Source organism: Roseovarius arcticus, from assembly GCF_006125015.1.
Classification (GTDB): Bacteria; Pseudomonadota; Alphaproteobacteria; order Rhodobacterales; family Rhodobacteraceae; genus Roseovarius; species Roseovarius arcticus.
Map to the genome: position 1 here is coordinate 2,058,201 of NZ_SZZN01000001.1, position 54,563 is coordinate 2,112,763.

The window sequence follows — 54,563 nt, forward strand, 5'->3', positions numbered from 1 at the left end:
GATCTCGAACGCCATAACGCTGGAGTCAACGTCGTGGAACTTGCCATCTATCAGCATGACCTTGAAGTCGATGACCGGGAAACCGGCAAGCGGGCCGCTATCCATGACCGAGCGGATGCCCTTCTCGACGCCGGGAATGTATTCCTTGGGCACCGAACCACCGACAATCTTGCTCTCGAACGAGAAGCCTTCTCCGGCCTCTGTTGGCGAAATGATCAACTTGACCTCAGCGAACTGACCCGAACCACCCGACTGCTTCTTGTGGGTGTAAGTATGTTCAACCTCGTGACCGATTGTCTCGCGATACGCGACCTGGGGCGCGCCAATATTGGCGTCGACCTTGAATTCGCGGCGCAGACGGTCGACCAGAATGTCGAGGTGCAATTCGCCCATGCCCTTCATGATGGTCTGGCCCGATTCAATATCGGTTTCGACGCGGAAAGATGGATCTTCTGCTGCCAGACGTGCAAGGCCAGCCGACATCTTTTCTTGGTCGCCCTTGGTCTTGGGCTCGACCGCGATTTCAATGACCGGATCGGGGAAGGTCATCGTTTCCAGAACAACCTGGCTTTTGATGTCGCTCAACGTGTCGCCAGTTGTCGTATCCTTAAGACCAGCAAGCGCGATGATGTCGCCGGCAAATGCCTCTTCGATCTCTTCGCGCTGGATCGAGTGCATCATCATCATACGGCCGATGCGCTCTTTTTTGCCCTTGGTCGTATTCTGGACGGTGTCGCCCTTCTTGATCACGCCCGAATAAATCCGCGTGAACGTCAGCGAGCCAACGAACGGGTCGTTCATGATTTTGAACGCGAGGCCTGAGAACGGCATTGAATCGTCCGCACGGCGCGGGATGTTACGCTCTTCGGTCTCGTCATCGGGGCTGAAGCCCATGTAATCGACAACGTCCAACGGGCTAGGCAGATAGTCGACAACGGCGTTCAGCAATGGCTGTACACCCTTGTTCTTAAAGGCCGAACCACACAGAACGGGAACAAAGCTCAGCGACAGCGTACCCTTGCGGATCAGCTTGCGCAGAGTGGCCTCATCGGGCTCTTTGCCTTCCAGATACCCTTCCATCGCGTCGTCGTCCATTTCGACGGCGACTTCGATCAGGTGGGCGCGCCACTCGTCGGCAAGATCCTTGAGGCTTTCGCGGATCGGACCACGTGTCCAGTTCGCGCCCAAGTCTTCGCCAGCCCAGACCCACTCTTCCATGGTGACCAGATCAACGAGGCCTTCCAGCTCCGTCTCGGACCCGATTGGAATCTGGATCGGTGCAGCAATCGCACCAGTGCGATCCTTAACCATCTTGACGCAGTTAAAGAAGTCGGCGCCGATCTTGTCCATCTTGTTGACGAAAACGATACGGGGCACCTTGTAGCGGTCGGCCTGGCGCCAGACAGTCTCGGTCTGGGGCTCGACACCCGCGTTGGCATCAAGCACCGCAACCGCACCGTCAAGCACGGCCAATGAACGCTCGACTTCGATAGTGAAGTCAACGTGGCCGGGCGTGTCGATGATGTTCATCCGATACTTGGTGTCGGACGTGCCTTCTTGGGTCGGATCGTTTTGGCGCTGCCAGAACGTGGTGGTCGCAGCCGAGGTGATCGTGATGCCACGCTCCTGCTCCTGCTCCATCCAGTCCATCGTTGCGGCACCGTCATGCACCTCACCCAAGTTGTGGGATTTGCCAGTGTAGAACAGGATCCGCTCGCTGCAGGTGGTCTTACCTGCATCGATATGGGCCATAATGCCGAAATTACGGTAGCGTTCGAGAGCGTAGTCGCGTGCCATTGGGCTGCATCCTCAGAGTATCTGTATTACCAACGATAATGGCTGAAGGCTTTGTTAGCCTCGGCCATCTTGTGTGTGTCTTCGCGCTTTTTGACGGCGCTGCCGCGGCTGTTGACGGCATCCATAAGCTCGCCTGCAAGGCGCTCTTCCATGGTGTTTTCGTTGCGCGAGCGGCTGGCATTGATCAACCAACGGATCGCCAGCGCTTCACGGCGCTCGGGGCGCACTTCGACGGGAACCTGGTATGTGGCACCACCGACGCGGCGCGAACGCACCTCAACGGATGGTTTGATCAGCTCGAGCGCCTCGTGAAAGATCTCGATCGGGGCGCGCTTAACCTTGTCTTCAACGCGAGTCATCGCGTTATAGACGATACGCTCGGCGGCGGACTTCTTGCCATCGACCATCAGGTTGTTCATGAACTTTGTCAGAACCCGGTCGCCATACTTGGCATCGGGAAGGACTTCGCGCTTTTCGGCGGCGTGACGACGGGACATCTGGTAATCCTCTTACTTCGGGCGCTTGGCGCCATATTTCGAACGGCGCTGCTTACGATCCTTGACACCTTGGGTGTCCAGAACGCCGCGCAAGATGTGGTAGCGAACACCCGGAAGGTCTTTTACACGACCGCCGCGGATCAGGACCACCGAGTGCTCCTGCAGGTTGTGGCTCTCACCCGGAATGTAGCTGATGACCTCAAAGCCGTTGGTCAGGCGCACTTTGGCGACCTTCCGCATGGCCGAGTTCGGCTTCTTGGGTGTTGTTGTATAGACGCGCGTGCAGACGCCGCGCTTTTGCGGGCAACCCTGAAGGTGCTGCGACTTCTGCGCTTTTACTTTTGGCTTCCGCGGTTTGCGAATAAGCTGTTGGATCGTTGGCATTCCGGTAATTTCCCCGTCTCTCAACACATGTGTGTACATGGGTCTTACCCATGCGGTTAATCCATGCCCGTTACGCGTCCGCAATAGGCAACAACCGCGATCGCAACCCTTGCTGGTGCGGACGCGGCGAGTTTCCAGAGGATCGGGACGGCGGGCGCCCGGATCTTGACCACTTCAGTTCTGATATCGGCAAACAGGGCGACCCCCAAGCCGGATGAGGCGCGTATAAAAGGAGTCGCGGGGGTTGTCAACAGGTCCACCAGAGGCATCGGCAGTCCATCTGGCATGGCGCCTCCGCCTTGCCTTACGTCAATCCTCTAACGTCGTCCAGACAGCCATCCGCGTACCGCCGGGGCTACGGAACTCAAACCGCCTCCCACCCGGAAAGTCGAAGATTTCGCGCGTAATTTCCGCCCCCGCTGCGCGGACCTGTCCCAGCGCCGCGTCGAGATCCTCGGCCTTTAGCACGATCAGCGGCGCCGCATGGTCGGATCGCTCTATGCCGCCGCCAACGCCCGCCTCTTTGATGTCGCGGTAGTCCGGCCCATAGGGCACAAAATCCCAGCCAAATGCGCTGTCAAAAAATGCCTGCTCCCCCTCCAGATCCGGGGCATAGAATTCAATATAGTCCATTTTAAGCGTTTCGCTCATCGCAGTTCTCCACCGGGTTGCAGTTGCCCGTCATGCTATCGCGAAGGGCGCGCCTTGTCTTGGGGCAGATCCCCTGCCATCGTCGCACAAAGCGCAGCTTATGGCAGGATCGCAAACATAATGAGTACCCCCAAGATGCAGGTCATCGGCCTTTGCCGGTTTTCGTACCCTGCATTGGGCGGCTTCCAGGTCGAACATGAGACGCCAGAGGCGCGCGCCGCGTTCCTCTATGATCCCGTGCGAATGGAGGAACGCTTTGCCACGTTCACCGCGCTCACCCTGCCCCCGCTAAGGGCGCAGACCGACCCCGACTTCACCCTTGCCATCGTGGTGGGCGATACGATGCCTGAGGCACTGCTGGAAAGGTTGCTGGACCTGACAGAGGACATGCCACAGGCCATCGTTGTTCCGCGCGCGACAGGTCGGCACAGGCAAGTGATGCGCGAGGTCATCAATCAGGTGCGCGACGACAGGCCCCTGCCCTCGCTTCAGTTTCGCATGGATGATGACGACGCCGTCGCCGTCACTTTTGTGCAGCGCATGCGCGAGGCGGCAGCCGACTTGGGGGGAATGCTAGCGAAACACCGATATATTGGTATCGACTTCAATCAGGGGCATATTGCCCGCATCGGCCCCAAGGGTATTCACGCCAAGCACACGGTTGAGACCCTGTGGACCCCCGCGCTGGGAATGGCCGTGGCGCCCGGCGCCTCGCGCGGCATTATGAATTTCAGCCATGCAAAGTTGGGCCGCGTGATGCCCGTTATCACCCTGCCCGGCGAAGACATGTATGTTCGCGGCCATAATAAGTTCAACGATTCGCGACAAAAGGACGGGATCAAACCCGTGCGCTTGCCTCTACTCGATGCAACTGGCGAGGCGGCCTTTCGCCGGACATATAACATCGACGCGGACAATATCCGCGCGCTCTTTAGATAGGGGACATCTATGCGCATTATCGGCGTTTGCCGCTTCTCCTATCCGGCCCTCGGCGGATTCAAACGGATGCACGACACCGTGGCCGAGCGTGAGGCGTATCTTTACGGCTCCAAGCGCATGGCCCTGCGTTTCGCCCATTTTGAGACGCTGGCGCTGCCGTCCGTTCGCGCGCAGACCGATCCCGATTTTACACTCCTCGTGGTCATCGGCCAGAATATGCCAGAGCCGTGGCGCGCCAAACTGCATGACCTCTGCGCGCCAGTGCCGCAGATCAAGATCGTCGAACGCGCGCCGTTGAAGCATCGCCTAGCCTTGCAGCAGACGATCCAAGACGAACTGGGCGAGGGCCGCCCTGAGAGCCTGCAATTTCGGCTGGATGACGATGACGCAATGGGCGTCGATTTTGTCGAGCTGGCCCGAAACGTTGCGCGCCGATCTGCACGGCTGCGCCGCCGCGAGCCGCGTGTTGCGATCGAATTCAACACCGGGTATTCGGCGACGTTGTCCAAAGATGGTATTTTAGCCGAGGATGTTATCACAGCGTTCTGGCCGTGCGGCCTCGGGGTGTATTTCAGCGAGGGCGATGACAAAACAATCATGAATTTTGGCCATCACAAGTTGCATCACGTCATGCCGTCGATCATCCATCCCCGCCCGCCCATGTATATCCGCGCAAAACACACCGACAACGACAGCGAAGCCAAGTTTCGCCCTCGCCGCCTCAAACCGCTATCGGATGCGCAGCGCCATATCTTTAGGGCCCGATTTAACGTGGACGAAGAACATGTACGGGCCGTTTTCTCCGGCCCAGAAGGGCCTCGCGATAAAGCGTAAAGACCCCACTGGCCACAACAATTCCGGCGCCCAATAGCACGATGGGCGCGGGCCAGTCGCCGAACACGAACCACCCCAGCGCCAGCGCCCAGAGGATCGCAGTATAGCGAAATGGCGCGGTAAAGCTGATGTCCCCAACGCGCACAACCGCAATAGATGTCAGATAACCCGCGATTATCAGGATCGACGCCGCAAATATCGTCCACCAATGCGCGCCATTCAGCGTCTCCCACTCGCCGCCCAGACTGGCCAACCCGAACACCGACATGACCGAAAACGATGTTACAAATGTGACGAGCATAGATGAAGTGTCCCGGCTCAACTTGCGCGTCGCCAGATCGCGCAATGTGATGCACAGGACTGCGGCCAGGCCGTAAAGTGCATAAATGTCGAAGCCCTCGGCCCCCGGCCGCACGATCAGCAATATGCCGATGAACCCAGCGAGAACTGCCCCCATGCGGCGCCATCCCACACTCTCGCGCAGCACGAACGCAGCAGCCAGCGTAATGGCGAGCGGCAGCGACTGGAGAATTGCCGTCACATTCGCGAGCGGCATGTGGTAGAGCGCGGTTAGAAAGAAATAAGTGCCAAAGATCTCGCCCAGCACCCTTAGGCAAATCGCACCAGTATCTTGGCGCGACACACGCTTGGAAAATGCGCCTACACGCCACGCGATAATCGCGACAGCCAGCGTCGTGATGCAGCCCCGCAGAAAAATAACCTGAAAGAGCGGTACAGCTCCCGAAAGCGACTTTAACAGCGCATCGTTCACCGTATAGGCCGCCATAGACGCGATCATCAGCATCGCGCCAATTGTATTTTCTGAAAATTTCATAACGGCATCTGTGCAGTCTCGTGCGCGCCGCGCAAGAGCAATGTGTGATGCCCTTCAGCGTAATGGGGATGGGGCGACCGTCCCGGTTACATGCCCCTCACCTCGATGGACACTAGGTCTTTAAGAAGAAGATGTAGCACTGAAATGCATCAGGGCCCCGCATTGCTGCGAGGCCCTGACAGGTAGTTAGTGCTGCGGTTTACTCGGCCGCGTTGTTGGCCGCATCTGACGCGATATCCGCCTCTTCCACGACCGGAGCAGCCAGCGCAGCGGCCGCTTCGGCCTCCTCGCGACGTGCTTCGATCACGACGTTGTCGCGGGTGGCTGCGATCTTGCGCATGTCCTGCGTTGCGCCGCCGGTGCCCGCCGGGATCAGGCGGCCCACGATGACGTTTTCCTTCAGACCGACCAGCTTATCCCGCTTGCCCTGAACCGATGCTTCGGTCAGCACGCGCGTCGTCTCCTGGAAGGATGCCGCCGAGATAAAGCTGCGAGTTTGCAGCGACGCCTTGGTAATACCCAACAGGATCGGCTCGCCTTGCGCGGGACGAACGTTCTTGGCCAGCGCCTTCTCGTTTGCGGCGTCGAACTCCGCCTTGTCCACATGCTCGCCCTTTAACAAGGTGGTCTGTCCGCTATCCTGGATTTCCCACTTCTGCAGCATTTGGCGCACGATCACTTCGATATGCTTGTCGTTGATCTTCACGCCCTGCAGTCGATAGACGTCCTGCACTTCGTCGATCATGTAGTTGGCCAACGCTTCGACACCCATGATGGCAAGGATGTCATGCGGCGCTGGGTTGCCGTCCATGATGTAGTCGCCCTTTTGCACGAAGTCGCCTTCTTGCACCGGGATGTGCTTGCCCTTGGGCACCATGTACTCGACCTTGTGATCCGGGTCCTCGGAGGACTCGATCGAGATGCGGCGCTTGTTCTTGTAGTCCTTGCCGTAGCGCACATAGCCGTCGATTTCCGCGATGATGGCGTGATCCTTGGGGCGGCGCGCCTCAAAGAGTTCGGCCACACGCGGCAGACCACCGGTGATGTCCTTGGTCTTGGCACCCTCGCGCGGAATACGCGCGACGACGTCACCCATCTTGACCTCATCACCTTCTTCGATGCTGAGGATAGCATCCACGGACATAGTGTATGTTACCGGGTTGCCCGCATCGTTGCGCATCGGCTCGCCGTCCGCATCCACGATAAAGATCTCTGGCTTCAGCTCGTTACCCTTGGGGGCCGCGCGCCAGTCCATCACGATCTTTTGCGTCATGCCGGTGGCGTCGTCCGTCTCGTCGCGGACGGCAACGCCGGTCACGAGGTCGACGAACTTGGCCGTGCCCGACTTTTCTGCGATCATTGGAAGAGTATAGGGATCCCACTCAAACAGCTTGTCGCCACGGGCAATCTCGTCGCCCGCCTTGACGTGCAGCTTGGTGCCGTAGCCCAGCTTGTGGCTGGCCAGTTCGACATCACCCTCGCCAATGATGAGCAGCTTCATGTTGCGGCCCATAACCAGCGTCTCGCCCAATGAATTCTCCAGCGTCTGCTCACCGTCAAAGACGATCTTGCCCGACTGGCTGGCCTCGAGGAACGATTGTTGGCCACCCTGCGCAACACCGCCGATGTGGAACGTCCGCATCGTCAGCTGCGTGCCAGGCTCACCAATCGACTGCGCGGCAATGATGCCGACAGCTTCGCCTTGGTTCACCATTGTACCGCGGGCCAGATCGCGCCCGTAGCACATGGCGCAGACACCATCGTCGGCCTCGCAAGTCAGCGGGCTACGGATGCGCGCTGTTTGAACAGCGGCCTCCTCGACGGCATCGGCTGTCACCTCGTCGATCAGCTGGCCTTCTTTGACAAGAACCTCCTCGGTGCCAGGGCGCACGATATCCTCAGCCGCGACGCGACCCAGCAAACGCTCGCCGATGGACGATACGACCTCACCATCATTGACGGCAGCCTCGGTCGTGATCGCGCGCTCAGTTCCGCAATCATGCTGGCGCACGATGCAATCCTGCGCGACGTCAACGAGGCGGCGGGTCAGGTAGCCAGAGTTCGCCGTTTTCAGGGCGGTATCCGACAGACCCTTACGGGCCCCGTGCGTCGAGTTGAAGTATTCAAGAACGGTCAGACCTTCCTTGAAGTTCGAGATGATCGGCGTCTCGATGATATCGCCGTTCGGCTTGGCCATCAGGCCACGCATACCGCCCAACTGCTTCATCTGCGTGACGGAGCCACGCGCACCGGAGTGAGCCATCATATAGACTGAGTTTGGCTCAGCCTCGACGCCATTTTCATCGACCTTGGAGGTCGAAATGGTGCTCATCATCGCGTCGGTGACCTGATCGTTACACTTCGACCAGGCATCGACCACCTTGTTATACTTTTCGCCCTGAGTGATCAGGCCGTCCATATATTGCTGCTCAAAGCCTTTGACCTGATCGCGCGTCTCGCCGACGATCGTCCACTTGCTATCGGGGATTACCATGTCGTCCTTGCCGAACGAAATGCCCGCCTTGAACGCCTCGCGGAAGCCCATCGTCATGATCTGATCGCAGAAGATGACCGACTCTTTCTGACCGCAATAGCGGTAGACGGTGTCGATGACCTGCTGCACTTCTTTCTTGCGCAGCAGACGGTTGACCAGCGAAAATGGCGCCTTAGAGTTTTTGGGCAAAAGTGCACCCAAGCGAACGCGGCCCGGTGTCGTCTCGACCCGCTCGAACACCTGATTGCCCTCGTCGTCGATCTGCGCAACCCGCGCGGTGATGCGGGCATGCAGATGGACGTCGCCATTATCCAGTGCGTGCTGCACCTCGTCGATCGACGAGAACTTCATGCCCTCGCCCTTCATGCCCGACCGCTCTAGCGTGGTGTAGTAGAGGCCAAGGATCATATCCTGCGACGGCACGATGATAGGCGCGCCGTTGGCTGGCGACAGAACGTTGTTCGTCGACATCATCAAAACGCGGCACTCAAGCTGCGCCTCAAGGCTGAGAGGCACGTGTACGGCCATCTGGTCGCCGTCAAAGTCGGCGTTGAAGGCTGAGCAGACCAGAGGATGCAGCTGAATAGCCTTGCCTTCGACGAGGATCGGCTCAAACGCTTGGATGCCCAGACGGTGCAACGTCGGCGCCCGGTTCAGCATCACAGGATGCTCGCGGATCACCTCATCCAGAATGTCCCACACCTCGGGGCGCTCTTTTTCGACCAGCTTCTTCGCTTGCTTGACGGTGGAGCTAAGCCCCTTCGCCTCAAGCCGCGAGTAGATGAACGGCTTGAACAGCTCTAGCGCCATCTTCTTTGGAAGGCCGCACTGGTGCAGCTTCAGCTCAGGCCCTGTCACGATAACGGAGCGACCAGAGAAGTCGACCCGCTTGCCCAAAAGGTTCTGGCGGAAGCGGCCCTGCTTGCCTTTTAGCATGTCAGACAGCGATTTCAGCGGGCGCTTGTTTGCGCCAGTGATGACGCGGCCACGGCGGCCGTTATCGAACAGCGCGTCGACGGATTCCTGCAACATCCGCTTTTCGTTACGCACGATGATATCGGGCGCGCGCAATTCAATCAGGCGCTTGAGGCGGTTGTTGCGGTTGATCACCCGGCGATAAAGGTCGTTCAGGTCGGACGTCGCAAAACGGCCCCCATCCAGCGGCACCAGTGGGCGCAGTTCTGGCGGGATAACCGGAATGACGGTCATGACCATCCACTCAGGACGGTTGCCGGACTCAAGGAACGACTCGACCACTTTCAGACGCTTGATGATCTTCTTTGGCTTCAGCTCGCCAGTGGCCTCGGCCAGATCGGCGCGCAGGTTTTCAGCCTCGGACTCCAGATCGATCTGGGCGAGCATATCGCGGATCGCTTCTGCGCCGATGTTGGCCGTGAACGCGTCGAGGCCATAGGCGTCTTGTGCGTCCATGAATTCTTCTTCGGACAGCATCTGGCCATAGGTCAGGTCAGTCAGGCCCGGCTCAATCACAACGTAGTTCTCAAAGTACAGAACCCGCTCCAGATCGCGCAGTGTCATATCCAGCATGAGGCCAATGCGCGACGGCAGCGACTTCAGAAACCAGATGTGAGCGCAGGGCGCGGCCAGCTCAATATGGCCCATCCGCTCGCGGCGGACCTTTTGCAGCGTGACTTCAACGCCGCATTTCTCGCAGACGACGCCGCGATACTTCATGCGCTTGTACTTGCCGCATAGGCATTCGTAATCTTTGATCGGGCCAAAGATACGCGCGCAGAACAGGCCGTCCCGCTCAGGCTTGAACGTACGGTAGTTAATGGTCTCAGGCTTCTTGATCTCGCCGTAGGACCACGACAGGATACGCTCCGGCGACGCCAGCGACACTCTGATCTCATCAAAGGTCTGGGTCGGCGCAACGGGGTTGAACGGGTTGTTTGTCAGTTCCTGGTTCATTTAGTCACCTCGAAATTTGGGTAGGCCGAAAGGGGAACGCCCCGGTTTTTTGCGAAAACCGGGGCTGAGAAAATTGCGATGAATTTTCTATTCTTCCCCCTCCGAATCCAGGAGTTCCATGTTGAGGCCCAGACCCCGGACCTCCTTGACCAGTACGTTAAAGCTCTCTGGCACACCGGCCTCGAAGCTGTCTTCGCCTTTAACGATGCTTTCATAGACCTTGGTCCGGCCTGCCACATCGTCCGACTTGACCGTCAGCATCTCCTGCAAGGTGTAGGCGGCGCCGTAGGCTTCCAGCGCCCAAACCTCCATCTCACCAAAGCGCTGCCCACCGAACTGCGCTTTACCGCCCAGCGGCTGCTGAGTGACGAGGCTGTATGGTCCGGTCGAGCGTGCGTGGATCTTGTCATCGACAAGGTGATGCAGCTTGAGCAGGTACTTCATGCCGACCGTGACAGGGCGCGCAAACTGCTCGCCCGTGCGGCCGTCAAAGAGGATCGACTGGCCCGACGTGTCAAAGCCTGCACGGCTAAGCGCGTCGTTCACGTCCTGCTCCTTGGCACCGTCAAAGACAGGTGTCGCGATGGGCACGCCGCCCGTCACGTTGCCTGCGGCCTCGACCAGCTGCGCCTCGGTCATGTCCTTGATGCCTTCTTCAAAGACATCATCGCCATAAGCCAAGTGCATCGCCTCGCGCACCGGAGTCAGATCGCCGTTGCGACGGTAGCCCTGAAGCGCGTCGTCGATCTTGATACCAAAGCCGCGCGCGGCCCAGCCCATATGCGTCTCAAGGATCTGTCCGACGTTCATCCGGCTGGGAACGCCCAGCGGATTAAGACAGAAATCAACTGGCGTGCCGTCCGCGAGGAACGGCATGTCCTCCATCGGGACCACCTTGGAAATCACGCCTTTGTTGCCGTGACGGCCAGCCATCTTGTCACCGGGTTGCAGCTTGCGCTTTACCGCGATGAACACCTTGACCATCTTCATGACGCCGGGCGGCAAATCGTCGCCGCGGCGGACCTTTTCGACCTTGTCTTCGAAGCGTGTATCCAAGGCACGCTTTTGCGCCTCGTATTGCGCGTTCAGCGCCTCCATGATCTGCGCGTCGGCCTCTTCCTTCAGCGCCAACTGCCACCACTGACCCTTGGTCAGCGTGCTCAACAGCTCCTCGTTGATCTCGGAGTTCGACTTGACGCCCTTGGGGCCTTTGACAGCCGTTTTTCCAAGGATCATATCGCCCAGACGGGAATAGATGTTGCGGTCCAGGATCGCCAACTCGTCATCGCGGTCACGTGCGAGACGCTCGACCTCTTCACGCTCAATCTGCAGCGCGCGTTCGTCTTTTTCCACACCATGGCGGTTAAAGACACGCACCTCGACGACCGTGCCGAAATCACCCGGCTTCACCCGCAAGGACGTGTCACGCACATCGCTGGCCTTTTCGCCAAAGATGGCGCGCAGCAGCTTTTCCTCAGGTGTCATTGGGCTCTCGCCCTTGGGGGTAATCTTGCCCACAAGGATATCGCCCGGCTCTACGTCGGCGCCGATATAGACGATGCCAGCCTCATCGAGGTTGCGCAGCGCCTCTTCGCCCACGTTGGGGATGTCGCGGGTGATCTCTTCTGGCCCCAGCTTGGTATCACGCGCGGCAACCTCGAATTCCTCGATGTGGATCGAGGTAAAGACGTCATCGCGACTGATCCGCTCGGAGATAAGGATCGAGTCTTCGTAGTTGTACCCATTCCAAGGCATGAACGCGACGATGACGTTCCGGCCAACGGCCAGTTCGCCCATGTCGGTCGCGGGGCCATCGGCGATGACCTCATGCTTGCCCACAGTGTCGCCCACCTTGACCAGCGGACGCTGGTTGATGCAGCTGTTCTGGTTCGAACGCTGGAACTTACGCAGGCGGTAGATATCGACGCCGGGATCGCCCGGTTCCATGTCTGCCGTGGCACGCACAACGATACGCTGGGCATCGACCTGGTCGATGATACCCGCACGTTTGGCCATGATAGCCGCACCACTATCGCGGGCGACGACGCCCTCAATTCCGGTGCCGACCAGCGGTGCCTCGGCCTTAATCAGTGGCAAGGCCTGGCGCATCATGTTCGAACCCATGAGAGCACGGTTTGCGTCGTCATTCTCAAGGAACGGGATCAGCGATGCGGCGACCGAGACAAGCTGCTTGGGCGAGACGTCGATCAGATCAACAGACTCGTTCGGTGCCAACATGTAGTCGCCCGACTGGCGCGTGCTGACCAGATCATTGATGAAACGGCCATTCTCGTCGAGGTTCGCGTTCGCCTGAGCGATGGTGTGGCGCTGCTCTTCGGTCGCGGACATGTATTGCACGTCATCGGTGACCTGACCGTCGACGACCTTGCGATAAGGCGTTTCGATAAAGCCGTATTTATTCACGCGCGCAAATGTGGCGAGCGAGTTGATCAGACCAATGTTCGGCCCTTCTGGCGTCTCAATCGGGCACATACGGCCATAGTGGGTCGGGTGCACGTCGCGCACCTCAAAGCCTGCGCGCTCACGCGTCAAACCACCTGGTCCAAGCGCCGAAAGGCGGCGCTTGTGGGTCACTTCCGATAGCGGGTTCGTCTGGTCCATGAACTGCGACAGCTGGCTGGAGCCAAAGAATTCGCGCACGGCAGCGGCAGCAGGCTTCGCGTTGATCAAGTCTTGCGGCATCACGGTGTCGATCTCGACACTGCTCATCCGCTCCTTGATGGCACGCTCCATCCGCAAGAGGCCGACGCGGTACTGGTTTTCCATCAGCTCGCCGACTGAACGCACCCGGCGGTTGCCGAGGTGGTCAATATCGTCGATGTCGCCCTTGCCATCGCGCAGTTCGACCAGTGCCTTGATGCAGGACAGGATATCCTCGCGGCGCAGTGTGCGCTGCGTATCGTCCGCATCCAGATCTAGGCGCATGTTCATCTTGACCCGTCCAACGGCGGACAGATCATAGCGCTCGCTATCAAAGAAGAGCGTGTTGAACAACGCCGACGCAGCCTCCTCGGTGGGCGGCTCGCCGGGGCGCATAACGCGGTAGATGTCCATCAGCGCGGTCTCGCGGCTCATGTTCTTGTCCGCGGCCATCGTGTTGCGGATATAGGGACCAACATTGATGTTGTCGATGTCCAAAACCGGAATCTCGGTAATTCCCGCATCCAGCAGATCCTGAAGCGTGCCGCCCGTAATTTCTCCGGCCTTGTCGTATTCCAGCGTCAACTCGCCGCCAGCCTCGACATAGATGGCGCCGGTTTCTTCGTTGATGATGTCCTTGGCGGCGAATTTGCCGACAATATGCTCGAACGGGATCAGCAGATCCTTTACGTTGCCCTCGTCAATCAGCTTTTTCACCGCGCGAGGCGTGACCTTCTTGCCCGCCTCGGCAATGACTTCGCCCGTCTTGGCGTCGACCAGATCGTAGGTTGGGCGCGTGCCACGCGCGCGCTCTGGGAAGAACTTAGTGACCCAGCCCTTGTTCTTCTTCAGCTTGAACTGGATGGTGTCGTAATAGGCATCCATGATGCCTTCTTGGTCCAGACCCAGCGAATAAAGCAGAGTTGTCACAGGCAGCTTGCGACGACGGTCGATGCGCGCGAACACGATATCCTTGGCATCGAATTCAAAGTCCAGCCACGAGCCGCGATAGGGAATAATGCGGCACGCAAACAGCAACTTGCCAGAGCTGTGCGTCTTGCCCTTGTCGTGGTCAAAGAACACGCCGGGGCTACGGTGCATCTGGGAAACGATGACCCGCTCAGTGCCATTGACGACGAATGTACCATTGGGCGTCATCAAAGGCATATCGCCCATGAATACGTCCTGTTCCTTGATATCCTTGACCGATTTCGCGCCGGTATCCTCGTCGATATCAAACACGATCAGACGCAGCGTCACCTTCAGCGGCGCCGCATACGTCATGTCGCGCTGCATGCACTCCTCGACGTCGTATTTTGGCTTTTCCAAGTCGTAGCTAACGAACTCAATAACGCTTGTCTCGTTGAAGTCCGATATCGGAAATACCGATTGGAACACGCCTTTGATACCCTCGCCGTCCGCTGGCTGGGCGTGATCGCCCGAGCGCAGGAACAGATCGTAGGAGGATTTCTGAACCTCAATGAGGTTCGGCATTTCGAGGACTTCGCGGATTTTGCCGAAGTACTTACGCAAACGCTTCTGGCCAAGGTAGGATTGAGCCATGTGTCTGGTCACCTTTCAATTCTCAACGATCGTGCGTGCTGTCGGGCCACAGCCGCACGGCCATCAGAGAGGGCGGGGGTGCGATCCATTCATGGCCGTCGTCCCAAGGACAGCCTCCCGATCGCACGAACCTCGCCTGAGATAAGCCCCCACCCTGTCGCCGCAATGTGAGGTGCCGGTATCGTGAACCGGCGCCGCGGCGCATGGGGGCCTGTCCAAGACAGGTTCGGCTGGACCCGGAATTTCCGGATCCAGCCTCATCAGAGGGGATCGGGCGGAGCGGTACGCCCTCGCCCAGTCCCCTGCTATTACTTGACTTCGACTTCGGCGCCAGCTGCTTCCAGCTTGGCTTTGATGTCGTCGGCTTCGTCCTTGGAGACTTGCTCCTTGACGGCTTTGCCGCCGGCCTCAACCAGATCTTTGGCTTCTTTCAGGCCCAGACCGGTGATTGCGCGGACTTCCTTGATCACGTTGATCTTGGACGCGCCTGCCGACTTGAGGATAACGTCGAATTCAGTCTGCTCTTCTGCAGACTCGCCGCCGCCTGCGGGACCGGCCATCATCACTGCGCCGCCTGCTGCGGGCTCGATGCCGTACTCGTCCTTCAGGATAGTTTTCAGTTCTTGTGCTTCGAGCAGCGTCAGACCGACGATCTCTTCAGCCATTTTTTTCAGATCAGCCATTTTATCATGCTTTCCGTATTAGATGTGTTCCAACGACAGGGCGGAATGCCCTTGCCGGAATTCCAGATGCGTTCAGGCCGCTTCGGCCTTTTCCTCGATCGTGCTGAGGATGCTCGCGATGTTCGAAGCAGGTGCGCCAATTGCGCCAGCGATGTTCGAGCCTGGTGCGCCGATGCAGCTTGCGATCTGAGCAATAAGCTCGTCGCGCGAGGGCATTTTCGACACGGCTTCGACGCCGGCACGGTCCAGAGCATTCTCACCCATAGCGCCGCCGAGGATCTCAAACTTTTTGTTATCCTTGGCGAAATCTTCAGACACTCTGGCAGCTGCCACAGGATCCTCTGAATAGGTCAGAACAGTCATGCCCGTCAGGAAGCCTGCAATAGATGCGCAGGGCTTGCCTTCCAAAGCAATTTTGGCGAGCCTGTTTTTGGCAACGCGAACGGATGCATCGGCCGCGCGTGCGCGCGCCCTCAGATCCTGCATTTCCGCAACTGTAATACCGGCGTAGTGGGCTACCACGACGACGCCAGAGCTTTCGAAGATCTGGCCGAGTTCGTCGACCACTTTCTCTTTCTGGGCTCTATCCACAGTTTCACTCCAAATTTCGGGGGAATTTCCCCCGGCTCAGTTCAGCCAGACAAGTGTGTCTGGCATTTGGTCCTGTAAACGGGGCATCGAAGTGTGGCATCCAAGCATGCGCTCGGCTGATAAATTTCAATTCCCGCCTCGGGCAGGGTATTAAGGGCCAAAGGCCCACCCACCGTCTTGGACGAAACGCGAAGAAGGCATGGGACGCGAATCCCGTGCCTCACTCGCAAGGCTGCCTTTAGAGTGTTCGCGCGGTAATGCCAACCCCCCCGGGGGCAGATGGGCGGATCGGAGGCCTTAATTCTGACGTGCGCCGCCGTCGCCCGGCAAAAGAAGTGTAGTGAGAAACGAAAAAAGGAGCGAACCATCAGGCCCGCTCCCCCAATCTTGGCTGTGTCCGATTACTCGGTTGCGGCATCCGCCACGGCGATCGTCACGCCCGGACCCATGGTGGAGGTCAGCGAGATGCGCTTCATGTAGGAGCCTTTGGCGCCCGCCGGCTTGGCCTTGGCCACGGCGTTGATAAAGGCACGGACGTTCTCGACCAGTTGTTCCTGGCCAAACGATGCCTTGCCGACACCGGCATGAACCACACCGGCCTTCTCGGCCTTGAACTGCACCTGGCCGCCTTTGGCGTCCTTGACAGCTTGGGCTACATCCATCGTGACCGTACCCACTTTGGGGTTCGGCATCAGGTTGCGCGGGCCCAGCACCTTGCCCAGACGGCCCACGACGGGCATCATGTCAGGCGTGGCGATGCAGCGATCAAAGTCGATTTTGCCGCCTTGGACGATTTCCATCAGATCCTCGGCACCGACGATATCGGCGCCAGCTGCCTCGGCCTCTTCGGCCTTGGCGCCGCGCGCGAATACCGCAACGCGGACAGTCTTGCCGGTGCCGTTAGGCAGACCGATAACACCGCGAACCATCTGGTCAGCGTGGCGCGGGTCTACGCCCAGATTGACGGCGATCTCAATGGTCTCGTCGAACTTCGCCTTGGCGTTGTCCTTGACCAGCTTGACCGCTTCTTCGATGCTCAGGTTGCTTTTGCCTTCAAAGGCTTCGCGGGCGCTGCGTGCGCGTTTTCCAAGTTTTGCCATCTTACTTCACCTCGATGCCCATGGAGCGTGCGCTGCCCACGATGATCTTCATCGCGGCGTCCACGTCGTTTGCGTTCAGGTCTTTCCACTTGGCTTCGGCGATCTCGCGGACCTGCTTGACCGAAACGGAGCCAGCCGTTTCGCGGCCCGGCGTCTTGCCGCCCGACTTCAGCTTGGCGGCCTTCTTAAGATAGTAAGACGCGGGCGGCGTCTTGATTTCCATCTCAAAGGACTTGTCCTGATAATACGTAATCACGGTCGGGCAAGGTGCGCCCGGCTCAAGATCCTGCGTCTTGGCGTTAAACGCCTTGCAGAATTCCATGATGTTAATGCCGCGTTGGCCCAGTGCGGGGCCGACGGGCGGGCTGGGATTGGCTTGCCCGGCTTTCACCTGCAGCTTCATCTTTCCGGCTAGTTTCTTGGCCATTTGGCCTCTCCTTCGTTTCAACAGACCTTGGGGCGCGCCCCTCAGCCTTCTGCGTTGCGTGGTCCGGGTACAGGGGCCGCGGCCCCCTCGCCTTCCACATTATGCCCAGATTGCTCCGGGTGGCGCCGCCAGCTGGCGGTGCATATCGCGCGGGCCAGCGTTACTGCTTGGACACCTGCGTGAATTCCAGTTCGACCGGGGTTTCCCGGCCAAAGATCGACACCGACACCTTGAGGCGCTGGTGATCTTCATCGACATTCTCAACCGATCCGTCAAAGCCTTCGAACGGGCCATCGTTGACCTTGACCTTCTCGCCGATCTCAAAGTGGATCAGGGTGCGCGGACTGTCCTCGCCTTCCTGAACGCGGCCAAGAATGGCCTGAACTTCGGAGTCGCGCATCGGCATCGGGCGGCCCTGCGGACCTAGAAAGCCAGTGACGCGGTTGATCGAGTTAATCATGTGATAGCCCTTGTCGGACATATCCATCCGCACCAGCACATAGCCCGGCATAAAGCGCCGCTCGGCTGTTACCTTCTTGCCGCGCCGCACCTCGATGACCTCTTCGGTCGGAACCAGCACCTCGTCGATATCTTCTTCCAGGCCATTCTCGACGACTGAGTTTCTGATCTGTTCGGCGATCTTCTTCTCGAAATTCGACAGAACGCTCACCGAATACCACCGCTTTGCCATGCTGAGCTTGTCTCCGTCTCGTCCGGCGCGTGGGCCAGAATTACCTATATGTCCGAACGAGGCGCAAACCTGCGCTGCCGGACGTTTTTAAAACAAAATCGGCGCGGGGCGTCGAATCGCCGCGCGCCACCTTGTAGAGTTACCGCCGCACTACCCGTCATCGCCTATGGATTCAAGGGGGTGATGGTTTAAAGCGGCGCGTTTCAGGCACATGGTGCCATGCGGTGCTAGCCAACTAGCGTAAAGACGCCCTGTAATCCGCTGCGAATGCCCAGATCGACAAGCGCAAAGAAAACCGCCGTGAGGGCGGCCATGATAAAGACCATCACAGTTGTCAGCAGCACTTCGCGGCGCGTCGGCCATACGACCTTGCTGACCTCTGCGCGGACCTGCTGAACGAACTGAAGTGGATTGGTGCGTGCCATGCGCTGCCTTCTTTTTCTGACTACGGCCCCTGCGATCGGGGGCTACTTGGTCGTGCACATACGCGGCAAGCTGCCCGAATTCAAGTACCCATAGCCCGCCTGCCTGCCTCGCTCATCGGCTCGCTAGGAGGCGATCAAGCGCCGCGAAGACGATCAAACGGATCGGGCTCATGCGTCTGGTCCGCAGGAAGCAATGCCTCTTGGCTAAAATCGGGCATATAAAGGCCTGTGGTCCACCCTTCTGGCAGACGGTCAAGGATCGCGTCCACCCGCATGGCAAACCGGTCAACGCGGACCCGCATCTGCTCGGCCCGCTCAGGTCGCCGGGCATGACGCCAGCGATAAATGTGGGCCAGAGCATTGACCACACCCTCATTGCTCAGAGCGATTGCAAAGAGAGGCGGCAGAGCGAGCGCAGCAACCACAGCGGCGAGCAAAATCAACGGCCACATCCATACCACGGACGCAATCACCAGCCCCAACACGCTGCGCCGCAGCCATGGCGCCACATGCGGCAGACCGATCCTAGCGCCTGTCAGATCTTCGATAGCTGGCTGGGCGCGGCGATACTGCGCCGCCACTGCGTCCAGCCTTGCGGACGCCGCCTCTTCTTGCTGCGCTGCACGGCGCGCAAGGCGACCCGATTGGCCCGACAATTCGTCCTGAGTCGCAATTGCAGGCAGCGCTGCGCGCGCCTCCATTTGGCGGTCCTCGGACAGTGTCCGCGCAATTACATGCTCGATTTCAGCCTCAGTCAGCTGCGCACCGCGCGATTTCAACGGCGAAATGCCCAAACCTGTTCGCAGCGCATGATTGTGCACATGCGATACTGTCAATTCATCAGAAAATGCCATTGCAGCAAACCCCTTGTTCCGCGCCCCCACGCGAATTCGGCACGGTGCCGCAGTGGGCCGCCCGCCGAATGGGGATTTGATACGGCACGAATCAGGCGAAATTGTGGCAAGCGTGTCTAAATCGTGTCAAAACATGCCAGATTACATGCGCATCGCCGAAGCCGAAAAGAATACCCTTGGAAAAGGCCCACTCAGCCACAGGCACAATCGCCGCTACAGGGCCGAAAATATTAAATCCAAGGAAAATGGCAGGGGCAGAAGGGTTCGAACCCTCGACCTACGGTTTTGGAGACCGTCGCTCTACCAGCTGAGCTATACCCCTAAGGCCGAGGCACGGACTACGCCAGCCCGCGCCAGGAATCAAGCCACCAATCGCGGAATTTGCCGGGAAATCCGCGGGGCGGCCTAGTTGGCAGCTACGGCGGACTTGGCTGCAGGTGCTACAGCAGGCGTCGCGGCTGCGGGACTTACGGGCTTGCCCGCAGTAGTCCCAGCCTTTGTGGTGGCGACAGCCCTTGCCTGCTTGCGATCAGCCGCCGTGCCGCCGAACCAGTCCTCTTGGTATTTCTGGCGCACCAGCCAGTTCTGGATCAACTTGGCTGCATTGCGGCTGAGGTTTTGCATCTGCTTTTCCTTTGACTGAGTCAGACCGGACCCCAGGACAGTCTCGCCAGAGAAGGATTCGATCACTGTCACCTGCTCTGGCTTCTCATTCATTTTCTTACCCGCCGCGTCATCCCAAACGGTAACGTTCAGGATCAGCGCCGATTTTGGCGACGCGATCAGCGGCACGCCCGGCACGGCCAGAACATAGCCTTCGATCGAAATGGCCAGATGATACAGCTTGTCGCCGTCATACCTGCTAAACCGTGCGCCCACGGCCTTTTTCATTGCGGTGGTCCATTCTTCCTTGGATGCATCGCGCGACGCCGGCCCTTTGGTGATATTCGGCGCGACAACCACGTTATAGCCCAGCTTGAAATCACCCAGCGGCACGGGCGCCTTGTCCAGATCATTGGGATTGGTGCAAGCAGCAACGCTCAGCAGTAGGCTAAAGAGGGCAATCAGGCGAAGCATTGGCAGCGATCCTCAGAACAGGGGATATTAAGTTGCTTCGACGCGATAGCGCACACGCAACCAGATCGCAACGAAATCAGGCCTCGTGCGATTGCCCGGCGCGTTAAGGCGTCTATATTCAACACTATGACAGATGACATCTCCCCCGCCCTGCCCGTCCGTGTCCCGCTGGTCACCCAGCCGATGGGCATCTTGGGCAGCTTGGCCGCTGCCCGGCGCAACGTGCTTAGCATAATTCCCGATCTGGCAACGCGCCAGCCGATGGTATCGGGACGCACCGGTAAACGCTGGCACATGGTCATGGACCCCGGTGCGCTGCGCCGTGTCCTGCTGGAGAATGTCGAAAATTATCCGAAATCTCTGGTGACCAAGAACCTTCTGAAGCCCGCGATTGGCCAGAGTATGTTCATCGCCGAGGGCGCGGAGTGGCGCTGGCAGCGGCGCGCGGCCGCCCCGGTATTCTCGCACCGAAATGTGACGAACCTCGCGCCGATCATGACCGCGGCAGCGGAGCGGAGCGCCGAGCGTATTGCCGCGGCTGGCCCGCGCGCGATGGACGTGGCTGCCGATATGGTGCGGACCACCTTCGACGTGATCGCTGATGTCACGTTTTCGGGCGATGGCAGCTTTGACGCGGGCGGCGTGCATGGCGCTATCGACGCCTATATCGCCGAGGCTGGTAAAATCTCGCTGTTTGATATTCTTGGTTTTCCTGACTGGGTGCCGCGCCCCGGCCGTATGATGTCGGGCAGCGCGATGAAGGATATGAAGCGCGTCGCCGATGAGGCCGTCGAAGCGCGCCGCAAGCGAGGCCCGCAAGGCGTCCCCGACCTGCTTGACCTGCTGCTGGACGGCGTCGACCCCGAGACGAAGCGCCGGATGAACACCGCTGAGCTGCGCGACAATTTGCTGACCTTTATCGTCGCGGGGCACGAGACGACGGCGCTGACACTGGCGTGGTCGTTATACCTGTGCGCATTTGATCCCCGCGTGCAGGAAAAAGCCCGCGAGGAAGTCCGGCGCGTCTGTGGCGATGGCCCTGCGACCGGCGCCGATGTGGCTAATCTGACCTACATCCGCATGATTGCAGACGAGGCGCTGCGCCTTTATCCTCCCGCCGCGATGGTATCGCGCAGCGCGCTTGCAGACGACACGCTCTGCGGGCGGCAGATCAAACGCGGCGAGACAGTGATCGTGCCAATTTATGCGCTACACCGCCACCACCAACTGTGGGACGATCCAGACGGGTTTCGTCCAGAACGGTTCGAGGCACGCAAAGACTTGCAGCGCTACGCGTACCTGCCCTTTGGCGATGGACCGCGCATTTGCATCGGCGCCAGCTTTGCGCTGCAAGAGGCGGTCATTATCCTCGCCACGCTGCTGAATAGGTTTCGTTTTACGCCCATCAAGGGTCGCGACCCCGAGCCGGTCATGATTTTAACGCTCCGCCCCGAGGGCGGCGTATGGCTTCAGGCAGAGCCCGCCTAGGGCCGGGCGGAAAGGCGCGCACTGATCGATCTCGTGCAATTTTGCGCCATTGAATGTAGCAGGGTCTCCCTATTTAGTTAATGAGGACTTCAACCAAGGGAGACAGCAATGACCATTCGACTCATCACGCGTACCGCCATGATCGCCGCGCTTGCGCTAGGCGCAGCCACCAGTGGCGCATTCGCCGCCTCCAGCGCTGACGAAATTCGCGCGGCATTGATTGGCAACACATATACTGGCGAAATGGGCGGTGGCGGCTATGCCAGCTATTTCGGCGATGACGGTAGGTACGAAGATGCTTCTGGCGGCGGCGTATACGAAATTGGTGACGATGGTGTTTGCTATCCCGACACCGATTTTGGCTGCTACGAGGCCCAGATCGATGGCAACCAGTTGGAGTGGTTTCAGAACGGAGAAAGTGCGGGTAGCGGCGTGATCAAAGAAGGCAATGCGCTGGAGTGAGCGTGGCATTATCTGAAGTAGAAAGGGCAGCCAAAAGAGCTGCCCCTTTTTATGATAACTCTCATATAAAGCAACCATTACAAGTATCTAGAATGATCGTCTAAAGCTAAACTTTAAATATTAGGTTACTTAGATCGTCAAAAATATATCCTACGCAGCGCATTCCTATCAGCCGCTGTAACTCAAGCCAGGCTTTAGCGTGTCAGCGCACTGGCTTTCTGGCGGGCGCCTTGACTGAGGGCAAAAATGATGACCGCAATGGCGTAAACCCCGTGAAAAGAGGAGCCATTCAAATGCCGATGAAACCGCCTATTCCGATCCTGCGCAGTTTTGACGAGTCTGCAGCGCGTGCATTTTATGTCGATTTTCTAGGCTTCGAGATTGAGTTCGAGCATCGGTTCGACGAGGACGCGCCGCTCTATCTGTCGCTCAGGCGCGAAGGATGCGTTCTGCATGTCTCCGAGCATCATGGCGACGCGACGCCGGGATCGGCCCTGCGGATCGAAATGGACGATGTGCAAACCTACTGCCGCGACCTGAATGCCAAGCAGTACAAAAACGCACGGCCCGGCGTTCAGCGCCAGCCTTGGGGATTTGACGATATGAAGATCCACGATCCCGCAGGTAACCGGTTGATATTCTGCACGCCCGTCTAGCGCTTAGACGGCACTGCTCATCCGTTGAATTTGTTATCCCGAGGGAAGCCGCGCGGCGCCATGCGGCCCGATCCGGAACGCTTGCCGGTCCACTCATCCAGTAACGTTTCAGTCCGGGTGCGCCCTGCCGGATCAAGCCATGTCAAACCGGCTTCAATGCTGAATGTAATGGCGTCGCTCAAACCGCCGTCCTTGTACTTTTGCAACCTTACGCCCTTGCCCCTCCCCATTTCTGGCAGCTCAGACAGTGCAAAAATCAACACTTTTCGATTTTCACCTACAACCGCGACATGATCGCCGGTCACAGGCTTGCAAACGGTGGCCCGTGTCGGGGCGCGCACGTTCAGCACCTGTTTGCCGCTTCTCGTCTGGGCCAAAACCTCGTCCTCTGGTACGACAAAGCCATCGCCGGCCGACGACGCGATCAAAAGCTTACGACCAGGCTGGTGGATATGAATATCGACAATCTCGGCCTCATTCGGCAGGTCTACTATCAGGCGTAACGGCTCGCCCATGCCGCGCCCACCGGGCAGCGTGGAGGCTGGAATAGTGTAGAATCGCCCGTTGCCGGCAAAGACCAGCAAACGGTCAGTCGTTTCCGCATGAAAGAGGAAGCCCGGTCCGTCGCCGTCCTTGAACTTAAGTTCGCGCGTCAAATCGATATGGCCGGTCATCGCGCGAATCCAGCCCATTTGCGAGCAAACGACCGTGATCGGCTCGCGGTCGATCATCGCCTCCAGCGGCACTTCTTCAACCTCGCCGGCCTCGGCGAATTGGGTGCGCCGCGCGCCGCCGACGGAATTTTTACCAAAGGTCTTCTTGACCTCTCTCAGCTGATCCGCGATCGCATCCCACTGCAGTTCAGGATGCTCCAGCAGATCCTCCAGCGCAGCGCGCTCTTCCATAAGAGCGCTTTGCTCTTTCAGCAGTTCGATTTCCTCAAGACGGCGCAAACTGCGCAGGCGCATGTTCAGGATCGCCTCGGCCTGAATGTCGGTCAGCCCATCCTCGCCGCCCTCGGGCGGTGACACGTAGTCTGCCTGATCCGTGGCCCGGATAAATTCCTGCCCCCAATTCTCGCGCATCAAAGCGGGTTTGGGCGCCTCGTCATATCGAATAATATCAATCACGCGGTCGAGGTTGAGGAACGCAACAATCAGCCCCTCCAGCACCTCCAGACGGTGGTCGATCTTTTCCATCCGGTGGGCCGAACGGCGCTCCAGCACTTCGCGGCGGAAGTCGAGGAAGGCCCGCAGGACCTCCTTCATCGAGCAGACCTTTGGTGTAACTCCGTCAATCAACACGTTCATATTGAGAGAGAAACGCACCTCAAGGTCGGAGTTGCGATACATCATGCCCATCAGCATCTCGGGCGACACATTCTTGCTGCGCGGCTCAAGGATGAGGCGAATATCTTCGGCGCTTTCGTCGCGCACATCTGCAAGGATCGGGATCTTTTTGAGCTGGATAACTTCGGCGATCTTCTCGATCAGGCGCGATTTCTGCACTTGATACGGGATCTCGGTGACTACGATGTGCCATTGACCGCGCCCCAGATCCTCGACCTCCCATTTGCAGCGCAGGCGGAAGGCGCCGCGTCCAGTGCGGTAGGCCTGCGCAATGCTCTCGGGCGGCTCGACAATGACGCCGCCTGTCGGGAAATCGGGGCCGGGTACGTAATTTAGCAGCGTGTCATCGCGCGCATCAGGCACTTTGATTAGATGCAGGCACGCATCGATCAATTCGGCAATATTATGGGGCGGGATATTGGTGGCCATCCCCACCGCAATGCCCGACGATCCGTTTGCCAACAGGTTCGGAAAGGATGCGGGCAGAACCACAGGCTCTGTCAGGGTGCCATCATAGTTATCACGGAAATCGACCGCGTTTTCGGCCAGTCCGTCCAGCAACGCCTCAGCGGCAGCGGTCATCCGCGCCTCGGTATAACGCGCAGCGGCAGGATTATCCCCGTCAATATTGCCGAAGTTCCCCTGCCCGTCGACTAACGGATAGCGCACAGCGAAGTCCTGAGCCAGCCGCGCCATCGCGTCATAGATCGCAGCATCGCCGTGCGGATGGTAGTTACCCATCACGTCGCCGCTGATCTTGGCGGACTTTCGGAAGCCGCCTGTGGAACTAAGTCGCAGTTCGCGCATTGCGTATAGGATGCGGCGGTGAACGGGCTTTAGCCCGTCGCGCGCGTCGGGCAGCGCACGGTGCATGATCGTGCTAAGCGCATACGTAAGATACCGGTCGCCAATGGCGCGGCGAAGCGGCTCGGCCAATTCGGTCGGGGGGGCGCCGGAGGGCGAAGCGGGGTCGGCAATATCATCTGTCATATCGGCGGTGATAGCCGTGGCGCTATTGCACGTAAAGCGCCTGTCGTACTCTATGCGCGTCTTTTGCCGTTCTGGCGGGGCGGGAATAGTGTAGAATAATGAAACGGGGAATCGGCGACTGCCAGCCGAAATCCTCTAGTGGGCAAAAATATGCCTGCGCAAAAATTGCAATGGGGGTTGCACAAAATGTGGCGTTTCATCCTTATCAGCTTCGGCTTTCTGGGCTTCGCTTTTTACCAAGCCAGCGGCGGCTCTGACTATGCTCCCGCGCAAGACTCCCTGCAGGTTGCCTATCAGAACAAATCAATCTTCGCCGAGCCTAAGATGGTGCCAGCGCCAGTGCAGCTTGCCGGCGCAGAAATCCCCGAACCAAAAATCCCCGCGCTCGTTCGCCGCGACAAATCGCAGGTCGCCAGAACGCGGGTTACAAGGGCGGAACCGCGCGGTGATGTAACCCTTGCGGGCCTTTCGGGTCTATCGTCAGAGGAAACGGGCGGATTTGGCATAACGCTGGCGTCGATGACACGGCCGCTTGTCGGCGGCGATGCTCTTGGCACACGCGCTGCAGTCAGCACCTCGTCGTTCGACTCGGAAACGCTGGTGAACGATGTGCGCGACACTCCAATTGACGAGGCGGTCGTCGCGTCACTGCCCCCTACCCCGACAGCATCTGACATTCGCAGCATCGCGGGCGACGCGGCAAATATGCGCAGCGGCCCCGGCACAGATTTCGGCAAAGTCGACCAACTGTCGCGCGGCACCAGTGTAGAAGTGCTGGACCGGCGCGGCGCGTGGGTCGAATTGCGCGATCTTAACACAGGCCAGATAGGCTGGATGGCCGATTGGCTGGTCACGGCGGCCAACTGATTTGTCACAATTAAGCAGCGGCGCACAGCGCACCATCCTGATCACAGGGTGCTCGTCCGGCATCGGATATGATGCAGCCCACGGCCTGAAGGCGCGCGGCTGGCGTGTGTTTGCGGCCTGCAGAAAGCCGGAAGATTGCGCACGCCTCAAGGCGGAGGGGCTGGATAGCCCGCTGATAGATTACGCTGACACGGCCAGCATTGAGGCCGGACTTGCCGAGGTTCTGGAGGCCAGTTCAGGCAGATTAGATGCCCTATTTAACAATGGCGCATTCGCCTGCCCCGGTCTGGTCGAAGATCTGCCAACCGGTGCGCTGCGCGAAATATTTGAAACAAATCTCTTTGGTTGGCACGATCTGACGCGCCGCGTGATCCCAGTTATGCGCGGCCAAGGGTCGGGCCGAATTATACAATGCTCCTCGGTTTTGGGCCTGGTGACGTTGCCATGGCGAGGTGCCTATAACGCGACGAAATTCGCTGTCGAAGGTCTGACCGACACGATGCGAATCGAACTCCGCGGCACCGGCATCCAAGTCTGCCTGATTGAGCCGGGCCCTGTCACGTCGCGCATCCGGCAAAATTCGATCCCGCATTTCGAACGGTGGATCGATTGGGAATCGTCGCCGCGCGAGGCCGATTATCGTGCGGGCCTGCAAAAACGGCTATATCAGGACAGCGGGCCAGATACGTTTGAGCTGCCTCCCGTGGCCGTGACAAAAAAGCTGATCCACGCAGTTGAGGCACGCCGACCGCGCGCGCGGTACTATGTCACGGTTCCAACCCATGCGATGGGCATTGCGCGGCGTATCCTGCCAACCCGCGCGCTGGATTGGGTTCTGTCAAAGGCTTAGGCGGCACGACTGGCCAGAAATTCTCCTTCGCCTTTGGCGCCATCCGGTCTACATGCGGGCAATAGCCATACCACCGGAGGCCTATCATGTTCAGTGACCCGCTCTTTCTTATCGTTGCCGCCGCCTGCCTCGTCGTCGCGGTGATTTTGGCGATGGGCATTAGCACCTTCGGCAAGGAGGGCGTGGACAATGGCAAGCGGGCCAACAAATTCATGCGCTGGCGTATCATCGCGCAATTCTTCGCGATTGTGGCGATTCTGGGGTTCGTAACCATCCATAAATATTTCGGAGGACAGTGATCATGGTCGTTCTGAACAAGATCTACACACGCACTGGCGACAAAGGCGATACCGCGCTCGGCGATGGCAGCCGCGTGGCCAAGCATTCGGCCCGTCCCAGCGCATACGGCACGGTAGACGAGTTAAACGCAGCGCTGGGTATGGCGCGCCTGCATACAACGGGCGAGACGGACGATGCGCTGGCCCGCATTCAGAATGATCTGTTCGATCTGGGTGCCGATCTGTGCCGCCCGGACATGGAAAATGACGCGGACGCCGAATACCCCCCACTGCGCATGGTAGAGGCGCAGGTCGACAGGCTTGAGGCCGAGATCGACGTGATGAACGAGGTGCTTGAGCCATTGCGCAGCTTTATCCTGCCTGGCGGTACGTCTCTTGCCGCCTATTTGCACCTTTGCCGCACCGTCTGCCGCAGGGCCGAGCGCATGTCGACCGAACTGGCCGAGACCGAGACGGTAAATCCCTCTGCGATCAAATATCTGAACCGCCTCAGCGACTGGTTCTTTGTCGCCGGCCGCATGGCCAATGATGGTGGCAAGGATGACGTGCTGTGGGTTCCGGGCGCCAACCGCTGACGGATTGCCAACCGCCGCACCGCCTTTTTGGCGCACTGCATCCCTACGAATACAGCCTCGCCGCAACCGTGCCCAAACGCGACGATTTTGCGCTGTTTTCCGCGCCACCCCTTCTATATCAAAGGCAATGAGAGCGTTATAGGAGGAGTCGCGCGGCGGCCCTTCACCAATCTGAGGGAGATTATGCAAATGAAGGTGCTCGTACCTGTCAAACGCGTGATCGACTACAACGTGAAGGTCCGCGTCAAGGCGGACGGAAGCGGTGTCGATCTTGCTAACGTCAAAATGTCGATGAATCCATTCGATGAAATCGCTGTCGAACAGGCCATCCGCCTAAAGGAAGCGGGCAAGGCCGAAGAGGTCATCGCAGTTTCCATCGGCGTCAAACAGGCGCAAGAAACGTTGCGCACAGCGCTGGCGATGGGCGCCGACCGCGCCATACTGGTCATCGCCTCCGAGGACGTGAACACCGACATTGAGCCGCTGGCTGTCGCCAAGATCCTCAAAGCGATCATCGACGAAGAAAAGCCCGGCCTCGTGCTGGCAGGCAAGCAGGCGATCGACAACGACATGAACGCCACAGGCCAAATGCTGTCGGCCCTGATGGGCTGGTCGCAGGGCACGTTCGCCTCCAGCCTCGACATTGACGGTGATCATGCACTCGTCACCCGCGAGGTCGATGGCGGATTGCAAACGATCAAGGTAACCATGCCCAGCATCATCACCGTCGATCTGCGCCTGAACGAGCCGCGTTATGCGTCGCTGCCAAACATCATGAAGGCCAAGAAAAAGCAGATGGACGAAAAAACCGCCGCCGACTACGGCGTCGACGTCACGCCGCGCCTGCAAGTCATCGGCACAGCCGAGCCTGAGACACGCAAAGCGGGCGAAATCGTCGGCTCCGTCGACGAACTGGTCGCGAAACTCAAAGAAGCGGGGGCCGTGTAATGGCTGTTCTACTCCTTGCCGAAGTTACCGATGGCGAATTGGCGATGGACGCCACAGCCAAGGCTGTAACCGCCGCCTCCACGCTGGGTGACATCACCCTCCTTTGCTGCGGTGCATCAGCCGCTGCTGCTGGCGAAGCGGCGTCCAAGATTAAAGGTATCACAAAGGTGCTGGTTGCCGAGGACGCGTCCTTGGGCCACCGCCTGGCCGAGCCGACAGCCGCGCTGATCGTCAGTCTTGCGGGCGATTACGAGCATATCGTCGCGCCTGCCACGACGGACGCAAAAAACGTGCTGCCGCGCGTTGCGGCGTTGCTGGACGTCATGGTGATCTCGGACGTGTCCGCAGTTGTGTCGTCTGATACATTCGAGCGGCCGATCTATGCGGGTAACGCGCTCCAGACCGTGAAATCGATCGATCCCAAGAAGGTTGTAAGCTTTCGCACATCCACCTTTGATGCCGCAGAAGAGGGCGGATCGGCACCGGTCGAGACAATCTCGGCTGTGGCAAACCCCGGTCTGTCCGAATGGGTCGAAGATAAAGTCGCCGCCTCCGACCGCCCAGAGCTGACCTCGGCCGGCGTTGTTGTTTCGGGTGGCCGCGGTGTCGGCAGCAAGGAAGACTTCGCTATGATCGAAAAACTGGCAGACGCACTTGGCGCCGCTGTCGGTGCATCACGCGCAGCAGTCGATTCGGGCTATGCACCGAATGACTGGCAGGTCGGCCAGACCGGCAAGGTCGTCGCGCCCGATCTATACGTTGCTGTTGGCATTTCTGGTGCGATCCAGCACCTCGCCGGCATGAAGGACAGCAAGATCATCGTCGCTATCAACAAGGACGAAGAGGCGCCGATCTTTCAGGTCGCAGATTACGGTCTCGTCGCAGACTTGTTTGAGGCTGTGCCAGAGCTGACAAAAAAGCTGAGCTAAACTCTATTAGACACCACGCAGTAAAGGACCCGCCTGACGAGGGCGGGTCTTTTTGTATCAGGCGTCCAGATACTTCCGCAAAATCGGCGCCAGCGCCTCGGCAGCCTCATCATGGGCGACCGGGCCGGGCAACTCGCTCGCTGCAATTGCCTCCAACTCGGAATGAACCATTCCCGCACTCCCTGCCTCAAGCGCGGCCTCGCTGGTGGTGGCATCGATAAAGCCTTCTGCGTGAGCCGTGATAGCCCGCAGCATAGCGCGCGTGACAAACGCGGGATCGCCAGCGATATTGGGCGCGTCCGCGCTGTCCTCCGGCGCGTGGCTTGCCATCCACAGCAGGACGACCGGCCCATCTATCCGCGCCAACAGAAGCTTCATCCTGGCAATCCAAGCATCCTGCAACTCGTCGCGCACCACAGCAAATCGGGCCGGGCAGACAAATGCCAAGTGGCCGAGCATGTGCCGGGTGAAATGAAACTCGGTAAAATCCACCTCGGCGAACATGGCGCGCAGTATCGCAGACGCCTCAACAAAGCGGTCGTTCCTACGCGGATGCACCTTGTAAAACCGGTTCGACATGTTCTGCGCACCCGGCACCTGTAGCACTGTCACACATGCGCGCGATGCTGCGTGCAAAATTTCAGGATCGTTCAACAGAACGTCCACGCCGGAATTCGGCCATCCCATATTAACGCAAGGTGCGCCCAGCTGCCTCTCGACCAATGCCGGATAAGGCTGGCGTAGAAATTTCCCATATGTTTCGGTCCCGCCCAGAAAGGCGGCATACCGCCCGGTCATGTCACGGGCTGGTCCGCGAAAGACGAGTTTCGATCTGCCATACCGACACGGCATGTAGTCAAGGGGCTGCGCCCCCAGCATTTCATAAGTCATAATTCCCACCAAAAAATAGTTCACCCAAGAGCGAGAATCGGCGCAATCCATTGAGAAAACGCTAATGTGCAAATTCGACTTAACCTTTGGGTAAATCCCCTTGGCTCGAATGGGTCAATCTGCGCCCTCTTGCGGCCCGCGTGCGACGGGGCCTATTGTGCGCCAAACGATATACGGAGCAGTGACATGAACATCCAGACAATCGGCGTGGTCGGCGCAGGCCAAATGGGCAACGGTATCGCGCATGTAATGGCACTGGCTGGCTATGAGGTGTTGCTGACCGACATAAGCCAGGACGCGCTGGACTCCGCGATGGAGATTATGCGCCGCAATCTGGAGCGGCAGGTTAGCCGCGAAAAAATAGCGCAGTCGGACATGGACAGCACGTTGGCCCGCATCGGGACAACGCTGAAGCTGACCGATTTGGGCAAGACTGATCTGGTGATCGAGGCTGCGACCGAGCGCGAGACAGTCAAGCAAGCTATCTTTGAGGATCTGCTGCCGCACCTAAAACCGGACACGATCCTGACCTCGAACACCTCATCCATCTCGATCACAAGGCTGGCCAGCCGCACGGACCGGCCCGAAAAATTCATGGGTTTCCACTTTATGAATCCTGTCCCCGTGATGAGCCTTGTCGAGCTGATCCGCGGCATCGCCACCGATGCCGAGACATATGACGCCTGCCTGAAAGTTGTTGAGAAGCTTGGAAAAACAGCGGCATCAGCAGAGGATTTTCCCGGCTTTATCGTTAACCGTATCCTCATGCCGATGATCAATGAGGCGGTCTATACCCTCTATGAGGGCGTCGGGAATGTACGCTCGATCGACCAATCGATGAAGCTGGGCGCAAACCATCCAATGGGCCCGCTAGAACTGGCCGATTTCATTGGATTGGACACCTGCCTCGCCATCATGAACGTGCTGCATGATGGGCTGGCTGACACGAAGTACCGGCCCTGCCCGCTGCTGACAAAATACGTCGAAGCTGGTTGGCTGGGCCGCAAAGCCGGGCGCGGTTTCTATGATTACCGCGGGGACGAGCCTGTGCCAACACGCTGAGATAAGCGCGTGACACCGGTATTGAGTTAATTGTATCGGCTAGGATGAAGGTGCCCACCCACCTGCCTGCCTGACACTTGCTAGGCAGACAGCGCGGCGGGGCGCGGACCTACAAGGCGAACGCTCAGTCTTTTTCTTCCATGCCGAATCCCAGATGCTTGGCGACGGTAAAGATATCCTTGTCGCCGCGTCCGCACATATTCATGATGATCAGATGGTCCTTCGGCAGGTCTGGCGCGATTTTCATCACATGCGCCAGCGCATGACTAGGCTCAAGCGCGGGAATAATCCCCTCTTTCGCACAGCTTAGCTGGAACGCCTCAAGCGCCTCTTTGTCGGTGATCGAAACGTATTGCGCCCGGCCGATATCGTGCAGCCAGCTATGTTCGGGGCCGATGCCGGGATAGTCGAGGCCCGCCGAGATCGAGTAACCCTCAAGGATCTGGCCATCGTCATCCTGTAGAAGATAGGTGCGATTGCCGTGCAGAACACCGGGACGGCCACCAGTAAGGGAGGCGCAATGCTCCATCTTGGCATTGACGCCCTTACCGCCGGCCTCAACCCCGACGATATTAACATCCTTGTCGTCAAGAAATGGATAGAACAGGCCCATCGCGTTGGAGCCACCGCCAATACACGCGACAAGCGTGTCGGGCAGACGGCCCTCAGCGGCGTGCATTTGCTCCTTCGCTTCCTTGCCGATGATGCTTTGGAAATCGCGGACCATGGCCGGATAGGGGTGCGGACCGGCGACAGTGCCGATGCAATAAAATGTGTCGCGCACATTGGTCACCCAGTCGCGCAGTGCGTCGTTCATCGCATCCTTCAGTGTGCCGCGCCCAGACGTCACTGGGATCACCTCGGCGCCCAGTAGGCGCATGCGGAAAACGTTGGGTTTCTGCCGCTCGACGTCATGCGCCCCCATGTAGACCACACATTTCAGGCCAAACTTGGCGCAAACCGTCGCCGTGGCGACACCGTGCTGCCCTGCGCCTGTCTCGGCGATGATGCGCGTTTTGCCCATGCGGCGTGCGAGGATAATCTGGCCCAGCACGTTGTTGATCTTGTGCGCGCCGGTATGGTTTAACTCGTCGCGCTTCAGATAAATCTTGGCCCCGCCCAAGTGCTGCGTCAGCCGTTCGGCATAGTATAGCGGGCTGGGGCGGCCGACATAGTGCGTCCACAGATCGTGCATTTCAGCCCAAAAGCTATCGTCGGTCTTGGCATGCTCATACTGCTCTTCCAGCTCCAAAATCAGCGGCATCAACGTCTCGCTGACAAAGCGCCCGCCAAACTGACCAAAGCGGCCCTTTTCATCTGGGCCGGTCATGAAACTGTTGAAGAGGTCATTCATCTGGCAGGCCTTTCATAACGTGCGCTTGCGCCATGAATATGAGACGCAGGCGCGGTTTTCCAGCAAAAAGGCGGCGCTTAACTCAAGGCTAGTTTGAACCCGGTATGCGATGGCACAAAGCCGAGCGATTCGTAGAACCGATTGGCGTCAGCGCGCTGAGCGTTCATCGTCAACTGTACCAGCGCGCAGCCTTCATTGCGCGCGCGTGCTATCGCGTCCGCGAACATTTGGCGCCCGATGCCCTGCCCTCGCATTGATCCGGCAACACGCACACTCTCGATCTGTGCACGCCGCGCGGCGCGCAGGGATAGCCCGATGATAAAGGTGATCTGGTAGGTGGCGATCACGCCGCCCGCCGCATCGGTGCCCACGATCAGTGTATTGCCAGCCTCGCCCGCCATGTGGTCAAACGCCGCCAGATACGGCGCCAGATCTCCTGCCTCGCGGGCCGCGCCCAGCACGTCGTCCGCCAGCAAGGCCACGACTTCGGCAACGTCCTCACGCCGCGCCGTGCGAAATTCAATCACCCTCGCGCCGCTGCGACAAAGGCGCGCATCAGCTCCGCATCCTTGACGCCCGGCGCACTTTCGATGCCCGAGCTGACGTCAAGCTGCAGCGCACCTGTCCGCTCTACCGCCTCGGCGACGTTGCCTGGTGTCAGCCCGCCCGCCAGCATCCATGGCGACGTCCAGCGTCGCCCAGCGATCAGTGACCAGTCAAAGGCAAGTGCGTTTCCGCCCGGCAGGGCCGCGCCCTTCGGCGGCTTCGCATCGATCAGCAGTTGGTCAGCAACGCCCGAGTAGAGGTCGATCTGCGCAAGGTCGTCCGCATCCGCGATGCCGATCGCCTTCATCACCGGCAGGCCGTAGCGGGCCTTGATCTCGGCCACGCGCACCGGCGTCTCGCCGCCGTGCAGTTGCAGCATGTCCAGCGGGACGGCGGCCGTGAGCGCGTCCAATGCAGCGTCATCCGCATCAACAGTCAGGGCGACCTTGGCGATTCCGTCCGGCGCCGCAAGCGCCAGTGCCGCTGCCGCCGCGTGACTGACGTTCCGCGGCGAGCGCGCAAAGAAGACAAAGCCGACGTACTGCGCGCCCGCAGCCGCCGCAGCGGCTACGTCCACGGGCGTTTTCAGCCCGCACATTTTAATACGAATGTTGTGGCTCATGTCGCCTCAGCGGCCAGTGTCCAACAGAGCGATGACTTCATCGCTGCCCTCGTGCTTTTCAGCCTTGAGGCGCTTGATCTCTGCACGCAAGCGGGTCATCTCGCGCGCTTGGCGGACAGCAGCGGCACGCTCGCCTGCTTCGCGAATCCACTCCCAGATGAACCCCAAGATGAGGCCAGCCAGAATCCCGCCAAAGATGACCACGAAAAGTGGCACCTCACGCGCGGGGCTCAGAGCGGTCAGTCCAGTCAGCTCGTCCGGCACCATTCGAATCGGCACATAGACGCGATTGGCCAAGGCTATGAGGATCAGGGCCATCGCAAAGATGGCGATCGAGGCGTAGCGAATGTAGCGCATGTGTTACTTTCCGTTCAGGCGGTCCCGCAAAAGCTTGCCGGTCTTGAAGAAGGGGACATGTTTCTCCTCCACAGGAACGGATTCGCCGGTACGCGGGTTCCGCCCCGTACGCGCATCGCGCTTTTTTACGGAAAACGCGCCAAAGCCACGCAGTTCCACCCGGTTACCCGATGCCATCGCATCGGTGATCTCGTTGAAGACGGTGTTTACGATCCGCTCCACATCCCTTTGGTATAAATGCGGATTTTCATCGGCAATTTTCTGAATCAATTCCGATCGGATCATTGGTTCAGTCCCCCCAGTCGTTTGCTTTTCGCCTTTGCGGCTTTTGCCAGACTATAGATCGAATGAAGAAAAACAAAAACAGAAAGCGCCGCGACGGGCATGAAATCTGTCGATTCTGCCCATCCAAGTGCATTTGGCCGTCCAATTAACGCGTGTCGAGAGGGAGTTAGCCAGCATGGATCAGCCACAGGCGAGCCGAACGGCTGCCGATTCGCACTCTGAGGGCAATGGCGTCAGAGCGTAAAGATAGCGCGCCTCAGCAAGTTCAGTCCCGCGATTAACAAGATCCAAAGCGTCAACCGTTTGAACAGTTTCTGATCGATGCGGTCCTGAATTTGAAAACCAGTCCAGATACCAAGCAGCGCGGGCGGCACCAGCGCAATTGACAGTGGCAACGTTTGCGCATTCAGCACGCCGGACGCGATGTGTGCTGCCGCGAGCGCCAACGCCCCAAGGCCATAGAGCACCCCCTGCACGCGCACCTGCTCGCGCTTTTCTGTCTCCATCGACGTCAGCATGGCGACCGTAATTGGCCCCCAGACGCCCGACAGCCCGCCGATAAACCCCGCCGCGCCGCCAAGGCCCATCTCAACGCGGCGCCCCGGATGCGTTGGCAGGCGCAAAGGATACCCGGCCAGCGTCGTGCCCGCATAGCTCACCAGCGGCACCGCGATGATAAGCAATAACACCGACGGTGGCAGCATCGGTACTAACTGAGCGCTCAGCATTAGCATTACGCCGCCGGCGATCAAAAATACCCGAAACCGCACGACTGACGCGACCGCCGCCGCACTCCCTTGCCGCAGCGCCTGCCACGCATTTGTCAGCAGGGTCGGCACAATCAGGCAGGCCAGCGCCAGATCAGGCGCGACAAAGGTGCTGAGGCCTGACAGCAGGATAAGTGGCATCGCAAAGCCGACAACGCCCTTTACCACGCCCGCGCACAGCGCAATCGCATAAGCAAAGAGCCATAGGTCTGGCGGTCCAAGGGCGGCGAAAATCTCCATCGGGCGATCCATACGCGGGAATTTGCGGCAGGGGAATGGGCAGGCGCGCTCAATATGCGCTCAAATGCCGCGCAATATTGCATCAAAACTCAGCGCTCATTTGTCTTATAGTTGCGCTGCGCTTGCAAATAGTTGCGCTGCACTTGCAAAGTGATTAGGACGGGCAGCACGTAGAAAAAGGATCGCACGATGGCGCATGACGGACAAATCGACCTGGCAGATCAGACCCCCTTGCTGGACAATCTGGTGGACCTTACCCGCGCGGCCATCGCGCCTGTCGAAGCCATTGTCGCTGCGGCCAAGTCCGCCGTCCGCGCCCTCGTTACCGAGGACGGCCGCGTATCGAGCGCGCTGGTGGACCAGCAGCAGACGGCTGCACACGGCCTTGCGTGGCTCGCCACTTACGCCGAGGCGCTGCGCCAGATGCAGGCTTGGGCGGATCGCCTGACCGAGGCTGGCACCTTTGGCGAGGTCGAGGCGTTGATCCATCAGATCGCCTTTGGCGAGTACCTGTGGCAAATCTACGGCGGCATCCCGATGAGCCAGGGTGAAATGCTGCGTCTGCAAGATATCGGCCTGACCCAAGACGACATGCGCGCCCTCATGACCCCCGAAATCATGACGCTGACCCAAGGTGGCAATACGCAAGCCGCGCGCACGCGCCTCGTCGCACTAATGCAGGAACGCGCCGCCGAGATTACCGTGGGCCGCACCGGCCTCGATGATGAGTTGGAGATGATCCGCGAGCAGTTCCGCCGCTATGCCGTCGAAAAGGTCGAGCCCTACGCCCACGACTGGCATCTGAAGGACGAGCTGATCCCGATGGAGATCATCGATGAGCTGGCGGAAATGGGCGTCTTTGGCCTGACCATTCCCGAAGAATTCGGCGGTCTGGGCCTGAGCAAAGCCTCAATGGTCGTGGTCTCCGAAGAACTTAGCCGTGGCTATATCGGTGTCGGCAGCCTAGGCACGCGCAGCGAGATTGCGGCCGAACTGATTATCTGCGGCGGCACCGACGCGCAAAAGGCGCACTGGCTGCCCAAGCTGGCCAGCGCGGAAATTTTGCCCACAGCGGTCTTTACTGAGCCGAATACAGGTTCGGATCTGGGTGCCCTGCGCACCCGCGCCACCAAGGACGGCGACGACTACCGCGTGACCGGCAACAAGACGTGGATCACCCACGCCGCCCGCACGCATGTCATGACGCTGCTTGCGCGCACCGACCCGGACAGCACCGATCATCGCGGCCTGTCGATGTTTCTGGCCGAGAAAACCCCCGGCACCGACGCGGACCCTTTTCCCACCGAGGGCATGTCGGGCGGCGAAATTGAGGTGCTGGGCTACCGCGGCATGAAGGAATACGAGATCGCCTTTGACGGCTTTCATGTCAAAGGCGAGAACCTACTGGGCGGCGAGGAGGGCAAGGGCTTTAAGCAGCTAATGGAGACATTTGAGAGCGCACGCATCCAGACCGCTGCACGCGCCGTGGGCGTCGCGCAGTCGGCGCTGGACGTGGCGATGCAATACGCGCAGGACCGCAAACAATTCGGGGGCGCGCTGATCGATTTCCCACGCGTTTCGGGCAAGCTTGCGATGATGGCGGTCGAGATCATGATCGCGCGCCAACTGACTTATTTCAGTGCGTGGGAAAAAGACGCAGGGCGCCGGTGCGACGTCGAGGCCGGCATGGCCAAGCTGTTGGGCGCGCGTGTCGCATGGGCGGCTGCCGACAATGGGCTGCAGATTCACGGCGGCAACGGCTTTGCGCTTGAATACAAGATTAGCCGCATTCTGTGCGACGCCCGCATCCTCAACATCTTTGAGGGCGCGGCAGAAATTCAGGCGCAGGTCATTGCTCGGCGGCTACTGAGCCAGAGCAACTGAGCAGTCCGTCATAGAAAACACCAACCGGCGCTTATCTCAGCGCCGGTTTTTTTGTTGGCGAAGGATAACTAAGCGCCGCCCTAGGAAGGTCGTTCCAAAAGCTATTTGACAATCGTCAGCGTAATCGGCTCCAGCCCCTCGATCGCGCCATTCAAGACGCTGCCCGGCACCACGGGGCCTACCCCCGCAGGCGTCCCGGTATAGATCAGATCGCCGGGTGCCAGATGGTAGAACCGCGACAAGTGCGCGATGATCTCTGGTACGCTCCAGATCATGTCCGAAAGCCGCGCCTCCTGCACCCGCTGCCCGTCTAGATCGAGGGTGATCGCACGGCGACCAACCTCGCCAAACTCAGCCGCAGGCGTGATCGCACCCATCAGCGCTGAATTCTCGAAATCCTTGCCCAGATCCCATGGCTTGCGCCCGTCCTTTGCCTTGGCCTGCAAATCGCGCCGGGTCAGGTCTATGCCGCAAGCATAGCCATAAACGGCGTCAAGTGCGCGTGCCTCAGCTACATCATGCGCCTCCGCGCCGATGGCGATCACCAACTCCATCTCGTAGTGGCAGTCCTTTGTGCCCAGCGGATAGGCAATCTCGCTTCCCGGCGGAATCACGGCATGTGCCGACTTGGTGAAATAAAACGGCGCGTCGCGGTCCACCTCGTTGCCCATCTCGGCTGCATGCGCGGCGTAGTTACGTCCTACGCAAAACACGCGGCGCACGGGGAAAACCTGATCCAAGCCAGCGATTGCAACGCAAGGCGCAGGCGGGACATCAAATAGCGGGGTAGCAGGCATGAGCGAAATCCTTTTGCTTTGGCGAAGTTATGGAGCGCAAGCTGGCGTCTGTCAAAGTCGCGTATCGCTATTGGGGCGCGCGCCGTGCGATGAAGGGCGTTATGCAGCCTCAACATGGATCACCGCCGCCGATGCCTGACCGTCTCTTTCGCAGATATGCCATCTATTATACCCCTGCGCCGAGTCCGCTGGCACGGTTCGGGGCCGCATGGCTGGGACACGATATCGCCTCTGGCACCTCCGTGTTTCATCCCCAGAACATCAAAGGCCTGCCCGCCGCCATCACCGACTTGACCGAAACGCCCCGACGCTACGGATTTCACGCGACGATCAAACCGCCCTTCCGCCTCGCGGCGGATGCATCACCGGAGGCGTTGATGGACGCGCTGGAACAGTTTTGCGCAGACCAACCGCCAGTCGCGCTAGACGGAGCAGAGCTTGCGCGATTTGGGCGGTTTCTGGCCATTGCGGCTACGGGCGACACGGCCGCGCTCACCCGGCTCGCGGCCCATACCGTCCACCAATTTGACATATTCCGCGCGCCGCCAAACGCGGCCGAGATCGCGCGCCACCAGCGCCCGCAGATAAGCGCGGCTGAGGCCAAAAACCTGCGCCTTTGGGGCTATCCGCACGTGATGGAGCAGTTTCGATGGCACATGACCCTGACTGGTAAACGTCCGGCGCGCGAGACGGCGCAGATCCAGACCGCCCTTGCCCCGATCATCGCACCGATGCTGGCGCCGCCGCCCGTGATCGACGCGCTTAGCCTTGTGGGCGAGGACGCGGATGGCGGTTTCCACCTGATTCACCGCGCACCCCTGCGCGGCTGACGGGTGCCCGCAGCTGGCCTCGGCGTGAACACTTAGATCGCTGCCCGCGCCGAGAACCGCTCGACAAATCTGGCGCGCGCCTCCGGCAACGGCTTGCCGCCCAGTTCGTGCGCCAGACGGTTGCGCAGAAAATGTCCCGTCAGCGCAAAGCCTTCGGCAATCTCGGCATCGGGCGCGGTGCCGTTTCCCAACAGGCACGGCGGCAACGGTAGAAGGCGGTCAGCCCATTCGCCCGCGCCCGTGCGCGACACCGCGCGGCCCGTCCGCGGCGAGACATAACTAAGATCGTTGGCGCGCGCGCCCATGACAGCGCAAGCGCTAAGGTCGAGGCCATAACCCAACTCCTCCAGCAGCGCCAATTCCCACCGCAGATAGGCCAGCGGCCAGATATCGCTGTCACCCATAAGGTCCATCAGCGTCTCGGTCCGCGCATAGAGGGGCGCGTGCGCCTCGCGTTCCGGTAGGGAAAAGAGCAACAAAGACGTCACTGCATTCAGGCCCGCCAGTGCCAGCCGGTCGTTCATCACATGCACGGCGCGCGAGCGTACAGGCTCCACCGTGAACGTGCCGATATGATCCTCAAGCCGGGCGCGCCACGCCAGATCCAGCTGCGCGCCGGGCTGCAAGATGGGGGCCAGTTTGCGCGATGCGCCGCCGCGCACGACGCCGGCGTGACGGCCATGTGCGGGCGTCAGCACCTCAATGATTGCGGCGGCCTCGCCATGCCTGCGCACCGACAGCAAGATGCCCTGATCGCGCCATTCTATCATCCGCCCAACTCCTCCTCCGCGCCATGAGGCACGTGCAGCAAAGCTATGACAAGCATCTCAATCGGCAAGGCCGGGCTGATCCAGCAGGTGGCGGCCTGCGCGATCTTCAACCTCGATCACCCACAAATCGGGATCAAAGTTGCGTTGGCGGGCGATGGCCGCGTCTACATCTGCCTCAAGACCACTGACAAGCGCGTCCCACTTGCGCGCGCCCGACATCAGATCGAAACTGCGCTGAAAGGCTGACGCCTGTCCATCAAGTGTGTTCAGTTTGACCAGAACTGCGCCGGATGTGTCGTCGCCATGGGCGGTGACGAAGGCGGGGATATTCAGCGTGCGCAGACGCGCGAGGTAGGCGTGGACCCAGAAATCTGCCGTCAGACGCGTCATGAGCGCGGCGACGTCGAAGTAGTCAGGGCATGATTAACTACGTTGCTGCGCATCAATTGCCGTCCTTGAAGTTCAGGCCCATCTCCGAATAGCGCTCGGCATCTTCCAGCCAGTTCGGACGCACCTTAATCTGAAGAAAAAGATGGACACGGCGTCCGAGAAATTCCTCAAGCTCCACTCGGGCGGCGGCGCCGACCTGCTTGATCGTCTCGCCCTTGCGGCCCAGCACGATGCCTTTGTGCCCGTCACGCATGACATAGATCAGTTGGTCAATGCGCGCCGATCCATCCTCGCGCTCCTCCCAGTTTTCCGTCTCGACGGTCAGTTGATAAGGCAGTTCCTGATGCAGACGCAGCGTCAGCTTTTCGCGGGTAATCTCGGCGGCGATCATGCGCACGGGCAGATCTGCAATCTGGTCTTCGGGGTAGAGCCATGGACCGTCCGGCAATTGCTGGCTTAGCCAGGTGCGCAGGGCGTCGACGCCGTGACCCTTTTCCGCCGAAATCATGAATGTCTCACTGAACTCGAACCGCTCGTTCATGTCCTTGGTCAGCGCCAAAAGTGCGGGCGACTGGACGCGGTCAATTTTGTTGATCGCAAGCGCGACCTTGCGGCCCTTTGTGACATTCGCAAGGTTTTCGAGGATGCGCTGGACCCCCTCGGTGACGCCGCGATTGGCCTCGATCAGCAGAACTACGACATCGGCGTCTGCGGCCCCGCCCCAAGCGGCGGCGACCATGGCGCGATCCAAACGGCGGCGCGGCTGAAAGAGACCCGGCGTGTCGACAAAAATAAGCTGCGCGTCGCCATCTATGGCGATGCCGCGAATGCGCGCGCGCGTCGTCTGCACCTTGTGCGTGACGATGCTGACCTTGGCGCCGACCATGCGGTTCAGCAAGGTCGACTTGCCTGCGTTCGGCTCTCCGATCAGGGCTACGAATCCGGCGCGTGTGCTCATTGGGTTGTTATCCATCGGTTGCAAGCCGCAGCACTACCCGATCGGCGCGCCCTTGCCCAGAGGCTGCGGCGTTACGCGCACTTGCAGGTTACTCTGGCGGCGTTGTTGCGCTCGCCGCGCTCTCTAGTCGCTCAAGGAGGGCTTTGGCGGCCACCTGTTCTGCTAAGCGCTTTGATCCTGCTGTCGCCGATTCGGTGGCGCCACTCTCTAGCTGCGCTGTGATGGTGAACACCGGGGCATGATCTGGCCCCTCGCGCGCGGTCTGCACATAGCGCGGCGGCGGCATTCCGCGCGCCTGCGCCCATTCCTGCAACGCCGTTTTGGGATCGCGCGCATCGGATTCGACCGCGTTTATGCGGCCCTCCCAAAGCCGCATGATCATAGCGCGCGCAGCATCGAACCCGCCATCCAGGTAAACCGCTGCGATAACGGCCTCCATCGCGTCGCCCAGCAGCGCCTCCTTGCGGCGCCCGCCTGACAGCATTTCCGAGCGGCCCAGCTTCAGCACTTTTCCAAGGTCGATCTCGCGGGCAACGCTTGCGCAGGCCTCCTTGCGCACCAGCGCGTTAAAGCGGGGGGCAAGCTGCCCTTCGCTGGCGCCCGGATCATGCGCCAGCAGCGCCTCGGCCATGACAAGGCCCAGCACGCGGTCGCCCAAAAACTCCAGCCGTTGATTATCTGAGCGGCTGGGCGACGACATGGAGGGATGCGTAACCGCCTCGATCAATAGGGACGGTTGGGCAAAATCGTGCCCGACGCGTTCTGCGAACGCAGACAGATCGCCCGAGAGCTTCAATCGAGCCTCTTAAAGAAGCGGTCCCCCCGCCATGTCCAGAAATAGAGCATGGAGCTACCTGCGGACGAGAATATAACGCGGTCCGCGCGTCCGATCAGGTTTTCATAAGGCACGAATCCAACGCCCCCGACCGTCTGCGCATAGCGGCTGTCGGTAGAGTTGTCGCGGTTGTCGCCCATGAAGAAATAATGTCCCTCAGGCACCGTAAACACGCCGGTATCGTCCGAGCGTTGATCGTCGATGTTCAGGATGCTGTGCGCATGGCCGCCCGGCAGCGTTTCGATCTGGCGGGATTTGGCGCAAAGGCCGCCCTCGCCCACGACGCCGTTTTCGCAGCGGGGGCGACTTTTCATTGATCCTTGGGGTTCGTATGTTTCGTCGAAGCTGCCAGCATCCTCTAGCTGGACCGCCTCACCATTCAGGTGCAGCACGCCGTCCTTCATCTGGACGGTATCGCCGGGCATCCCGATCAGGCGCTTGATGAAATCCTTGTGATTAACCGGGTGGCGAAAGACGATGATGTCGCCGCGCACGGGCTCCCCGCCCCAGATGCGTGTATTGTCGCCGTCCAGAAAGCCGCAGATTTTCTCGGCGTCCAGATCAAGGCCGGCAAAGCGGATCGACGGGCAAGACGCGTAGGAATAGCCGTACGCCATCTTGTTCACAAAGAGGAAATCGCCGATCAGCAGCGTATCCTTCATCGACCCGGATGGGATCCAGAAAGGCTGAAAGAATAGCGTGCGGAACACGCCCGCGATCAGCAGGGCGAACACCACCGTCTTGATCGTTTCGATGATGGGATTGCCTGTCTTGGCCTCGGATGCCATGCGCGGTCTCCGCCTATGCAAATGGGTGCTGTAATTCGAGTTGCTTCATGAGCGCGGGGGGCGCCCAAGTCAACCCGCGCCGCCGCCTGTGATGTCGGGCCGGGCCTCAATCACGACAAAGGCTTGCGCCCATGGGTGGTCGTCGGTGAGCGTGACGTGTATGATTGCACTGTGGCCCGGCGGAGTCATTTCCGCCAGACGTTCGGCGGCCCAGCCAGTAACCTGCATGACAGGCTGGCCAGTGGGCAGATTGCTGACGGCCATATCCTTCCACGCGATACCCATGCGCAGTCCGGTGCCCAGCGCCTTGGAACACGCCTCTTTGGCGGCCCAGCGCTTGGCATAGGTGCCGGCGGTATCGGCACGCGCCTCGGCCTTGCGCTGTTCGATATCCGTGAACACGCGTGTGCGGAAACGGTCGCCGAAACGCTCCAACGTTCGCGCGATCCGCTCAATGTTGGCCAGATCGGTGCCGATCCCAAGGATCATGGTGCGCGCCGCTGCCGCGTCACTGGGTGCCCGCGCCATTTCGCCGCGTTTCCTCGTTCCGCACGCCAAGGCCCAGGAAGAAGCGGTTCGACAGAAAATAAACCAATGCATGGACGCCAAGCAGTATCCAGAAGGCGCGCGTGCCGACCGGTGCGATACTCTGTGCAGACGCAGCAGGGATCAGCTCAGAGCCTGCATAGCTGAGCGTGACGTTCAATGCGATGGCCAGCACGGTGGCCAAAAGGACAAAGTTCCATGTCTCGGACGGGTTGGGCGCGCGGCCCTCCTCGCGAACGAACGCGCGGCCCTCAAGCAGCGCGGCAATCATTGCGGGTGCCAGAAGCTGTCCTGATGAGCCCAGCTGCGCATCCGCCCATGTGTTCAGCGCGAGCACGACAAGCGCCGACAGGACGGCGATGCCTAGAAAAACGCCAGTATAACGCAGGTAATTCATCGGGCCGCATCCATCAGGCGGCGCATCTCGGCTATGGCAGGGCCAAGACCTATAAACACCGCCTCGCCGATCAGGAAATGGCCGATGTTCAACTCGACCACCTCTGGCAGCGCAGCTATCGGTGCGACGGTGTCAAAGGTCAGGCCGTGGCCTGCGTGGACCTCAAGGCCCAGCGAATGGGCGTAGGTCGCCATCTCGCGCAAGGATGCCAGTTCGGAATCGCGCGCGTCAAATCGGCCCTCGGCGTGACTGTCGCAGTAGGCGCCAGTGTGCAGCTCGACAATATCGGCTCCGATCCGGGCGGCTGCCTCAATCTGGGCCGCGTCCGCGCCAATGAAAATTGACACCCGGCAACCTGCATCGTGGAGCGGCGCGATGAAATGGGCCAAGTGGTTCTCATCGCCCGCCACGTTCAATCCGCCCTCGGTCGTACGCTCTTCGCGCTTCTCGGGCACGATGCACACAGCGTGAGGTTTATGGCGCAGCGCTATCTGTGCCATCTCATTGGTCGCTGCCATCTCGAAATTCAGCGGGACCGTGAGCGCTGCCATTAACGCGTCGATGTCATGGTCCAGAATATGGCGGCGGTCCTCGCGCAAATGCGCGGTTATGCCGTTGGCGCCTGCCGCCTCGGCCAGCAAGGCGGCGCGCACGGGGTCAGGTACAGTGCCGCCGCGTGCATTGCGGATGGTCGCGACGTGGTCGATATTTACGCCGAGGCGCAGCTTGGAATTGTCTGGCATGGCTCCCCCCGGAGTGTCGATGGCGCAGTTAGGACTATAAACGGAAGACTGGCGCAAATCACGCGGGCGTCAAGCGGCGATCAGCCCTCGCTGGCAGAGTGTGACGCTTTGGCATCGTCGATTGCGGCCTTTTGCTTCAACGCGATCCATTTCGCCTTCAGCTTGGCCTGTCGGCGCTTTTGGTAAACCATCAGGACGGGCAGCGAGACGTAATAGGCGACCAGCCCAAAGATCAGGCCCATGACGAGGCCGCCAATCATGTAGGGTTGGAACACGTCGTGATAGAACACGATCAGCTTGCTCCAATTGGCCTGTTCGGGGCTGAACATTGCCAGAAAATTGTGCTTGAGGTCTGCCGCAGCGCCGCCGAATTTTTCGGCTAGGGTGCGATCAACCTCATCGGGCAAGCGCCCGCCCCTGCCTAGCAGGAAATGCCCGGTCTGAAGCGAGCTGGCCGCGATCGCCAAAAACGTCAGCGGATTGCCCACGAAGGTCGCCAGCAGCGAGGCGACGATATTGCCGCGCATAATCTTGGAAAGCGAGGCGGCCAATACGAAGTGAAGCCCGAAAAAGGGAGAGAACGTCACAAAGACACCTGCAAAGATGCCTCGCGCGATCCGGTGCGGCGGGTCAGGCAGCCGTGTCACGCGGTATTGCACGTACCGCGCCGCGCGCGTCCATCCGCCCTTGGGCCAGAAGAAACCTGCGGTGGCCCTCCAGACGGATCTTCTGTCTCGTCGCTTGAAGACCAAGGGGCGTCCTCTTTCGGTTTCAGGTTACGCCCTTGCCGGTGGCACGGGCGGTATCGCGGTGACGCTCGATCTGGGCAACGTCGCTATCGGCGTCCAGCACGCTGATGACGCTATGCAACTGCTCGGCGTCTCGTACTTCGATTTCGGCCAGAATGCGGTAAAAATCCGGCTTCCGGTCAATGAACGTCAGGTCGGAGATATTTGCGTTACACTCTCCGATCAAGGTGCAAATGCGGCCCAGCACCCCTGCGTCGTTGCTCATGGTGATATTCAGAGACACCGTGTAGTCTGCCGCATGGGTGCCCGAATGCCACGCAAGATCGATCCATCGCTCGGGCTGCGTCTCGTATGCTTGCAACGTGTCGCAGTCGATGGCGTGGACGGTGACGCCCTGTCCGCGAAAGGTAATGCCAACGATCCGCTCGCCCGGAAGCGGCTCGCAACAACTCGCGCGTTTGAACCGCTGGCCTGCATCAAGGCCGATAACGGCGCGGTCGCGGCCCACCTCCTCGCCGCCCTGCGGGGCGAGGTCGGGATAGACGGCGCTCACCACGTCGCGCGCTGTCAACTCGGCGCTGCCAAGACGCGCCAATAGCGATTCGGGGCCTTTCAAGCGAAGATTACGCGCCGCCGCAGATAGCGCCTTGTCGGTCGCACGTTTGCCCACATGCTCGAACGCGGCACGGGCCAATTCGCGGCCCAACTTGATATAGCGGCCACGATCCTGCTCGCGCAGGGAGCGGCGGATGGCCGATTTCGCCTTGCCGGTAGTGGCGACGTCCAGCCACGTAGATTGCGGCGTTTGGCCATCGGCGATGATAACCTCGACCGACTGGCCATTCTTGATCCGGGTCCAGAGTGGCACGCGCATCCCATCGATCTTGGCGCCGACCACCGCATTGCCGATGCGCGTGTGGATCGCATAAGCAAAGTCGATAGGTGTGGCGCCGCGGGGTAGCTTGATCACGTCGCCTTTAGGCGTGAAGCAGAACACCTGATCGGAATACATCTCCAGCTTGACCGCCTCAAGGAAGTCGGCGTGATCGTCGCCCGACTCAAGCTGGTCTGTCAGAGTATCGATCCACTTTGTCGGATCGACGGCAAATGGGTTTTCGACACGCACGCCGTCGCGGTAGGACCAATGCGCTGCGACGCCCGATTCGGCGACGTCGTGCATCTGGCGGGTGCGGATTTGCACCTCCACCCGCTTGCCGTCGCGGCCCGATACCGTGGTATGGATCGAACGGTAACCGTTTGATTTGGGCTGGCTGATGTAGTCTTTGAACCGGCCCGGCACAGCGCGCCAGCGCTGATGGATCGCGCCCAGAATGCCATAGCAGTCAGCCTCAGACGCGCAAATGATCCGAAATCCGTAGATGTCGGATAGGCGTGAAAAGGCCAGGTCCTTTTCCTGCATCTTTCGCCAGATAGAATAGGGCTTCTTCGCGCGGCCCAGCACGTCGGCCTCAATACCGACCTTTGCCAGCTCTTTGCGGATGTCGGCTGTGATGCGTGTAATCACGTCGCCCGATTCGCGTTGCAGCGTGATAAAGCGCCGCATGATCGACGCGCGCGCTTCAGGGTTGATCACGCGAAAGGCCAGATCCTCTAGCTCTTCGCGCATCCACTGCATGCCCATACGGCCCGCGAGGGGCGCATAGATATCCATTGTCTCGCGCGCTTTTTGCACCTGCTTGTCGGGACGCATTGCCCTGATCGTGCGCATGTTGTGCAGCCGGTCAGCGAGCTTCACCAAAATGACTCGCAAGTCCTTGGACATAGCGATCAATAGCTTGCGAAAATTCTCAGCCTGCTTGGTTTCACTGCTGCTAAGCTGAAGATTGGTCAGCTTGGTCACGCCGTCGACCAGATCGGCGATCTCGGTGCCGAACGTCTCACTAATCGCAGCATAGGAGGCGCGCGTATCCTCAATCGTGTCGTGCAAAAGCGCAGTGATCAGGCTGGCGTCCCCCAGCCGCTGCTGGGCAAGGATCGCGGCCACGGCGACGGGATGCGTGAAATAGGGCTCGCCGGAATGGCGGACCTGGCCCTCGTGCATACGCTGGCCATAGTCATAAGCGCGGCGCAGCAGGTCTTCGTCGCAACGCGGATTGTAGGTGCGGACCAGCGCGATCAGGTCATCGGCAGTTATCATGTGATGCGCCTGCCGCGCCCGCGGCCCTTTTGCTTGGGGCTAGCCAAGGGGCGGGGCCGTTTGGCCCTGCCCTGCTTGGCTTTGGCCCGCTTAGCCTTGACCTTGTGCCTTCATCAGCTCGCGCAAAAGGCGCTCTTCGGACATGTCGTCATCGGCCGGTTTATCAGCCTCGCCGCCCATGAGCAGCGCCATCGAGTCCTCTTCGGGCTCGTCGACCTCAATTTCGGTCTGGTTCGACTCGATCATACGCTCGCGCAGATCGTCCGCGCTTTGCGTCTCTTCTGCGATTTCGCGCAGGGCGACGACGGGATTTTTGTCATTGTCGCGGTCCACCGTCAGCGGCGCCCCTGAGGAGATTTCGCGCGCGCGGTGAGAGGCGAGCAGCACCAGATCGAAACGGTTGGGAACCTTGTCGACGCAGTCTTCGGTCGTTACGCGGGCCATAGGACCTCCGGATTTGAGAGCGATAGATTGTTAGTGCACGCGTGACTCGCATGCCGAGTTCACGTGTAAACCTGCTGTCTAAGCGGCGATGCGCCGAGGTGCAAGTGCGTTATGCTAAACGCTGGACGGCGCGCACATCAGCCTGCGGCAAATCGGCGACCATTTCGCGCACAGTGCGCCCCAGTACCGGGTGCTGCCAGTCCGGCGCGACATCCGCCAGCGGCACCAGAACAAAGGCTCGTTCGTGCAGACGCGGGTGCGGGAGGATCAATTGATCGGGCGCGCGCTCCATCTGCGCGCTCAGCGGCAGGTTGCGCCACTCATCGTAGCCAGTCGCGTCCGGCAGCACCTGCGCCCCGCATGCCAGCAGGTCCAGATCCAATGTCCGGCGGCCCCAGCGACGCACCCGCGTTCGGCCAAACAAAGCCTCGACGCGGTGCAGCAGCGCCATCATCTCATCCGGCGCGGCATCAAGACCGATGTTCGCGGCAGCATTTACATAGTCGGGACCCGCGCCGACAGGAAAACAGGGCGTGGTGTAAAACGGGCTGAATGCGTGGATAGTGGCCCCCGCATCGGCCACAGCCTTCAAGGAAGCACTCAGCGTTTGAGCGGCAGAGCCCGCCTCGGACGGCAAATTTCCGCCCAAAGCAATGAGATAATTGTCAATTGTCCTCACGTAACCTACCTTTCTAGGGACCTTTCCTGCCTTGTCGCGCGTTAGCAACCTTAATAGGTCCCACGCTTCGTCATCAGGGGTTCGTTCCCGTTTCGAGAAAATTTCATATACCGCAACGGCCACCTCGCGACCCACCGCCGCATCGCGACAGCGCCTCGCTAAAAGGATATTCAGATGTTCTATAAGGACGAGAGATTAGCTCTCTTTATTGATGGATCAAATCTATATGCTGCGGGCAAGGCTCTTGGCTTTGATATTGATTACAAACTACTGCGCACCGAATTCATGCGCCGTGGTAAGCTGCTTCGTGCGTTCTACTATACCGCCCTGCTGGAGAATGACGAATATTCGCCCATTCGCCCGCTGGTTGATTGGCTAAATTACAACGGATTTTCCATGGTCACAAAACCGGCCAAGGAATACACGGACAGCCAAGGCCGCCGCAAGGTGAAGGGCAATATGGATATCGAGTTGGCCGTCGACGCGATGGAACTCGCACCGCGCGTCGATCACATTGTCCTGTTCTCTGGCGATGGAGACTTCCGGCCCTTGGTCGAATCATTGCAGCGCCAAGGCGTGCGCGTGTCGGTGGTGTCGACTATCCGCAGCCAGCCGCCGATGATTTCGGACGATCTGCGCCGCCAGGCCGACAATTTCATCGAACTTGCCGATCTCAAAGACGTCATTGGCCGTCCGGTGCGCGAGCATGTGCCAGACCGCAAAGCCGACTACGAGACGCAAGACTGAACTGCCCAGCCGGTGATGGTCTGAATGGTCTCTTTGGCCAACTGAAAGCTGTGCGTCATTCCCTGTCCGTTTGTGACGGTTACTGCAGTGACGCCCGGTGCGGGGGTGAGGCGCAGTGAGGAATGGCCCGGCATATAGGCATAATTGCCTACCCAGCGCTCCGCGATCCGGCGATCTGGCAGGGTCAGGACCTGATCGAGTGCGTTCATAATCAGATCATCCACTTGTGCCGGATAGTCCGGTGCCGCGCCCGCACCATAATGGTGCGAATCGCCCAAAGTGACACTGCCATCTGCCTCTTGGGCGGCTATGATATGAACGCCGTGGGCCAGCGCATCCGCTTGGTGCGCGGCCTGATGCGTTTTCAGTGCAGGCAAACTGGCGCAATCCGCAAATGCGCTATACCGCGCGAGACTCAGACCACCCAGCACGAAAGGGCCCAGCCGCCAATCCGCCGGTTGCGGCGCCGTACGTAACATCTGCAAACGGCAGGTGGTAACGCTGGTTTCCCGCCATGCGTTCGGATGCAGGCGCGCAAAGTCGTCGCCGCCGCAGATCACGATATGTTCAGCACGCCATTTGCTATCTGCAGTCACAATCCGCCCATCCGCCGCCTCGCAGACCTCGGCGCCAAAGTGGAACGTGACGCCAAACTCTCGCGCCAGCCAAGCCGTTATTGCGGCCAGCGCGCCTCGTTGATCCACTTTCCAAGCGTCAGGGCTATAAAGCCCGCCCAGCGCGCCGGCGTTCAGACCAGCCGCACTTTCATGAACCCCTGCCCCGTCCAGCAGCGTAAAATCTTGCCCATGCGCGTCCGCCCCAACGGAACATTCAGCCAGCACCGCCATCTCTTCGGGCTGGCGCGCGACAAAAAGGCAACCCGCCTGCCTAAGGGTCAACCCTGCGCCCGCCGCCACTTCGCGCCATGCATCCAGCGTGGCGCGTGCACTGTCCAGCTCCGGCCCGGGCCGCTGCGCCACAATGGCCAGCATCCCGAAATTGCGCACCGATGCGCCATTTGCCACGGTGCCGCGCTCGAACACGGCGACGCGCAAACCGGCCCGCGCGCCCTGCCACGCATGTGCGAGGCCCAGAATACCGCCGCCCACAACCGCCAGATCGTATGTCATACAATACCTCCCCTGCTCCGCGCGTTCAGTCTTGCGTTTGTAAGCCGCAGCCCGTCAAGTCCGCGTCATTTCCGCCGTCCCCTCTGGACGCAGCCCGCCGCGTCCCTTACCTCTGCGCCGCAAGGAGCGTGCCATGACAAATCCACCCCTCACCCTTTATCTCGCGGCGCCGCGCGGCTTTTGCGCGGGCGTCGACCGCGCGATCAAGATTGTCGAGATGGCGCTGACCAAATGGGGCGCGCCCGTCTATGTGCGCCACGAGATCGTTCACAATAAATACGTCGTCGATGATCTACGCGCCAAGGGCGCGGTTTTCGTTGAGGAATTGGACGAGTGCCCAACTGATCGCCCGGTCATCTTTTCGGCCCACGGCGTGCCCAAAGCCGTGCCGCAAGAGGCGGACCGCCGCCAAATGATCTATGTCGACGCCACCTGCCCGCTGGTGTCGAAGGTCCATATCGAGGCCGAGCGTCACCATGAGGCGGGTCTTCAAATTATCATGATCGGCCATGACGGCCATCCTGAGACAATCGGCACAATGGGCCAGCTGCCCCCCGGCGCCGTCCTGCTTGTCGAAACTGAGGCAGACGTGGCCGCGCTGGACGTGCGCGATGCGGATGCGCTGGCTTACGTCACGCAAACGACCCTCAGCGTGGACGATACCATCGGGATCGTCGCGGCCCTGAATGAGCGATTCCCGGCCATCAAAGGCCCGCACAAAGAGGATATCTGCTACGCCACCACCAACCGGCAGGCGGCGGTCAAGGCGATGGCAGCCGAATGCGAGGCGATGCTGGTCGTCGGCGCGCCAAACTCCAGCAACTCGCGCCGTCTGGTCGAGGTGGGCGCGCGCGCCGGGTGCGGCTATGCCCAGTTGGTCCAGCGCGCCGCCGATATCGACTGGCGCGCGATCAAGGGTGTTCGAACCATCGGCGTAACGGCAGGCGCGTCGGCCCCCGAGGTACTGGTGAACGAGGTGATTGAGGCGCTTCAGTCGCGCTATGACGTCACCATCAAGCAGGTCGAAACAGCCGTCGAAAACGTCGAATTCAAGGTGCCCCGCGTGCTGAGGTCGCCCGCATGACCCGCATACCCCGCTCTGCCATGATCCTCGGCCTCGCCGGGCTCATCCCCTTCATCTGGGGCGCGATCACTGTGTTGCAGCCCCCCCTCGCTGATTGGACGATCCGCGCAATTGGCCCGCGTTTTGCCGGGCCTTACGTCATGCTGTTCTACGGCGCGATCATCCTCGCGTTCATGTCTGGCGTCCTTTGGGGATTCGCGACCAAGCTGGAGGGCGCGCAGGCAGCCGCCGGGTACACCCTGGCAGTTATCCCGGCGCTCTGGGCGTTTTTTACCACCGGGGGCGGGCCGTCAAGTGCGGGCATCTCGTTGATGGCCGGTTTCATCGGCCTGCTGGGCCTCGACTGGCTTTTCTGGCGTTACGGCGTCGCGCCAGAGTGGTGGATGCACCTGCGCATATTGCTGACGGCGGTTGTGCTGGCCTGCCTCGCCGTGGGGGTATTTGCATGAGCAGCGACGCCGAAACCCTTGCCGTTTATAGCGCAAAGGCACGGGATTATGCCGACCTGACCGTGGATTTGGAAGGTGACAAGCATCTCGCCGCCTTCATCCAAGCGGTGCCCACCGGCGCACGCGTTCTTGACCTCGGATGCGGTCCGGGCCGGGCAGCAGGCCAAATGGCGGCCAAAGGCCTTGCGGTCGACGCCACTGACGCTGTCGCCGAAATGGTTGCGATGGCCGGTGCGCGACCTGGCGTTACCGCATGGCAGGCAACGTTTGACGATATCTCTGGGGATGCGATCTACGATGGCATCTGGGCCAATTTCAGCCTGCTGCATGCCCCGCGCGGCGACATGCCACGCCACCTCGCGGCCCTGCGACGCGCATTGAAACCCGGCGGCCTATTTCACATCGGCGTCAAAACCGGCACTGGCGAGGCGCGCGACAGCATCGGCCGCCTCTATACATTCTACAGTGAGGACGAATTGCGCAGCCTGTTGTCTGCCGCCGGCCTCGCACCACATGCTAGCTGGACGGGCCGCGACATCGGCCTCTCGGGCGAGGCGTCCGACTGGGTCGTGGTGCACGCCCATGGCTAAGCTCTTTGCCTATACTGACGGTGCCTGCTCGGGCAATCCCGGCCCCGGCGGTTGGGGCGCGCTTTTGCGCGCGATGGACGGCGGCCAAATCGTCAAGGAACGCTGCCTAAGCGGCGGGGAGGCAAATACCACCAACAACCGGATGGAGCTGCTGGCGGCTATCAATGCGCTGGAAGCGTTGGCGAAGCCTTCGACCCTGACCATCATCACCGATAGCCAATACGTCAAAAATGGCGTCACCGGCTGGATCCATGGATGGAAGCGCAACGGCTGGAGAACCTCCGCCAAAAAGCCCGTAAAGAACGTCGAGCTTTGGCAGCGGCTGGATGAGGCCCAAGCCCGCCATGACGTGACTTGGGAGTGGGTCAAGGGCCACGCAGGCCACCCCGAAAACGAGCGCGCGGACGAGCTTGCCCGCGAGGGGATGGCCCCGTTCAAGAAAGCGCCCGCCAGATGAGCGCGCCTGTCTTGCTTGATTATGCTTCGGTCTTGATTTTCGCGCTCACGGGTGCGCTGGTAGCCAGCCGCGCGCAGCTCGATATCGTCGGCTTTGCCTTTGTCGCATGCCTCACGGCGGTGGGCGGCGGAACCCTGCGCGACGTGCTGCTTGACCGCAATCCAATCTTTTGGATGGGTGATCCGACCTACATCCTTATCGCGTCAACAGCGGCTGCGCTCATTTTCTTCACTGCACATCTGGTCGAAAGCCGCTATCGCTGGCTGCTCTGGCTCGACGCTTTCGCACTCGCCGTCGCGGTCCCGGCGGGCGTGTCTGTCGCGATGCTAATGTCGCAGCCAGCGCCGATTGTCGTGCTGATGGGTATGGTCACTGGCTGCATGGGCGGTCTGATGCGCGATGTGGTCATCGGCGAGGTGCCGCTGGTGCTGAAACAGGGGGAACTATACGTCAGCGCCGCCTTCGCAGGGGCGCTTGCCGCTGTGCTGCTCGCACAGGTCTGGGCCGATCCACTGATCGTGCTTGGCGGTTGCGGCGCCGTTACATGGGCCCTCCGCGCCGGATCGCTCAGCCTTGGCTGGTCCCTGCCCGTCTACAAGACGCGCCCACCTCGCAAATAGCGCGTCGCTTAGCGCCGACCGCGCCAGTGAAATGGCACGATTATTAACGCACCAATCGACGATACAATCGCGTTCAGTCCTGACGATCCGAAGCCAAACCCAAACATCAGCCGCACAAAATAGAATAGGAACGCGCCGCCGATGCAGATGATAATCGACGCCAGATAGCCATTCTGCGTAAAGCCCGATTTTTCCGAGATATACCCGACAATTCCGGCGATCACGACCGTGCCCATGATGGTTGGAAACATGATGCCCCGCCTATAGCCGCGTTCCAGCAGGCAAAGCCATGCCGCGCAGAAACTCATCCGCATCCTGCGCACCGCGTCCAGCCCGCTGCAAGCGCAAAAGCTGCACCGCGCCTTGCCCGCAGGCCACCGTCAAAGCGCCGGGCACTGCAGCGACCAGCACCTCGCCTGGTGCGCCATGCCCCTCTGCCAGACGCGAGGCCAGCAGCTTGACCCGGGTACCGTCCACCTCGCACCACGCACCCGGAGACGGCGACAGACCGCGAATCTGCCGGTCCACCTCAGTAGCATCGCGACC

Annotated in this window: 60 protein-coding genes and 1 tRNA gene (2 of these 61 cut by a window edge); 20 read left to right on the forward strand and 41 right to left on the reverse strand. The window is 60.1% G+C overall.

Annotated elements, in window-relative coordinates:
- The 5 genes in view from fusA to MK6180000_RS09790 are tightly spaced (at most 56 nt apart) and all read right to left on the reverse strand, a layout consistent with a single transcriptional unit that may run on beyond the window.
- Window positions 1-1,797: the 5' portion of an elongation factor G gene (gene fusA / locus MK6180000_RS09770; protein ID WP_138934561.1), read on the reverse strand. Its footprint begins 327 nt before the window's first position; 1,797 of the gene's 2,124 nt are visible here — the first part of the coding sequence; it begins with the start codon at window positions 1,795-1,797; its stop codon lies beyond the left edge, outside the window.
- 26 nt (window positions 1,798-1,823) lie between these two features.
- Window positions 1,824-2,294 (reverse strand): 30S ribosomal protein S7, encoded by a 471-nt coding sequence (gene rpsG, locus MK6180000_RS09775; RefSeq protein WP_138934562.1) that lies wholly within the window; start codon window positions 2,292-2,294, stop codon window positions 1,824-1,826.
- Window positions 2,295-2,306: 12 nt separating this feature from the next.
- Complete coding sequence (gene rpsL / locus MK6180000_RS09780) at window positions 2,307-2,678, reverse strand: 30S ribosomal protein S12 (protein ID WP_138936437.1); 372 nt, start codon at window positions 2,676-2,678, stop codon at window positions 2,307-2,309.
- Window positions 2,679-2,734: 56 nt separating this feature from the next.
- Complete coding sequence (locus MK6180000_RS09785; protein WP_138934563.1) at window positions 2,735-2,965, reverse strand: hypothetical protein; 231 nt, start codon at window positions 2,963-2,965, stop codon at window positions 2,735-2,737.
- A gap of 22 nt (window positions 2,966-2,987) precedes the next feature.
- Window positions 2,988-3,329, reverse strand: coding sequence for a VOC family protein (locus MK6180000_RS09790; RefSeq protein WP_138934564.1), 342 nt, complete (start codon window positions 3,327-3,329; stop codon window positions 2,988-2,990).
- 120 nt (window positions 3,330-3,449) lie between these two features.
- On the opposite strand from MK6180000_RS09790, the gene MK6180000_RS09795 reads away from it, so the two are divergent.
- Complete coding sequence (locus MK6180000_RS09795) at window positions 3,450-4,268, forward strand: putative rhamnosyl transferase (RefSeq protein ID WP_246040478.1); 819 nt, start codon at window positions 3,450-3,452, stop codon at window positions 4,266-4,268.
- A gap of 9 nt (window positions 4,269-4,277) precedes the next feature.
- The gene (locus MK6180000_RS09800) at window positions 4,278-5,102 is read left to right on the forward strand and encodes a putative rhamnosyl transferase (RefSeq protein WP_138934565.1); all 825 of its coding nucleotides are present in this window, start codon (window positions 4,278-4,280) and stop codon (window positions 5,100-5,102) included.
- On the opposite strand, the gene MK6180000_RS09805 is transcribed toward MK6180000_RS09800, so the two are convergent.
- The 12 genes from MK6180000_RS09805 to MK6180000_RS09860 form a co-directional block, all read right to left on the reverse strand.
- A complete protein-coding gene (locus tag MK6180000_RS09805) occupies window positions 5,035-5,937 on the reverse strand; it encodes a DMT family transporter (protein WP_138934566.1) in 903 nt (300 codons plus the stop codon). The genes MK6180000_RS09800 and MK6180000_RS09805 overlap by 68 nt on opposite strands.
- A gap of 199 nt (window positions 5,938-6,136) precedes the next feature.
- Window positions 6,137-10,363, reverse strand: a complete 4,227-nt coding sequence (gene rpoC, locus MK6180000_RS09810) for a DNA-directed RNA polymerase subunit beta' (RefSeq protein WP_138934567.1) — start codon at window positions 10,361-10,363, stop codon at window positions 6,137-6,139.
- 87 nt (window positions 10,364-10,450) lie between these two features.
- Window positions 10,451-14,587 carry a DNA-directed RNA polymerase subunit beta gene (gene rpoB / locus MK6180000_RS09815; protein WP_138934568.1) on the reverse strand — a complete coding sequence of 1,379 codons (4,137 nt, stop codon included), beginning with the start codon at window positions 14,585-14,587 and terminating at the stop codon, window positions 10,451-10,453.
- A gap of 308 nt (window positions 14,588-14,895) precedes the next feature.
- Window positions 14,896-15,270, reverse strand: coding sequence for a 50S ribosomal protein L7/L12 (gene rplL, locus MK6180000_RS09820; protein ID WP_138934569.1), 375 nt, complete (start codon window positions 15,268-15,270; stop codon window positions 14,896-14,898).
- 72 nt (window positions 15,271-15,342) lie between these two features.
- Window positions 15,343-15,861 carry a 50S ribosomal protein L10 gene (gene rplJ, locus MK6180000_RS09825; protein ID WP_138934570.1) on the reverse strand — a complete coding sequence of 173 codons (519 nt, stop codon included), beginning with the start codon at window positions 15,859-15,861 and terminating at the stop codon, window positions 15,343-15,345.
- Window positions 15,862-16,262: 401 nt separating this feature from the next.
- Window positions 16,263-16,961: a 50S ribosomal protein L1 gene (gene rplA, locus MK6180000_RS09830; protein WP_138934571.1), complete on the reverse strand. Its 699-nt coding sequence runs from the start codon at window positions 16,959-16,961 to the stop codon at window positions 16,263-16,265.
- 1 nt (window position 16,962) lies between these two features.
- A complete protein-coding gene (gene rplK / locus MK6180000_RS09835; RefSeq protein ID WP_138934572.1) occupies window positions 16,963-17,388 on the reverse strand; it encodes a 50S ribosomal protein L11 in 426 nt (141 codons plus the stop codon).
- Window positions 17,389-17,548: 160 nt separating this feature from the next.
- On the reverse strand, window positions 17,549-18,079 hold the full coding sequence (gene nusG / locus MK6180000_RS09840; protein WP_138934573.1) for a transcription termination/antitermination protein NusG: 531 nt from the start codon (window positions 18,077-18,079) through the stop codon (window positions 17,549-17,551).
- Window positions 18,080-18,306: 227 nt separating this feature from the next.
- Window positions 18,307-18,504, reverse strand: coding sequence for a preprotein translocase subunit SecE (gene secE, locus MK6180000_RS09845; protein ID WP_138934574.1), 198 nt, complete (start codon window positions 18,502-18,504; stop codon window positions 18,307-18,309).
- Between the two features lie 134 nt (window positions 18,505-18,638).
- Entirely contained in the window at window positions 18,639-19,358 is a 720-nt protein-coding gene (locus tag MK6180000_RS09850) for a hypothetical protein (protein ID WP_138934575.1), read from the reverse strand.
- A 246-nt stretch (window positions 19,359-19,604) separates the two neighbouring features.
- Window positions 19,605-19,680: transfer RNA gene (locus tag MK6180000_RS09855), tRNA-Trp, on the reverse strand.
- 83 nt (window positions 19,681-19,763) lie between these two features.
- The gene (locus MK6180000_RS09860) at window positions 19,764-20,435 is read right to left on the reverse strand and encodes a hypothetical protein (RefSeq protein WP_246040479.1); all 672 of its coding nucleotides are present in this window, start codon (window positions 20,433-20,435) and stop codon (window positions 19,764-19,766) included.
- A gap of 126 nt (window positions 20,436-20,561) precedes the next feature.
- Between MK6180000_RS09860 and MK6180000_RS09865 the strand changes: the two genes are divergently transcribed.
- From MK6180000_RS09865 to MK6180000_RS09875, 3 genes are all read left to right on the forward strand, one after another.
- Window positions 20,562-21,923 carry a cytochrome P450 gene (locus MK6180000_RS09865; RefSeq protein WP_246040480.1) on the forward strand — a complete coding sequence of 454 codons (1,362 nt, stop codon included), beginning with the start codon at window positions 20,562-20,564 and terminating at the stop codon, window positions 21,921-21,923.
- Window positions 21,924-22,031: 108 nt separating this feature from the next.
- Window positions 22,032-22,385, forward strand: a complete 354-nt coding sequence (locus tag MK6180000_RS09870; RefSeq protein ID WP_138934576.1) for a hypothetical protein — start codon at window positions 22,032-22,034, stop codon at window positions 22,383-22,385.
- A 293-nt stretch (window positions 22,386-22,678) separates the two neighbouring features.
- Window positions 22,679-23,041 carry a glyoxalase superfamily protein gene (locus tag MK6180000_RS09875; RefSeq protein ID WP_138934577.1) on the forward strand — a complete coding sequence of 121 codons (363 nt, stop codon included), beginning with the start codon at window positions 22,679-22,681 and terminating at the stop codon, window positions 23,039-23,041.
- A 17-nt stretch (window positions 23,042-23,058) separates the two neighbouring features.
- Here the strand turns inward: MK6180000_RS09875 and MK6180000_RS09880 are convergent, their stop codons facing one another.
- Window positions 23,059-25,380 (reverse strand): DNA topoisomerase IV subunit A, encoded by a 2,322-nt coding sequence (locus MK6180000_RS09880; RefSeq protein ID WP_138934578.1) that lies wholly within the window; start codon window positions 25,378-25,380, stop codon window positions 23,059-23,061.
- 186 nt (window positions 25,381-25,566) lie between these two features.
- On the opposite strand from MK6180000_RS09880, the gene MK6180000_RS09885 reads away from it, so the two are divergent.
- The 6 genes from MK6180000_RS09885 (at window position 25,567) to MK6180000_RS09910 (ending at window position 29,848) form a co-directional block, all read left to right on the forward strand.
- The gene (locus MK6180000_RS09885) at window positions 25,567-26,247 is read left to right on the forward strand and encodes an SH3 domain-containing protein (RefSeq protein ID WP_171054590.1); all 681 of its coding nucleotides are present in this window, start codon (window positions 25,567-25,569) and stop codon (window positions 26,245-26,247) included.
- 1 nt (window position 26,248) lies between these two features.
- Window positions 26,249-27,097 carry an SDR family oxidoreductase gene (locus MK6180000_RS09890; RefSeq protein WP_138934580.1) on the forward strand — a complete coding sequence of 283 codons (849 nt, stop codon included), beginning with the start codon at window positions 26,249-26,251 and terminating at the stop codon, window positions 27,095-27,097.
- An 86-nt stretch (window positions 27,098-27,183) separates the two neighbouring features.
- The gene (locus MK6180000_RS09895) at window positions 27,184-27,396 is read left to right on the forward strand and encodes a twin transmembrane helix small protein (protein ID WP_138934581.1); all 213 of its coding nucleotides are present in this window, start codon (window positions 27,184-27,186) and stop codon (window positions 27,394-27,396) included.
- Between the two features lie 2 nt (window positions 27,397-27,398).
- The gene (locus MK6180000_RS09900; RefSeq protein WP_138934582.1) at window positions 27,399-27,971 is read left to right on the forward strand and encodes a cob(I)yrinic acid a,c-diamide adenosyltransferase; all 573 of its coding nucleotides are present in this window, start codon (window positions 27,399-27,401) and stop codon (window positions 27,969-27,971) included.
- Window positions 27,972-28,160: 189 nt separating this feature from the next.
- Window positions 28,161-28,919: an electron transfer flavoprotein subunit beta/FixA family protein gene (locus tag MK6180000_RS09905; protein WP_138934583.1), complete on the forward strand. Its 759-nt coding sequence runs from the start codon at window positions 28,161-28,163 to the stop codon at window positions 28,917-28,919.
- Entirely contained in the window at window positions 28,919-29,848 is a 930-nt protein-coding gene (locus MK6180000_RS09910) for an electron transfer flavoprotein subunit alpha/FixB family protein (protein WP_138934584.1), read from the forward strand. The genes MK6180000_RS09905 and MK6180000_RS09910 overlap by 1 nt, the downstream gene beginning before the upstream one ends.
- Before the next feature lie 57 nt (window positions 29,849-29,905).
- Here MK6180000_RS09910 and MK6180000_RS09915 read toward each other — a convergent pair whose 3' ends face one another.
- Entirely contained in the window at window positions 29,906-30,739 is an 834-nt protein-coding gene (locus tag MK6180000_RS09915) for a DUF6473 family protein (protein ID WP_138934585.1), read from the reverse strand.
- Window positions 30,740-30,925: 186 nt separating this feature from the next.
- On the opposite strand from MK6180000_RS09915, the gene MK6180000_RS09920 reads away from it, so the two are divergent.
- Window positions 30,926-31,801: a 3-hydroxybutyryl-CoA dehydrogenase gene (locus MK6180000_RS09920; protein ID WP_138934586.1), complete on the forward strand. Its 876-nt coding sequence runs from the start codon at window positions 30,926-30,928 to the stop codon at window positions 31,799-31,801.
- 124 nt (window positions 31,802-31,925) lie between these two features.
- Here the strand turns inward: MK6180000_RS09920 and trpB are convergent, their stop codons facing one another.
- From trpB to MK6180000_RS09950, 6 genes are all read right to left on the reverse strand, one after another.
- Window positions 31,926-33,155, reverse strand: coding sequence for a tryptophan synthase subunit beta (gene trpB, locus MK6180000_RS09925; protein WP_138934587.1), 1,230 nt, complete (start codon window positions 33,153-33,155; stop codon window positions 31,926-31,928).
- A 77-nt stretch (window positions 33,156-33,232) separates the two neighbouring features.
- A complete protein-coding gene (locus MK6180000_RS09930) occupies window positions 33,233-33,682 on the reverse strand; it encodes a GNAT family N-acetyltransferase (RefSeq protein ID WP_138934588.1) in 450 nt (149 codons plus the stop codon).
- Window positions 33,679-34,323 carry a phosphoribosylanthranilate isomerase gene (locus MK6180000_RS09935; protein WP_138934589.1) on the reverse strand — a complete coding sequence of 215 codons (645 nt, stop codon included), beginning with the start codon at window positions 34,321-34,323 and terminating at the stop codon, window positions 33,679-33,681. The genes MK6180000_RS09930 and MK6180000_RS09935 overlap by 4 nt, the downstream gene beginning before the upstream one ends.
- A gap of 6 nt (window positions 34,324-34,329) precedes the next feature.
- Window positions 34,330-34,680, reverse strand: coding sequence for a lipopolysaccharide assembly protein LapA domain-containing protein (locus MK6180000_RS09940; RefSeq protein WP_138934590.1), 351 nt, complete (start codon window positions 34,678-34,680; stop codon window positions 34,330-34,332).
- Window positions 34,681-34,683: 3 nt separating this feature from the next.
- Entirely contained in the window at window positions 34,684-34,965 is a 282-nt protein-coding gene (gene ihfB / locus MK6180000_RS09945) for an integration host factor subunit beta (protein WP_138934591.1), read from the reverse strand.
- A gap of 233 nt (window positions 34,966-35,198) precedes the next feature.
- On the reverse strand, window positions 35,199-35,972 hold the full coding sequence (locus tag MK6180000_RS09950; protein ID WP_138934592.1) for a sulfite exporter TauE/SafE family protein: 774 nt from the start codon (window positions 35,970-35,972) through the stop codon (window positions 35,199-35,201).
- A gap of 189 nt (window positions 35,973-36,161) precedes the next feature.
- Here MK6180000_RS09950 and MK6180000_RS09955 point away from each other — a divergent pair, with 189 nt between their 5' ends.
- A complete protein-coding gene (locus MK6180000_RS09955) occupies window positions 36,162-37,856 on the forward strand; it encodes an acyl-CoA dehydrogenase family protein (RefSeq protein WP_138934593.1) in 1,695 nt (564 codons plus the stop codon).
- A 101-nt stretch (window positions 37,857-37,957) separates the two neighbouring features.
- Here MK6180000_RS09955 and MK6180000_RS09960 read toward each other — a convergent pair whose 3' ends face one another.
- Window positions 37,958-38,653, reverse strand: coding sequence for a fumarylacetoacetate hydrolase family protein (locus tag MK6180000_RS09960; RefSeq protein WP_138934594.1), 696 nt, complete (start codon window positions 38,651-38,653; stop codon window positions 37,958-37,960).
- Window positions 38,654-38,682: 29 nt separating this feature from the next.
- On the opposite strand from MK6180000_RS09960, the gene MK6180000_RS09965 reads away from it, so the two are divergent.
- Window positions 38,683-39,483 (forward strand): DUF1045 domain-containing protein, encoded by an 801-nt coding sequence (locus MK6180000_RS09965; RefSeq protein ID WP_246040481.1) that lies wholly within the window; start codon window positions 38,683-38,685, stop codon window positions 39,481-39,483.
- A 32-nt stretch (window positions 39,484-39,515) separates the two neighbouring features.
- Here the strand turns inward: MK6180000_RS09965 and recO are convergent, their stop codons facing one another.
- The 12 genes from recO to folK all read right to left on the reverse strand — a co-directional run bounded on the left by recO (window position 39,516) and on the right by folK (window position 48,940).
- Window positions 39,516-40,250 carry a DNA repair protein RecO gene (gene recO, locus MK6180000_RS09970; protein WP_138936441.1) on the reverse strand — a complete coding sequence of 245 codons (735 nt, stop codon included), beginning with the start codon at window positions 40,248-40,250 and terminating at the stop codon, window positions 39,516-39,518.
- Window positions 40,251-40,310: 60 nt separating this feature from the next.
- Window positions 40,311-40,643 carry a DUF1491 family protein gene (locus MK6180000_RS09975; RefSeq protein WP_138934595.1) on the reverse strand — a complete coding sequence of 111 codons (333 nt, stop codon included), beginning with the start codon at window positions 40,641-40,643 and terminating at the stop codon, window positions 40,311-40,313.
- A 52-nt stretch (window positions 40,644-40,695) separates the two neighbouring features.
- Window positions 40,696-41,601, reverse strand: a complete 906-nt coding sequence (gene era / locus MK6180000_RS09980) for a GTPase Era (protein ID WP_138934596.1) — start codon at window positions 41,599-41,601, stop codon at window positions 40,696-40,698.
- A gap of 88 nt (window positions 41,602-41,689) precedes the next feature.
- Window positions 41,690-42,397 (reverse strand): ribonuclease III, encoded by a 708-nt coding sequence (gene rnc, locus MK6180000_RS09985; RefSeq protein ID WP_138934597.1) that lies wholly within the window; start codon window positions 42,395-42,397, stop codon window positions 41,690-41,692.
- On the reverse strand, window positions 42,394-43,224 hold the full coding sequence (lepB, locus tag MK6180000_RS09990) for a signal peptidase I (RefSeq protein WP_138934598.1): 831 nt from the start codon (window positions 43,222-43,224) through the stop codon (window positions 42,394-42,396). Before lepB ends, rnc begins: the two co-directional genes overlap by 4 nt.
- 69 nt (window positions 43,225-43,293) lie before the next feature.
- The gene (gene acpS / locus MK6180000_RS09995) at window positions 43,294-43,713 is read right to left on the reverse strand and encodes a holo-ACP synthase (protein WP_138936442.1); all 420 of its coding nucleotides are present in this window, start codon (window positions 43,711-43,713) and stop codon (window positions 43,294-43,296) included.
- 19 nt (window positions 43,714-43,732) lie between these two features.
- Window positions 43,733-44,167, reverse strand: a complete 435-nt coding sequence (locus MK6180000_RS10000) for an ABZJ_00895 family protein (RefSeq protein ID WP_138934599.1) — start codon at window positions 44,165-44,167, stop codon at window positions 43,733-43,735.
- On the reverse strand, window positions 44,164-44,910 hold the full coding sequence (locus MK6180000_RS10005) for a pyridoxine 5'-phosphate synthase (protein WP_138934600.1): 747 nt from the start codon (window positions 44,908-44,910) through the stop codon (window positions 44,164-44,166). The genes MK6180000_RS10000 and MK6180000_RS10005 overlap by 4 nt, the downstream gene beginning before the upstream one ends.
- An 80-nt stretch (window positions 44,911-44,990) precedes the next feature.
- Window positions 44,991-45,662 carry a DUF2062 domain-containing protein gene (locus tag MK6180000_RS10010; protein WP_138934601.1) on the reverse strand — a complete coding sequence of 224 codons (672 nt, stop codon included), beginning with the start codon at window positions 45,660-45,662 and terminating at the stop codon, window positions 44,991-44,993.
- Window positions 45,663-45,681: 19 nt separating this feature from the next.
- On the reverse strand, window positions 45,682-47,817 hold the full coding sequence (locus MK6180000_RS10015) for a RelA/SpoT family protein (RefSeq protein WP_138934602.1): 2,136 nt from the start codon (window positions 47,815-47,817) through the stop codon (window positions 45,682-45,684).
- Between the two features lie 90 nt (window positions 47,818-47,907).
- A complete protein-coding gene (gene rpoZ, locus MK6180000_RS10020; RefSeq protein ID WP_138934603.1) occupies window positions 47,908-48,261 on the reverse strand; it encodes a DNA-directed RNA polymerase subunit omega in 354 nt (117 codons plus the stop codon).
- A gap of 109 nt (window positions 48,262-48,370) precedes the next feature.
- Window positions 48,371-48,940 carry a 2-amino-4-hydroxy-6-hydroxymethyldihydropteridine diphosphokinase gene (gene folK / locus MK6180000_RS10025; protein ID WP_138934604.1) on the reverse strand — a complete coding sequence of 190 codons (570 nt, stop codon included), beginning with the start codon at window positions 48,938-48,940 and terminating at the stop codon, window positions 48,371-48,373.
- A gap of 174 nt (window positions 48,941-49,114) precedes the next feature.
- Between folK and MK6180000_RS10030 the strand changes: the two genes are divergently transcribed.
- The gene (locus tag MK6180000_RS10030; protein WP_138934605.1) at window positions 49,115-49,687 is read left to right on the forward strand and encodes a LabA-like NYN domain-containing protein; all 573 of its coding nucleotides are present in this window, start codon (window positions 49,115-49,117) and stop codon (window positions 49,685-49,687) included.
- Here the strand turns inward: MK6180000_RS10030 and MK6180000_RS10035 are convergent.
- Window positions 49,669-50,817 carry a TIGR03364 family FAD-dependent oxidoreductase gene (locus tag MK6180000_RS10035; RefSeq protein ID WP_138934606.1) on the reverse strand — a complete coding sequence of 383 codons (1,149 nt, stop codon included), beginning with the start codon at window positions 50,815-50,817 and terminating at the stop codon, window positions 49,669-49,671. The genes MK6180000_RS10030 and MK6180000_RS10035 overlap by 19 nt on opposite strands.
- Before the next feature lie 133 nt (window positions 50,818-50,950).
- On the opposite strand from MK6180000_RS10035, the gene ispH reads away from it, so the two are divergent.
- From ispH to MK6180000_RS10060, 5 genes are read left to right on the forward strand one after another with little or no spacing between them, the layout of a single operon-like run.
- Window positions 50,951-51,901 (forward strand): 4-hydroxy-3-methylbut-2-enyl diphosphate reductase, encoded by a 951-nt coding sequence (gene ispH / locus MK6180000_RS10040; RefSeq protein ID WP_138934607.1) that lies wholly within the window; start codon window positions 50,951-50,953, stop codon window positions 51,899-51,901.
- Window positions 51,898-52,350, forward strand: a complete 453-nt coding sequence (locus tag MK6180000_RS10045; protein ID WP_138934608.1) for a DUF3429 domain-containing protein — start codon at window positions 51,898-51,900, stop codon at window positions 52,348-52,350. Before ispH ends, MK6180000_RS10045 begins: the two co-directional genes overlap by 4 nt.
- Entirely contained in the window at window positions 52,347-52,940 is a 594-nt protein-coding gene (locus MK6180000_RS10050; RefSeq protein ID WP_138934609.1) for a class I SAM-dependent DNA methyltransferase, read from the forward strand. The genes MK6180000_RS10045 and MK6180000_RS10050 overlap by 4 nt, the downstream gene beginning before the upstream one ends.
- Window positions 52,933-53,397, forward strand: coding sequence for a ribonuclease HI (gene rnhA / locus MK6180000_RS10055; RefSeq protein ID WP_138934610.1), 465 nt, complete (start codon window positions 52,933-52,935; stop codon window positions 53,395-53,397). The genes MK6180000_RS10050 and rnhA overlap by 8 nt, the downstream gene beginning before the upstream one ends.
- The gene (locus tag MK6180000_RS10060; protein WP_138934611.1) at window positions 53,394-54,017 is read left to right on the forward strand and encodes a trimeric intracellular cation channel family protein; all 624 of its coding nucleotides are present in this window, start codon (window positions 53,394-53,396) and stop codon (window positions 54,015-54,017) included. Before rnhA ends, MK6180000_RS10060 begins: the two co-directional genes overlap by 4 nt.
- An 8-nt stretch (window positions 54,018-54,025) precedes the next feature.
- On the opposite strand, the gene MK6180000_RS10065 is transcribed toward MK6180000_RS10060, so the two are convergent.
- Together MK6180000_RS10065 and fmt are read right to left on the reverse strand one after the other, a co-directional pair.
- Window positions 54,026-54,268 (reverse strand): hypothetical protein, encoded by a 243-nt coding sequence (locus tag MK6180000_RS10065; RefSeq protein ID WP_138934612.1) that lies wholly within the window; start codon window positions 54,266-54,268, stop codon window positions 54,026-54,028.
- Between the two features lie 10 nt (window positions 54,269-54,278).
- Window positions 54,279-54,563, reverse strand: partial view of a methionyl-tRNA formyltransferase gene (gene fmt / locus MK6180000_RS10070; protein ID WP_138934613.1) — the 3' portion only. The gene runs 633 nt beyond the window's last position; only the last 285 of its 918 coding nucleotides appear in the window; its start codon lies beyond the right edge, outside the window; its stop codon occupies window positions 54,279-54,281.

What these genes read in the sequence shown, in the direction of transcription:
- rpsG (WP_138934562.1), bottom strand. Translation starts at nt 2,294, where the DNA reads ATGTCCCGTCGTCACGCCGCCGAAAAGCGCGAAGTCCTTCCCGATGCC.
- rpsL (WP_138936437.1), bottom strand. Translation starts at nt 2,678, where the DNA reads ATGCCAACGATCCAACAGCTTATTCGCAAACCGCGGAAGCCAAAAGTA.
- MK6180000_RS09785 (WP_138934563.1), bottom strand. Translation starts at nt 2,965, where the DNA reads ATGCCAGATGGACTGCCGATGCCTCTGGTGGACCTGTTGACAACCCCC.
- MK6180000_RS09790 (WP_138934564.1), bottom strand. Translation starts at nt 3,329, where the DNA reads ATGAGCGAAACGCTTAAAATGGACTATATTGAATTCTATGCCCCGGAT.
- MK6180000_RS09795 (WP_246040478.1), top strand. Translation starts at nt 3,450, where the DNA reads ATGAGTACCCCCAAGATGCAGGTCATCGGCCTTTGCCGGTTTTCGTAC.
- MK6180000_RS09800 (WP_138934565.1), top strand. Translation starts at nt 4,278, where the DNA reads ATGCGCATTATCGGCGTTTGCCGCTTCTCCTATCCGGCCCTCGGCGGA.
- MK6180000_RS09805 (WP_138934566.1), bottom strand. Translation starts at nt 5,937, where the DNA reads ATGAAATTTTCAGAAAATACAATTGGCGCGATGCTGATGATCGCGTCT.
- rpoC (WP_138934567.1), bottom strand. Translation starts at nt 10,363, where the DNA reads ATGAACCAGGAACTGACAAACAACCCGTTCAACCCCGTTGCGCCGACC.
- rpoB (WP_138934568.1), bottom strand. Translation starts at nt 14,587, where the DNA reads ATGGCTCAATCCTACCTTGGCCAGAAGCGTTTGCGTAAGTACTTCGGC.
- rplL (WP_138934569.1), bottom strand. Translation starts at nt 15,270, where the DNA reads ATGGCTGATCTGAAAAAAATGGCTGAAGAGATCGTCGGTCTGACGCTG.
- rplA (WP_138934571.1), bottom strand. Translation starts at nt 16,961, where the DNA reads ATGGCAAAACTTGGAAAACGCGCACGCAGCGCCCGCGAAGCCTTTGAA.
- rplK (WP_138934572.1), bottom strand. Translation starts at nt 17,388, where the DNA reads ATGGCCAAGAAACTAGCCGGAAAGATGAAGCTGCAGGTGAAAGCCGGG.
- nusG (WP_138934573.1), bottom strand. Translation starts at nt 18,079, where the DNA reads ATGGCAAAGCGGTGGTATTCGGTGAGCGTTCTGTCGAATTTCGAGAAG.
- secE (WP_138934574.1), bottom strand. Translation starts at nt 18,504, where the DNA reads ATGGCACGCACCAATCCACTTCAGTTCGTTCAGCAGGTCCGCGCAGAG.
- MK6180000_RS09850 (WP_138934575.1), bottom strand. Translation starts at nt 19,358, where the DNA reads ATGGCATTTTCTGATGAATTGACAGTATCGCATGTGCACAATCATGCG.
- MK6180000_RS09860 (WP_246040479.1), bottom strand. Translation starts at nt 20,435, where the DNA reads ATGCTTCGCCTGATTGCCCTCTTTAGCCTACTGCTGAGCGTTGCTGCT.
- MK6180000_RS09865 (WP_246040480.1), top strand. Translation starts at nt 20,562, where the DNA reads ATGACAGATGACATCTCCCCCGCCCTGCCCGTCCGTGTCCCGCTGGTC.
- MK6180000_RS09870 (WP_138934576.1), top strand. Translation starts at nt 22,032, where the DNA reads ATGACCATTCGACTCATCACGCGTACCGCCATGATCGCCGCGCTTGCG.
- MK6180000_RS09875 (WP_138934577.1), top strand. Translation starts at nt 22,679, where the DNA reads ATGCCGATGAAACCGCCTATTCCGATCCTGCGCAGTTTTGACGAGTCT.
- MK6180000_RS09880 (WP_138934578.1), bottom strand. Translation starts at nt 25,380, where the DNA reads ATGACAGATGATATTGCCGACCCCGCTTCGCCCTCCGGCGCCCCCCCG.
- MK6180000_RS09885 (WP_171054590.1), top strand. Translation starts at nt 25,567, where the DNA reads ATGTGGCGTTTCATCCTTATCAGCTTCGGCTTTCTGGGCTTCGCTTTT.
- MK6180000_RS09895 (WP_138934581.1), top strand. Translation starts at nt 27,184, where the DNA reads ATGTTCAGTGACCCGCTCTTTCTTATCGTTGCCGCCGCCTGCCTCGTC.
- MK6180000_RS09900 (WP_138934582.1), top strand. Translation starts at nt 27,399, where the DNA reads ATGGTCGTTCTGAACAAGATCTACACACGCACTGGCGACAAAGGCGAT.
- MK6180000_RS09905 (WP_138934583.1), top strand. Translation starts at nt 28,161, where the DNA reads ATGAAGGTGCTCGTACCTGTCAAACGCGTGATCGACTACAACGTGAAG.
- MK6180000_RS09910 (WP_138934584.1), top strand. Translation starts at nt 28,919, where the DNA reads ATGGCTGTTCTACTCCTTGCCGAAGTTACCGATGGCGAATTGGCGATG.
- MK6180000_RS09915 (WP_138934585.1), bottom strand. Translation starts at nt 30,739, where the DNA reads ATGACTTATGAAATGCTGGGGGCGCAGCCCCTTGACTACATGCCGTGT.
- MK6180000_RS09920 (WP_138934586.1), top strand. Translation starts at nt 30,926, where the DNA reads ATGAACATCCAGACAATCGGCGTGGTCGGCGCAGGCCAAATGGGCAAC.
- trpB (WP_138934587.1), bottom strand. Translation starts at nt 33,155, where the DNA reads ATGAATGACCTCTTCAACAGTTTCATGACCGGCCCAGATGAAAAGGGC.
- MK6180000_RS09935 (WP_138934589.1), bottom strand. Translation starts at nt 34,323, where the DNA reads ATGAGCCACAACATTCGTATTAAAATGTGCGGGCTGAAAACGCCCGTG.
- MK6180000_RS09940 (WP_138934590.1), bottom strand. Translation starts at nt 34,680, where the DNA reads ATGCGCTACATTCGCTACGCCTCGATCGCCATCTTTGCGATGGCCCTG.
- ihfB (WP_138934591.1), bottom strand. Translation starts at nt 34,965, where the DNA reads ATGATCCGATCGGAATTGATTCAGAAAATTGCCGATGAAAATCCGCAT.
- MK6180000_RS09950 (WP_138934592.1), bottom strand. Translation starts at nt 35,972, where the DNA reads ATGGAGATTTTCGCCGCCCTTGGACCGCCAGACCTATGGCTCTTTGCT.
- MK6180000_RS09955 (WP_138934593.1), top strand. Translation starts at nt 36,162, where the DNA reads ATGGCGCATGACGGACAAATCGACCTGGCAGATCAGACCCCCTTGCTG.
- MK6180000_RS09960 (WP_138934594.1), bottom strand. Translation starts at nt 38,653, where the DNA reads ATGCCTGCTACCCCGCTATTTGATGTCCCGCCTGCGCCTTGCGTTGCA.
- MK6180000_RS09965 (WP_246040481.1), top strand. Translation starts at nt 38,683, where the DNA reads ATGGAGCGCAAGCTGGCGTCTGTCAAAGTCGCGTATCGCTATTGGGGC.
- MK6180000_RS09975 (WP_138934595.1), bottom strand. Translation starts at nt 40,643, where the DNA reads ATGACGCGTCTGACGGCAGATTTCTGGGTCCACGCCTACCTCGCGCGT.
- era (WP_138934596.1), bottom strand. Translation starts at nt 41,601, where the DNA reads ATGAGCACACGCGCCGGATTCGTAGCCCTGATCGGAGAGCCGAACGCA.
- lepB (WP_138934598.1), bottom strand. Translation starts at nt 43,224, where the DNA reads ATGGCATCCGAGGCCAAGACAGGCAATCCCATCATCGAAACGATCAAG.
- acpS (WP_138936442.1), bottom strand. Translation starts at nt 43,713, where the DNA reads ATGATCCTTGGGATCGGCACCGATCTGGCCAACATTGAGCGGATCGCG.
- MK6180000_RS10000 (WP_138934599.1), bottom strand. Translation starts at nt 44,167, where the DNA reads ATGAATTACCTGCGTTATACTGGCGTTTTTCTAGGCATCGCCGTCCTG.
- MK6180000_RS10005 (WP_138934600.1), bottom strand. Translation starts at nt 44,910, where the DNA reads ATGCCAGACAATTCCAAGCTGCGCCTCGGCGTAAATATCGACCACGTC.
- MK6180000_RS10015 (WP_138934602.1), bottom strand. Translation starts at nt 47,817, where the DNA reads ATGATAACTGCCGATGACCTGATCGCGCTGGTCCGCACCTACAATCCG.
- rpoZ (WP_138934603.1), bottom strand. Translation starts at nt 48,261, where the DNA reads ATGGCCCGCGTAACGACCGAAGACTGCGTCGACAAGGTTCCCAACCGT.
- MK6180000_RS10030 (WP_138934605.1), top strand. Translation starts at nt 49,115, where the DNA reads ATGTTCTATAAGGACGAGAGATTAGCTCTCTTTATTGATGGATCAAAT.
- MK6180000_RS10035 (WP_138934606.1), bottom strand. Translation starts at nt 50,817, where the DNA reads ATGACATACGATCTGGCGGTTGTGGGCGGCGGTATTCTGGGCCTCGCA.
- ispH (WP_138934607.1), top strand. Translation starts at nt 50,951, where the DNA reads ATGACAAATCCACCCCTCACCCTTTATCTCGCGGCGCCGCGCGGCTTT.
- MK6180000_RS10045 (WP_138934608.1), top strand. Translation starts at nt 51,898, where the DNA reads ATGACCCGCATACCCCGCTCTGCCATGATCCTCGGCCTCGCCGGGCTC.
- MK6180000_RS10050 (WP_138934609.1), top strand. Translation starts at nt 52,347, where the DNA reads ATGAGCAGCGACGCCGAAACCCTTGCCGTTTATAGCGCAAAGGCACGG.
- rnhA (WP_138934610.1), top strand. Translation starts at nt 52,933, where the DNA reads ATGGCTAAGCTCTTTGCCTATACTGACGGTGCCTGCTCGGGCAATCCC.
- MK6180000_RS10060 (WP_138934611.1), top strand. Translation starts at nt 53,394, where the DNA reads ATGAGCGCGCCTGTCTTGCTTGATTATGCTTCGGTCTTGATTTTCGCG.
- MK6180000_RS10065 (WP_138934612.1), bottom strand. Translation starts at nt 54,268, where the DNA reads ATGTTTCCAACCATCATGGGCACGGTCGTGATCGCCGGAATTGTCGGG.